This window comes from Bacillus sp. LR--39, from assembly GCF_053613335.1.
Window position 1 is genome coordinate 1 of sequence record NZ_JBSIOT010000007.1, and the last position, 40,905, is coordinate 40,905.

The window sequence follows — 40,905 nt, forward strand, 5'->3', positions numbered from 1 at the left end:
ATCCGGCGGACAGCAGCACACGGACAAAGCCCGGCATTCACAAACCGGCTCTACGCAGCCTGCCGAGCTGATCAAACAGGCTTTCGGCGGGGAATCCGGCGGACAGCAGCATGAGCAGACTTCCCGCAATCACTCCGGCTCATCCCATACGGACGGCCAGGTAGACCGCAGCCGCAGTAAAGAAACTTCGCCGAAGCCTCACTATACCGAGCCGATTCACTTCGAAGAAAGCGCGGTAAATGTTTTAAATGACAGCACCGTGATGAATATGCTGGAAGAAATTGAACCCGGAAATCATTAGAAACGAAAAAATCCTTCATTCGTTCAACGATGAAGGATTTTTTCGTTTTAGCGCTCTATCTCATATTTTTCTATAAGAGAATGAACCATTGATCTGCTTTTTTGTTAAGCTTCTTCAGCTTCAATGACGATTGAGGAATCATTGTACACCGCGGTATCGGTTTCCTTCGTCATTTTACTCGTTAACAGCCCTGCGGTCATACTGCCGCTGACATTTAAGGCGGTGCGCCCCATGTCAATTAACGGCTCAATTGAAATGAGCAGCCCGGCAAGCGCGACAGGCATGTTCAAAGCGGATAGGACGAGCAGAGCCGCAAATGTCGCGCCGCCTCCCACGCCTGCTACACCGAATGAACTGATTGCCACGATGGCAATGACGGAGATGATAAATCCCGGTTCAAACGGGTTTTGCCCTACTGTCGGCGCAATCATCATCGCGAGCATCGCCGGGTAAATGCCGGCACAGCCGTTTTGACCGATCGATAAGCCGAATGAACCGGCGAAGTTCGCAATTCCTTCCGGGACGCCCATGCTTTTTTGTGTTTTAATATTGAGCGGCAAAGCCCCTGCGCTTGAACGGGACGTAAACGCAAACACCATGACAGGAAATGCTTTTTTCACGTATGTGATCGGATTTAAACCGCTGAACGTAATCAGCAGCAAGTGAATGATAAACATGACAATAAGCGCGGCGTATGAAGCGATCACAAACATCCCCAGTTTCGTAATGCTGTCGATGTCGCTTGTCGCGATCGTCTTTGTCATAATCGCCAATACCCCGTAAGGCGTCAGTCTTAAAATTAGTGTCACGACGCGCATAATAATCGCGTATACCGCATCGACAATTCCGCTGAAAGTCGCAGCGTGCTCCGGCTGTTTCCGTTTCACGCCCAGAAAAGCGATGCCGAGGAAAGCGGCGAAAATAACGACTCCGATGGTGGAAGTCGGTCTGGCCCCCGTGAAATCAAGAAACGGATTTCCCGGCAGAAGCTCAACGATTTGCTGAGGCAGCGTTTTGGCCGTCATATCCTCAGATTTTTGCTGCAGCTCCTGGCCTCTTGATAACTCGGTGCTTCCCTGGTCGATATGAACGGCTTTCAGATCAAAGGATAGCGCCGAAGCAATTCCGACTGCCGCAGCAATTGCTGTCGTAGCGATCAAAATTCCGATGATCAGTCCGCTGATTTTCCCGATGTTATGGGTCAGTTTCAGCTTCGTAAATGCGCCGAGAATAGAAATAAAGACTAGCGGCATGACGATCATCTGAAGCAATTTGACATAACCGCCGCCGGCAATATTAAACCAATCGGCCGTTTGTGTCACGATATGTGAAGCCGGCCCGTAAATCAATTGCAGTGCAAAACCGAATACAATGCCTAGTCCGAGCGCGGTAAAGACACGTTTAGAAAAGGAAACGTGTTTCTTTTGCATGACAAACAGACCTGCTATAAGCAAAAGCATAATGAAAACATGTAAGACTATAAATAAATTCTCCAAAACAGGTAAACACTCCCTTGCTCATTATCCTTTAACACTATATTATATGAATTCCGATCGGTCAAGTAAGAATTGACAAAATATGTATTTTTATAGACTTTTCTCTTTTCTTTCCACCCTTTCTCTAGTAACTTATATAAGGGTGATTGTTATGCTGAAGGAACTGTTTCTTAATTTAACGATTTTAATTACATTTAATTATCTCTTCACCCTTCTTTTTAAAGAGTCGCTTTCGTATAAAGAAGACCGTCTGATCTTTCAATTACTGAAGGGGACGGTCTGCGGGCTTTTAGGGGTTTTTCTGATTGCTTTCGGCTTTTCTTACTCCGATTCCATCATTGATCTCAGAAATATCCCCATTATCATCGCCGCTCTTTACGGAGGCTGGGTGTCTACGGCAGCCGCCTTTGCGATTATCGTCGCAGGCCGTATCTTGATCAATTTCAATACAAGCGCCATTTTTTCCATCGCCGCCGTCGGGGTTATTGCGATACTTTCTGCGGCCGTCCTCAGAGGAAAAAAGCCGGATCACAAAATGGCGTTCGTTATGCTGCTTTTTTCAAATGTTATTTTCACCCTGACGCTGCTGTTTCTTATGCCTGAACAGCCTGCCGGGGCCCTCGTTTATTATTGGCTTATTTCCACCTTGGGCGGAATGCTGTCGCTGTATATCATCAAACACGAAGCCGATGCCCGCCTTTTGTTCAAGCAATACAAGTTTCAAGCGAATTATGATTTTCTGACGGGGATTTTTAATAAGAGAAAATTCGAGGAAGTCTCGCGCGTTCTGTTCGATCGGGCGTCTCAATCCCCCTCGTCTCAGCTCGCGCTTATTTATTTGGATATTGATCACTTTAAGCAGATCAATGATCAATACGGCCATTATGAAGGGGATCGAGTACTGAAAGAACTGGGGACGCGTCTGAGGTTCTTACTCAGCAGTTCTGACCCGTCAGCCCGCATCGGCGGCGAAGAATTTGCCGTGCTTATGCCCAATTGCACGTATACAAAAGGGCTTCACCTCGCAGAAGAAATCAGGCACACGATTGACGCGAACCCGATTCTGCTGACGAGCGGAGATACAATTCCCGTGACCGTTTCCCTCGGCATCGCGCATTATCCGACAAATACATCGGATCCTCAGACATTGCCCCTGATCGCGGACCGGATGCTGTACAAAGCGAAAACATCAGGGCGCAATCAAGTGTGCAGCACTGAAAAAAAAGAATGATCGCCCGAAGAGGAAATCATTCTTTCTTTTCAGTGAGAAAGCCGCCTTTCAGGAAAACAGGAATCAGGCTGCCCTCATATTCTTTTTCAATAAACGCCGCGGTATCATCTGATTGATACAAAGACAGGAGTTTTTGCATCCGTTCATCATCTTTATCCTCAGCCCTGACGGCGATCAGATGAATATACGCTTCCTTCATTTGCGCCGATCGGATCAGCGCGTCCTTCTCCGCATGAAATCCTGCTCTTTTCGCCTCGCTTTGACTGAGAACTGCTGCGTCAGCATGTTCCGCCGCCTGATATGCGTTCTTTTTTGTTTCCGTTTTTAAGGTCAGATGCTTCGGGTTGTCCTTGATCATATCAGTTGAACCCGTACCGGTGAATCCCTTTTTCAATGTCATCAGTCCGGCCTCCTGCATGAGAAAAAGCGCCCTTCCGAAGTCCGCCGCTTCACCAGGCACGGCAATGACCGCTCCGTCCGGTATATCCTTCAGCCGTTTATGTTGCTTGGAATACACCCCCAGCGATGCCGCATATGTCGTTCCTAAAGGAGCCAGCTTCTTTTTCACATGAGGCGGCAAAGATTGAAAATAAGAAACGGATTGAAACGCATTGGCGTCGAGATCCCCGCCGGCAAGCGCCAAATCGGCCTCGGCATAATCCGAAAACGTTACCAAAGAAAGCTGCAATCCTTCCTCACCGGCTTTTTTCGCGACAAACTCCCAGATCGATTGATCAGATTCATTGATCCCGATAGTAATTGTCCGGTTCCCGTCAGGATAATGGCATGAAGTAAGTGATATGATCAAAATGAAAAGAAACAGACTGTTTATAAGCCGCAGGTTCAAGTTGACCTACTCCCTATCTATTTTTATGTACAGAGGCTGCACCATGATATTCGGGCTCATGATTACATACAATACCGATTTAAAAAAGGGTTGTCAATTGCTTCCTTAAGAGGCTGTAAAGCGGTTTTTATCAGCTGTAAATGGGCTGTTCTAGTCTCAAATCAGATTTCCGTATCAGAGCGTTCTCCTCTTAAAACATGTTATTTCGAAAAAAGTTACATTTAGCAGTTGTTTTTTCTTCGAATTACTGGTAGAGTAAAGGTAATTATTTTTGTTCGAACTATCTTTAAGAAGAAAGTTTTGTAAGAGTTTTCGTCTTGGAAGTTTGTTTTAGAGCAAGAATAGTGAATTTAAGCGTTATGTCGCTTTAGGAGGAAATTTCATGTTAGAAGGTAAAGTAAAATGGTTCAACTCTGAAAAAGGATTCGGATTCATCGAAGTAGAAGGTCAAGACGATGTATTCGTTCACTTCTCTGCTATTCAAGGCGAAGGCTTCAAAACTTTAGAAGAAGGCCAATCTGTTTCTTTCGAAATCGTTGAAGGAAACCGCGGACCACAAGCTGCTAACGTAACAAAAGCATAAATTGTTTAAAAAACCTGCCGGTGTACGCCGGCAGGTTTTTTTTCATCTAAAACGAAAAGCTGTTTTGCAAAGGCAAAACAGCTTTTTTATATCAGGTGGCAATATCGCGTTTTAAGAAGACGCCGAATGCGAGCGCCAGAAAAATAACGAAGTAAATCACAAGCAGCACAACCGAAAATGTCATCGTCATCCCCTCTACTAAAGGAGTCCCGTTCATATATTGCGACAAATCCGTGTTCGCAAATAAAATATATTTGGTCCATTCAAATTTCGCAGCAAGAAATACCGTCGCCGTGTTCCCCATAACCAATAGAAAAATAGAAAATCCGACCGCTAATGAGCTGTTCCGGAATACCGCAGACAGCATAAACGCCATCGTCGCAAGCATAAAAGCGGAGACAGATTCATAGACATATGTTTTAGCGAGGAAAGCGATGATATTTTGCTCAAAAACATGGCCGTCTTTGTATACGAGATGAACATCAGCCGCAGTATCTCCGCCTGTACCGAAAAAGACCAATCCCAACAGAGCGGAGCCGGCAAATAAAATCACAAGCATCAGCAGTCCGAACAGCAGCACCGTCATATATTTAGATAACAAAATCTGAAAACGGCTGAGCGGACGGATAGCCAGCAGCTTGATCGTCCCCCAGTTGAACTCATTCGCCACGATGCCTGCGGCAATGATAATCGTAAACAGCCCGGTCAAAACAGTCATCATCGAAGAATCAGCTACGTATGACCACACTGTGTACCCTGTATCCTCGGGGATGTTATGATCCATACGGTATTGATTTATCGCGACATTCTGTTTCAGGTTATCAATGAGCGTCTGATTTCCGGTTTCCTTCATCTGCTGTTTCATTTCTTTGTTTTCAGCCTGGAGCTCCTGTTTCCAATTCGGATTGGCTTCGCTGGAGGTGAAATGGTTTGACAGAAGCGCAAAACCGATCATCGAAACGCCTAAAATCACAATCATAGCCCACGTGCCGACGCGGCTGAAAATTTTTATCCATTCATTATAGATCAGCTTAAACATATTGAACCTCCTCTTTCGTCCCGCCGGTAATCTCCAAGAAACGGTCTTCCAAAGATTTTGTCATGATTTTCACTTCATATAAGCGGATATTTTCACGGACGAGCAGTGATATCACATCAGGCACCTCCTGTTTTGACAGCCTGATTTCAATGCCGTCTGTCTTCTTCACACAGTCAAACTGACTCAGAACAGCAAGAGCCTCTTCTCTTTGTTCAATATGGAAGAAGTATGTATCTTTATCCTCTTTTCCTTCATCCCTTACTTTTTGAATATCGACAAGCTCCCCTTTTTGCAGAATGCCGATTCGGTCGCACATTAACTCCATTTCTGACAGCAGATGGCTTGAGACGATGACAGCCATTCCTTTTTCACGTGTCAGCTTTTTCAGATGGTCCCTGATTTCCCTGATGCCCACGGGCAATATCTTCAATAAAAAAAAGGCAAATCCGCTATTACGCAGATTTGCCTTTTCAATTACTTCTTTTTGTTTTTTAAGGAGAGCAGCGCATCACGATAGCTGCTATCCTGCATTTTGCCGCCGCTATCAGGATCGTTTGGTTCCTGATCCGTCTCAGAAGTCTTAAACTTCTGAAGCGCCTGACGGTACACATCATCGCCCATTGTATTCTTTTTCTCACGGGGAGATTCAGATTTCACAACGACGGGAGCATGCTCGGCTGAGCGCTCCTCGGCCGGATCATGCTTTTCCGGCTGTTCGGCTGTAGTGCCGATCGCTTCTCTCTTTTCTTCTTTGACATCCTGTCCTGCAGAAGTGCTGCGGACATTGAATGTGATAAGAAGTGCAATCACAATGACAGCAGCAATAACCGCTATAATAATGGCCATATAACCCTCTCCTTACTGTCGTCCGGCAGTTAGATTACCTGTGACTTGGCTGACACGTCTGCCAAGCGCTCGGCCTAATTGAAGGCCTTCTTCCGTCATCAGCACATCGCTGTCAACCGGGCATGTGACGCCCGCGCCGTAGTAAGAGCCGTACAGCGCGTTTTCAGGAACGTTGCCGGGAAGTCCGACAACAATCATGCCTTGGTGAAACATAGGAGTGATCAGATTGTGCATTGTCATTTCTAATCCGCCATGTGTTGTCGCCGTCGTACAGAATACGGCGCCGACTTTATCAATCAGCTCGCCTTCAGCCCACAGATAGCCGAGTCTGTCGATCCACGCTTTTAAGCCTGAACTGATGGTGCCAAAGTGTCCCGGGCATCCCCAGATAATGGCATCCATGTCTTTCAGCTTGCGGATGTCTGCTTGATCGACATGGTCGATCAGGACTTCAGCCTCAGCGTTTTCTCGTGCTCCTTCGGCAATGGCTTCAGCAAGGTGTTTTGTATGTTCGCCTTCACTATCGTACACTACGTAAATTTTCATTCAGGAAACCTCCCATTCAGATGATTAAGATTCCTTCACTTCTTTAGGGGCAGGAAGCAATGACAGCTCCTCTTTTTTCTTCGCCCGCTGTTTGTCTTTCCGTACGTCACGCAAGAACAGGCTCAGGACTACGCCGATAACCGCAAAGATCGTCGCCCACATAAACGCGTCATTAATCCCCATAACGTTGGAATTAAGTGAAGCTGTTTTGTAGAGATATGAATAAACGGTTTGTTTCGCCGCATCAAGCGACATGTTCATGTTGACCATTAAATTCGAAACCGCGCTTTGGAACGACTGCATGAAGCTTGGATCAGCCGTGCTCGTTTTATCCGCAATCTGCGAATAGTGCATTGTCGTACGGTTCGTATAAATCGTTGTGATCAAACTTGTTCCGATTGAACCGCTGATCTGGCGGAGCGTGTTGCTCATCGCCGTGCCGTGGCTGTTCAACCGCGCCGGAAGCTGGTTCATTCCGGCTGTCATAACAGGCATCATTAACAGTGACATACCGAATGCGCGGATGGCATAGACAAGCATAATGTGCGTGTAAGGTGTGTCAATTGTCAATTTTGTATACTGGAATGTCGTTGCGACCGTGATGACCAGCCCGATAATCGCAAGCGGTCTCGGACCGATTTTGTCAAACAGAATACCGGAAATCGGCGACATGATCAGCATGACAATCGCGCCCGGCAATAGCAAGAGACCCGATTGCAGCGCCGTAAAGCCGACTAAGTTCTGCAGGTAAATCGGAAGCAGGAACATTCCTGTGTAAAGCGCAACGGTAATAATGATATTAATTACACTGGAAAGTGAGAAAATATCATATTTAAATACCCGGAAGTCGAGCATCGGTTTTTCAGAGCGCAATTGCTGAATGACAAACGCGGCAATCGCGATGACACCGACGATGACGGTAGACAGCACGATCGGATCTCCCCAGCCGTCGCTGCCCGCTTCACTGACTCCGTAAAGCAATGAGGCAAATCCGACAATGGATAGAATCGCACCCAAGCTGTCGAGTTTGATTTTTTGCGGTTCCACCAAGTTCTTAAAGAGGAAAAACGCTATGATAATAACGATTGCCCCGATCGGAACAAGGCCGTAGAACATAATGCGCCATGTGTAATGCTCGATGATCCAGCCGGAAAGAGTCGGTCCGACCGCCGGAGCAAACATCATCGCAAGACCGAAAATCCCCATTCCTTTCCCCCTGCTTTCAGGCGGGAAGATAAGCAGAATAGTTGTCATGACCAGCGGCTGCAGGATACCGCCGCCGACCGCCTGAATTAACCGGCCGATCAGCATGGTTGAGAAGTTAGGCGCGATTCCGCAGACTAACGTTCCCGCTGTAAAACAGAACATGGCTACGAGAAAGAGGCTTCTCTGTCCGAACCGGGTAATTAAGAACGCAGATAACGGAATCAAAACACCGTTGACCAGCATGTATCCGGTCGTAAGCCACTGAATCGTCGTCGCACTCACACCGAACTCGGTCATTAAGTGCGGCATCGCCACGTTAAGAAGCGTTTGGTTCAAGATCGCCAGGAATAACCCGGCCATAAGCACAATAAGCAATGTTTTAGGACTTTTTACTTGATTATCTGATTTAGCCACCTAAGACAACCTCCCTTCATGGTTTGATGACTGATCTGTATTATTCAGAGATTTTTACAGATGCGTTCATACCAGGAAGCACCTTGTCAGATGGGTTGCTGAGTGAAATTTTAACAGGAACTTTTTGCGTTACTTTTGTGTAGTTGCCGCTTGAGTTTGAAGAAGGCAGCATATCAAATGTTGAATTTGTCGCATAACCGATTTCTTCTACTGTTCCGTCAAATGTTGTATTAGGGTCGCCGTCAACAATTACGTCTACTTTGTTTCCTACTTCAATGTCTCTAATGTCTGTTTCTTTAATGTTTGCAGTGATGTAAAGGTGTTTCATGTCAATTTCTTGGGCAATTGTCGTACCGGCTTGCACCATTTGGCCGTTTTTCACTTCGTTTTTCACGATTGTTCCATCCATGATGGCTTTTACGTCAGCATTTTGCTGTCCTTTGATTTTTGCAACAACGTCGTTTTTGCTTACTTCTTTCCCCTCATCAAGGTTCCAGTCAGTTACTTTACCCGCAGCAGGAGCTGTGATAGCAGCCATGTCGCCGGCAACTTTTGCTTCATCGGTTTTTACATAGTGTGTGCTTTGATAATAGTAGTAAGCACCTCCGCCTATAATTGCAAGAACAACAATCAAACCGATAATGTTGGTCAGAATTAAACGTCCTCTGTTCATTTTGTTTTCTCCTTTCGTTTCTTCCTCTATCATTTTGTGGAATGATGATAAAAATATGTGGGGATTTTTTTATTTTCCGTTTTTCACTGCACAGCCGTTTGCAAGCTTCGTTAAACTTTCCGCAAGCTTGCGCAGGTACTGCAGTTCAGCGGTATTGAGCTGCCGGTATAAGACCGCCGCTTTTTCGGCATATTGAACAGCAGCTTTCTTTAGAAGTTCTTCCCCCTCTTCGGTTAACTGAATCATAACAACACGCCGGTCGTCGTGATAGTCGCTCCGAACCATTAGGCGGCGCTTATACAGAATATCGGTCATTCTCGTGACAGACGCCGGTTTCAGATCAAGCGACAAAGCCAGCCTTGAAAGCTGCGTGCTTTTGCTCTTATGTATTTTGAACATCAGCAGATACTGCAGCACTGTAATATCAAAAGGTTCAAGCACTGTCTCCAGAATCATTTTCTGCTTTTTGTAAATCGATCTGGAAGTATCAAACAGTTGTTCAAAACTGAGCAAAGCGAGCTCTGATTCAATCACCGTATTTTCACCTCATTCCCTTAATAATAGTTCACAAGATAAAATATTAATAAATGAAAGAAGGTTTGTAAAGAGAAAAGTTTCATTTTTTAAGGATTTTTTTTATGCCGTTTTTTCTCTTTATTTTTAATTTAAAAAAGCCGGGCGAAGAACCGCGGCCCACGATTCTTCACTCGGCTTTATATTTAATACGATGCTTTGCTTACACCGGCTTCCTCATTTTTAAAAAAGCTTTTCAGCGCTTGAAATACGTCTGATTTCTGTTTCAGGATGTAGTATTTAAATTTATCATCTTTGACATTTTTATAGGCGGACATGAGGGTGGAATGCCTGTTATATTGATTGACCTCACCGTAACAGAACAGATTCGATTTTTTCATGATGTCATTGACGAGCTTTACGCACCGGGCGTTATCCGAAGTCAGGTTATCTCCGTCTGAAAAATGAAACGGATAGATGTTGTAGCGGGCGGGGTCATATTTTTCATCAATTAATTCAAGAGACTTCCGGTAAACGGAGGAACAGATGGTGCCCCCGCTCTCGCCTTTCGAGAAAAAATCTTCTTCGGACACGACCTTCGCTTCCGTATGGTGGGCGATAAATTCGATATCAACCGTTTCATACTTTGTCCGTAAAAATCGTGTCATCCAAAAAAAGAAGCTCCTCGCCATATACTTTTCCCATACGCCCATCGAACCGCTTGTATCCATCATGGCTAAAACGACAGCTTTCGATTCCGGCTTCGTCACATCATTCCATGTTTTGTATTTCAGATCTTCCGGATAAATAGGGTAAAACGACGGCTTGCCTGTCATAGCGTTTCGTTTATAGGCCGACAGCATCGTCCTTTTCTTATCGATATTCCCTGTCAGCCCGGTTTTCCGGATATCATTGAACTCGATATCGGTATGGACGATATTGTCCCTTTCCTTTTGCTGCAGATTCGGCAGTTCTAATTCCTGAAACAGCGCTTCTTCCAGATCCATCAATGAAACTTCCGCTTCATAATAATCCTCGCCTGCCTGATCGCCTGCTCCCTGGCCTTTTCCGGCACCCTGCTTTTTATCTGCGCCGTCTCTTGCGACGACATCGCCGACTTCGCTGTCGCCGTCGCCTTGGCCGACATGTTTATTTTTATCATAGTTATAACGGATTTTATATTCATCAAGCGAACGAATCGGGATTTTCACGACATCTTTTCCGTTGGACATAATAATGCTTTCCTCAGTGACAAGATCCGGAAGGTTGTTTTTTATCGCTTCCTGTACTTTCTTTTGGTGGCGCTGCTGGTCATCAAAGCCTTTGCGATGGAGGGACCAGTCTTCCTCTGAAATCAAAAAATTTCCGCTGTCATTACGGGACATGAATTCCCCTCCTTAACCGTTATGGTCGTTTTACATGTGTATTCCGGCTTGGTCCTGTTTATGAAACAAGTCCGGCGAAAAGATTTATTTTCATCTTATGCCGGACGGACTCTCCAATTGACAAACAATTGCGAAAAACAGCCAAAAGAACCCGTCCTTTTACAGACGGGCCTCTCAATGAAATCAAACATCAGCGGTTTAACAAGCTTCCGACATACTTCAGTAGTTCATTAGCACTAGTCGAATTATAGCCGTGTTCATCTATTAACCTTGCCACTACCTCATTGACCTTTTTAAGCTGCTGCTCATCCGGCGTTTTGGTTGAGGTCGTAATTTTCACCACATCTTTTAAGTCTGCGAACAGCTTTTTCTGAATCGCTTCGCGGAGTCTTTCGTGCGAATTATAGTCAAAGCGTTTTCCTTTTCTTGCATAGGCGGATATGCGGATTAAAATTTCTTCGCGGAACGCTTTTTTCGCGTTTTCTGAAATGCCGATCTGCTCTTCAATGGATCTCATCAGTTTTTCGTCAGGATTCATTTCTTCACCCGTCAGCGGATCGCGGAGCTTATTTTTATTGCAGTACGCTTCCACATTATCTAAATAATTGTCCATGAGAGTTTTCGCGGATTCTTCATATGAATAGACGAACGCCTTCTGCACTTCCTTTTTGGCGATATCATCGTACTCTTTCCTGGCGGCGGAAATAAAATTCATATACCGCTCTTTGTCCTCGGCGGAGATGGACGGATGCTGGTCGAGTCCTTCTTTTAAGGAGCGCAGCACGTCAAGCGAATTGATCGATTCCATATTTTTTCGGATAATCGTTGAGGAAATGCGGTTGATGACATAGCGCGGGTCAATTCCGCTCATTCCTTCATCGTGGAATTCCTTCTTCATATCCTCCAGATCAACGGAATTGTAACCTTCAACGCTTTCTCCGTCATAGAGCCTCATTTTTTTGACGAGATCAATATCAGAGCGGTTCGGTTCCTTCAGCCGGGTCAAAATAGAAAACATCGCGGCCACTTTTAATGTATGGGGGGCGATGTGTACGTCAGAAACATCACTTTCAGAAATCATTTTCTCATAAATCCGTTCTTCCTCTGACACCTTTAAATTATAAGGAACAGGCATCACGATGATCCTGGAGTGAAGGGCTTCATTTTTCTTATTGGCAATAAACGAGCGGTACTCCGTTTCGTTCGTATGCGCAACAACCAACTCGTCGGCTGAGATGAGCGCAAACCGTCCGGCTTTAAAATTCCCTTCCTGCGTGAGTGACAGAAGGTGCCACAGAAATTTTTCATCGCATTTCAGCATTTCCTGAAACTCCATCATTCCGCGGTTCGCTTTATTTAATTCACCGTCAAACCGATAAGCGCGCGGATCTGATTCTGAGCCGTATTCGGCAATCGTTGAAAAATCAATGCTTCCCGTCAAGTCGGCGATATCCTGTGATTTCGGGTCAGACGGGCTGAAGGTTCCGATTCCGGTACGTTTATCCTCCGAGAAGAATATACGTTCAACCTTTACATCCTCAATTCTGCCGCCGTATTCTTCTTCAAGCCGCATGACATTAAGCGGAGAAAGGCTGCCCTCAATTCTGATGCCGTATTCTCTGTAGAAGTCGTCGCGCAGATGATGGGGAATGAGATGGAGAGGATCTTCATGCATCGGGCAGCCTTTAATGGCGTAAACAGCGCCGTTGTCTGTCAATGAGTAGGCTTCAAGCCCTTTTTTCAGCATGGTGACAAGAGTTGACTTTCCGCCGCTGACGGGTCCCATCAATAGTAAAATCCGTTTTCTTACATCGAGCCGCTTGGCAGCCGGGTGAAAGTATTCCTCCACGAGCCGTTCCAGAGATTCCTCAAGGCCGAACAGCTCCCGCGAGAAAAAGCTGTATGTCTTTTTACCGTCATCCTCCTCGATTCCGCTGTCTTTTATCATATTAAAAACGCGAGAATGAGCAGACTGCGCGACCAATGGATTTTCTTTTATGATCTCCAAATAATCAGCGAACGTCCCTTCCCATTTGAGCCGCTGCTCTTCCTCTCTGTACTTTTCAATTTTCTTTAATATATCCATAAGAACCTCCTCTATCATGTTTGATGCACTAGAAATAAGGTACTTTGTTACAATCTATGCGGTAACGTGATAATACATGCTTTTCGTTTCTTAAAAATAAAGACGTTATAAGGCCGTCATTGACAAGGGTCCGGTGCACCGTTCATAATGAAAGAAATACAGTTTCATCCAGACTCGGACATCAAATGGAAAAGCAAAGAGGAGGAGAAATGATGAAAACGATCATTTTACTTGGGGTCATTCTCACTTTTTTAGTATCCATTTTTACGGCGGGTTACGACAGCAAACCTGAAAACAAATAACGGCAAAAGGGTGCTCTTCATAAAGAGCACCCTTTCCTGCACAACATAACAATGTTTCATATTTGAATATGTTCTTGGACAGTTGATTTTTCATGAGATTTGCAGCTTGTTTGATACTCGATTTTTCCGATTTTGCAGCCCGGGCCGATTTCCACATGCTTTCCTCTGACGATGTCTGCTTCCGTGTATTCGAGGTAAATTGCGTCTCCTTCGATCAATTCAGCAGAAAGCGTGCCGGCTTTCCGTTTAAGAAAACCGGGTTTCCGTCTGACGGTGATCGATGTGCCGCCGATTTCTTTCACGCGGCTTCGGTCATAACGCAAATGGATGTTTACGTCCCCCGCGTTTAACAATCCCGCCACATTGATACATCCTGTTACATGAAGCAGCTCCGTCTCGCAATCGCCGCCGACGGTGAGACTTCCTTTTAAATGACACCGCTCTCCCGCGGCCCCGCCGCCAATTTCAGCAAGTCCTTTCAGCCTCATCGTGGCGAAACGCATGGAGCCGCCGACTTTCAATGTGCCCATCACATTTGCTGAACGTGCTGATAAATCTCCTGCAACTTCATGCTCTCCGAAAATTTTCAGCCTGTTGATCTCGGCATCTCCGAGAAAAAGTCCCGTACCGAATATCCGGCAGCGTTCGCTTTGAAGTCCTTCGCCGACAGTTCCTTCCCCTTTAATGCTTACATTTTGGTAGGACCCGCCGGAGGCGTGTCCGGCTCCGTACATTTTTAAATGACTCAATTTTTTTGTCGTTTCCATCGCAGCTCCTCCTATCGTTTCACGACTTCGTTAACCAAAGCGGAAGAATCACATGTAAAATCGCCGCTGTATTCCACAGTCCCAATGGTGCAGCCTGCGCCGATCTGCACATGATTTCCGCGGACTGTCTTCGCGTTCGTGTCCGCCAATTCAATGATGTCACCTTCAATCAGCTCCGCTGTCAGCACCGGGGCCGGCATCAGCTTAAAACGCGTAAGCACGCTCTTTCTGCTCATCACTTTCAAATGGCGGCAGCCGATTTCTTTCACATGGCTTTCTCCCGCCGTCAGCTTAATACTGACTTCATCGGCATTCAGCAGGCCGCCGATCTTGCATTTACCTTCCGAACGGAACGTCTCTGTCTCGCAATCGCCTTCAATCCCGGCTTTCCCGGATATGAAAATATCATCAGCTTTCACATCGCCGCCGAAAGATGAAAATCCCGCGACGTTCAGCCGCTCCGTTTTGACATCACCTTTAATGACACCCGTTCCGTTGATACGGATGGATTCAGCTTCGGCACTGCCGGAAATTTTCCCCGAACCGCTGATCGTCAGCGTTTGCGTCTTGACATGTCCGTCTGTTTTTCCGCTGCCGTTAAACAAAAAGCTCGCGCACTCCACATCACCTGACACCGTGCCGCTTCCGTTGATCTCCACTGTATGAAAACGGCCTCCTTTTGAACTTCCTGAACCGTTGATGATTAATTTATCTGTTACTTCCATTGATGGTCCTCCTGCATCCATTTCGTTTTTAATTCTTCCGATGCCGAAGCAAGCGCCACCCGTTCAACCACTTTGACAGTCGGTTCAAATAAAATCTGTTCCGCGTCAGCGATGAAGCACGTCGTTACGCCAAGCTTTCGGAGCATGACAAGCTCCGTATTTGCTTTCAGTTCGGAAGCCTCATACGTTTTCAGCACCCCTGCCGCCAATTTTCCTTCCTCAAGGCTGATATTGCCCGATCGCAAAAGTCCTTCAAGCACATATAAAGACAGCAGCGCGCGGGACGTGAATGTCACGCCGTCTTCGCCATAAACTTGCAGCGCAGCCTTTGAAATCAGTCCTTTTTGAAGCAGCTCCGCAGACGTTATATTGACATCAGTCATTTGCGGAGACAGCATTTCTCTCATTTCATCCAAAGACAGATTTTCTTTCATTTTCTGTATTTTTGAGATGCGTTTTAATATTTCCGCTCTCGGAAAAAATGTTTCCTGGCCTGTAAATGTTGATTTTCGGATAAACCATTCTTCAGGAATTAAATTTTTCCGTTTCCAGCGGTACAGCTGTCCGTATGAAATTGATGTTTCTTCCAGCAATTCTTTTTTAGAAATCAGTTGTTCCTCCATGAATCCAGCTCCTTCGATGAATGTATTGTAACATAACACTGTTACGTTGTTAAGCCTGGAAATATAAAAATGCCGTGAACAGCTGCTGTCCGTCTTTTTTATTCAATAAAAAAACGCCCGGATGCGGGCGTTTTTTCTCACGTCAAATCTCTGTAATTTTGCTGGCGCAGCGCTTCATATACAAGAATCGCGGCCGTGTTGGACAGGTTTAATGATCTCACATGCTCGGTCATCGGCAGACGCAGGCAGCGGTCCATATTGTTTTCGATCAATTCTTTCGGAAGTCCGCTCGTTTCTCTGCCGAATACGAAGAAAAAGTCTTCCTCCGTATTTGAGTAATCAAATGATGTGTGCGGCTTTTGACCGAATTTTGTAATGAAGAAAAACTTTCCGTTCTCATATGCCTCAAATAACTCTTCCAATGAATCATGATATACGACGTTGACAAACTCCCAATAATCGAGTCCGGCGCGCTTCAGCATTTTATCATCGGTTGAGAATCCGAGCGGGCGGATCAAATGAAGCGTTGTGTCTGTTGCCGCACAAGTACGTGCGATATTTCCCGTATTGGCCGGGATTTCGGGTTGATATAAAACGACATGTAATGCCACGATGTTCACCTCTGTTTTTTATTCCGCCCACCATTATATCATTAATTACTCTTTTGTCGTATCATCCGTAATATGAAAAAACGCATATCTGATGGAAGGAGTATACGCCGTTGAATCCTCATATGACCAATATCTCATTCTGCTGTCATACGTTTGGGCATTGACAAGCGGCATATTGCTTTTATCTTTTGCGACAACGATCGTCGTATGATTAAAACGCCCGTCTCCTTCAAAATCATAGCAAATGATATCTCCGGGCATCAGTTCTTCAGCTCTCGATACTTGCACCGCGCGAAGCCCTGCCTTGGATTGGGCCAGATACATCTTCATCGAATGCGCGACCGTCCAGCTGTAGCTCCACGAGCTTGCCTTCATCCACCAGCCTGAGCCTCTGTTCGGATGCCCCCGCATCGGTGCTTTTCCGGCATGTAAACATTGGGAAATAAAATTGGTGCAATTATCGCTGAAATTTTTATAAGCGGGATTTCGTTTATTCCAAAACTTCTCCGCGTACTGCACGGCAGCCAGACGGTCGTATTGAAACGCCCGCCCGAAATCTTCCCGTTCACTCCGCTCATATTCAATTACGCTGTTTCCGTCAGAAAATCCCGCCGGTTTTTTCTTTACTTCCCGGTCTTTAATCAACAGCTGATCATAGAGAAATGCAGTCCGTTCCTCAATCTGCTCTTCTAAGTAAAGGTGTCCGTCATGCTCCTTGCACAAATATTCGAAATGAATCGTGTACATGACGCATAACGTGCCGTCGTCCTCAAGGCTGCTTTTGACAATGACGGCTTTTGCCTTCGCTTTCACGATGTCAACTTTCCGTTTTTCAAACAGCTCTTTTTTTCTCGTCAGGACCTCAAGATCGCCGGGCTGCCCATTGTGCCTCATCTCGGTTCCGTTGATTAAATAATGAAGCCGGGCCTCCGCTAAATCTTCAATAATATGCTTCAAGCGCTCCACCCACCATACTGTTTTATAAAGAAAAAACACTTGAACTCCGGCCAAGTGCTTTTTCTCTATACATATGTCAGGACCGGCCGGTTTTAGTCTTATCAGAAACCGATAACAGCTCCAGTCCCTTTTCAATTTCCCGTATGGCTTCCTCATCCTGCTCCTTTTGAAGCGCTTTTTCTAATTCCCCCGCATAATCTGGGTCACCGATTTTCCCGATGGCCCAGGCGGCCGTCCCCCTGATGACGGGACGCGGATCTTGGTGCATCAAGGCCGTTAATTCCGGAAGAGACGAGGCATCTTTAAAATGAGCCAAAGCTAAAATCGCATTCCGCTGTATCGGCTTCTTGCCGCGCCATGACCCCGATACATGTCCGAATTTTTCTTTGAATTCGCGATTGCTTATGGTCAAAAGCGGCTTTAACAGCGGCTTTGCGATTTCCGGATCAGGCTCCATCTGCGGATGAAGATGAAAATCTTTCCCCTTATTAATCGGACAGACCGTCTGGCACGTGTCACAGCCATACAGACGGTTTCCGATTTTCGTGCGGAACTCATCCGGCAAAAATCCCTTTGTCTGGGTCAGGAACGAAATACAGCGCTGGGCGTTAAGCTGTCCGGGATTGACGAGTGCGCCGGTCGGACACGCGTCTAAACATTTTGTGCACGTACCGCACATATCTTCAATCGGCACATCCGGTTCAAAGGGCAGATTGGTGATCATTTCAGCCAGATAGACGTAAGAACCGTATTCAGGCGTGGTGATCATGCAGTTTTTGGCGCTGAAGCCGATTCCCGCCCGTTCAGCCACGGCCCTGTCGGACAATTCTCCTGTATCCACCATTGACTTTGTGCGGATATCCTCATGTTTGCTCTGGAGAAAATTCTCCAGCAGATCAAGCTTTTCCCGCAGCACGTCATGATAATCCTTCCCCCAGGAAGCTCTGCAAAAAATGCCGCGCCGCCCGTCCCTCGTGCTCCTCGGCGCATCTTTCATTTTGGAAGGATAAGCAAGGGCGATGGCGACAATCGATTTGGCTTTCGGGAGAAGCAAAGACGGAGTGACCCGTTTTTCAATATCCGGCTCTTCAAAACCGGATAAATAGCCGAGTGATTCCTGAAGAATCAGCCGGTCCCGCAGACTGTCGAACGTATCAGCCGTCGTAAATCCGATTTTGTCGACTCCGATGCTTTTGGCGTATTCGATTAATTCCTCTTTCAGTTTATGAATATTCATTTTTTGCACAGCCTCCTTTCTTTGTGATCAGGCTCCCGCACAGGTATAATAGAGTTTTATCATCCCGAAATGGAGTGAACACACTTGAACATCAGTTTAGATCCACTTATTGCTGAACGGGTGCCGGGGATCAAAGCGGCAGCCGTCTTATATGAACAGATCGAAGTCGGGCCTGCTCCGCAAATGCTGAAAGGCCGCCTCCGTTTATTTCAAGAATCTCTTTACTTTGATTATGCTGACGGCGGTATAGATGAGCAGCCTTTTGTAAGAGAGTGGGCGCGTTTGATGGAACAGCTCAGTCCCGCCTTTTCAGGACAAAAAACGCCGATGGAGCTTATGCTCGGCGATATTTCCCGGGAACGATTCATTGAAAGTGTGAATTCAGCCCATGATACCATACTTTTTTTCTCCTTGAAATATTCATTGCCTATCATGGCGTATGATGCCGCAGAAATAGATGAACCAATTTCAATTACGATCGGAGAAAAAGAAAGCGTACTGTCCTTCTCCGGCCCGGACGGCGTTTTCGGCGACTTCACCGGACATATCAATACACGCCCTGTCACGCCCGGCACAAAGAAAATGCTGCAGCTGATCTTTTTCCCGCCTTCATTTCATGCCGACGCGGCGGATGAGCTGCTATCATCCTTAACAAAAATGTTTGAACAAATTCACGGAGGCACGCATACCGTCTCTTGGCTTTCATAAAAAGACACGCCTTCGTGTCTTTTTTCACATAAAAAAACGCAATACTTCGTTTATCAGAGAAACGAAACACTGCGTTAATAACGTATGTATGGAGCGGGTGATGAGAATCGAACTCACGACATCAGCTTGGAAGGCTGAGGTTTTACCACTAAACTACACCCGCATCAAAGTTCTATTTTGTCAGTAGCGATTTGATGTTTCTAATATTACATGTATATTTTTTTTTCGTCAAGGGAATGTTAAAAAATTTGTCGAAAAAAATTCTTTTTTTGTCCATATGTTAAGTTAGGTTTACATTTTGTTAAATATCTCATACAATATGAAAAAGAAGAAAATTTGAGGTACGCCTGATGATGAAAAATAAAGTAAAAGAGCTGAGAGCCAGATTCGGCTATTCTCAGGAAACGCTTGGAAAAGAAGCCGGAGCCACCAGACAGACGATTGCAGCGATTGAAAAAGGAGATTATGTGCCTTCACTTTTATTGGCGCTTAACATCTGCCGGGCTTTCTCCCTGCCGATGGAGGAAGTTTTCTGGCTGGAGGAGGAGAAAAAATGAGTTTGAAAAGAAAAGCGTGTTTTCACCTTGCACTCTACGGATTAGCCTGCTGGACGCTTATTTCCTTTATGGAAGCGGCGCCGCGGATCGCTCAGTTTTTCCAAACGGAGGGGAGCGGTTCATTTGAGCTGAATATCACTCCGTTTCTGCTGTTTACCGTTTGTGCCTCATTGTATATCTATGCCGAAAAGAAAAAACGAAACGGCAAAAAGCACAGGCTTGTACCCGATGAATTTGAGGAACAGGATGAAAGAGAACGAATGATGACGGCTAAAGCTTGCCGTTCCTCGTATATCGCCGTTTACTTCTCATTGCCGGCCGCAGCCGTTTTGCTTTTGTTTTATCCGCTGATTCAGCCGCATCTACCCTTTTTTCCTATTCTTTTGATTTTCATTCTGATGATGATTCAGCATTTGGCTTATGTTTTCACTTTTCATAAGCACGGCAAAAACTCCGGTTCATGACAGATCCGGAGTTTTTTACATTACCAGCTCGCTTTTTTCACCCCGGGAACCCGGCCTTTATGGGCCAGTTCCCTGAATGCGATTCTGGACAGTTTAAATTTTCTCATATATCCGCGGGGCCGCCCCGTCACCGTACAGCGGTTATGAAGCCTGGCCGGAGCAGAATCACGCGGCAGTTTGCTCAACGCTTCCCAGTCTCCTTTTGCCTTTAATTCTCTTCGGATGTCCGCATATTGTTCAACAAGCTTCTGCCGCTTGAGCTCTTTGATCACTTTTGATTTTTTTGCCATTTCAGCACTCCTAACAAATCGTAATAATTACGTTTTGTATCATATCATCCATATGAGTATCGTGCAAGCTAAGCGCTTAAAAAGGCGGGTGAATACCCGCCTTCACTGCCGGAATTTCCCCGGAAATGAAACCGCAGAAAGCGCCCGCCGTCAATTATCCGCCTTGCGACGTCATCAGACTGTCGCTTTATTTCCTCTTGCAAAATGGTCGTTGCCCATTGCTTCACCCAGTCTGTGCTCAAGCTTTTTAGTCCGTTCATTCTGAAACGGCAGAAGCGGAAACACGAGTTCAGCCAGATAATAAGCTTCTTCCAGATGCGGGTAGCCTGAAAAGATAAACGACTCAATACCGAGTGCCTGATACTCTAAAATTCGAGTAGCGACGGTCTGCGGATCACCGACAAGCGCCGTGCCCGCTCCGCCTCTGACCAGTCCGATGCCAGTCCAGAGATTCGGGCTGATCTCAAGCTTCGAGCGGTCACCGTTATGGAGATCGGCCATCCGTTTTTGTCCCGAAGAATCAGCGCGCCGGAGCGCAGCCTGCGCTTTCGCAATCGTCTCTTCGTCTAAGTGGCTGATTAATCGTTCAGCCGCTTCCCATGCCTCTTCTTCAGTCTCCCGTACAATCACGTGAAGTCTGATGCCAAAACGCATCGTCCTTCCTTCCTTGGCAGCCTGTTTTTTAACGGTTTCAATCTTTTCTTTTACCTGCTCCGGCGGCTCTCCCCATGTTAAATAGACATCTGTATGTTTCGCCGCAGCCTCAATTCCCGCCTGTGATGAACCGCCGAAATATAATTGCGGATGCGGAGACTGTTTTGGCGGAAACAGCAGACTGCTGTTTTCCACCTTGATATGCTCCCCTTCATATGTCACCGTTTCGCCCCGCATGAGTCCGCGCCAGACGGTTAAAAATTCTTCAGTCGCCTTATAACGTTCATCGTGGCTGATAAACATGCCGTCTCCCGCCAGTTCATAAGGATCTCCGCCCGCTACGACATTTACGAGCAAACGGCCGTCTGACAGCCGATCCATTGTCGACGCCATTCTCGCGGCGACAGACGGCTGCATCAGTCCCGGACGGACCGCCACTAAAAATTTCAAGTCACTCGTTTCCCCCGCTAAAGCGGCAGCCGTCAGCCACGGGTCTTCACATGATCTCCCCGTCGGCAGCAGAACCCCCGTATACCCGAGTCTGTCTGCCGCCTGTGCCACTTGCTTAAAATAAAGATGATCCGCCGTTCTCCCTCCCGTTTGCGTCCCTAAATACCGGCCGTCACCATGCGTCGGAATAAACCAAAGAATCTCCATATGAATCTCTCCTTTTTTAATAGGTTACCCTTCATAACTGTTCCGCCATTTTAATAGTTTCCGTTCGAGCATTCTGACCAATGCATCTGTCAGCTTGCCGACAGCCGCAAAAATGATAATGCCGACAAACACCTTATTTGTCTGTGAAAATTGTCTGGCATCCATAATCATATAACCGACGCCCTCGCTCGATCCCATCAGTTCCGCCACCACGAGACCGAGCCACGCAATGCCCAGAGAGAGCCTGATGCCGAGCAGGATATTCGGCAGAGATGCCGGAAGAATTAATTTTGTCATCTGCTGATACCAGTTAAATTCCAGCACCCGCGCGACGTCAAACAGCTTCGCGTCCACACTGCGGATTCCGAGAAACGTATTAATGTACACGGGGAAAAAAGCCCCCAATGCGATCAGCAGAATTTTTGATGTCTCATCAAATCCGAACCACAAAATGAACAGAGGAGTCACGGCCAAGTGCGGAACCGTTCTGAGCATTTGCAGAGACGGATCAAGATATGCTTCCGTCCGCTTTGAAAAACCGACCAGCAGCCCGAAAACAAGCCCGAGGCCAGCGCCAAGCAGAAATCCTGCAGCCGCCCGGTATAAGCTGATCTCTAAATGACCCCAAAGTTCACCTGAAAGAAGAAGTTCCTGAAACGTCTGCAAGATGACGACAGGCGACGGGAGCACCGTGGCCGAGACGATGCCCAGACTTGCGATAAACTGCCATACTGCGATGACCGCAGCCGGGAGTACAACCCCCTTCATCCATTGGTATGAATACTTCCGGGATCTTGCCAGAGCTTTCTTTTCTGATTGGCTTATTGCGCCGGCAGCCGTTGATGCTTCTGCTTTCATTACTTGCCATCCCCCGTTTCAAGCGCTTTTTTAATAAATGAATTGTCAACAACGTCTTTTACATGAATTTTCTTATGAATCGCTTTTGTTTGATATTGAAAATCAGCGGTTTCCTGCTGGGCTTTGACAATATCATCATTGATCGGTTCATTGAGAGGCTCAGTATTGTTAAGCACGTTTCTGACGACTTTCGGATCAAGATGTTTGATTTTCGCATATAAGGAGACAGCTTCATCTTTGTGTTCCTTTTGCCATGTAACTGCTTTATTGAACACTTTCAGAAAACGGACCACCTCATCCGGGTGTTCTTTGGAAAATCCCGTTCTGACTAACGTGAAACCGGGAGAATATAAATCTGTGCTTTCTCCGTTCGCCAATATTTCCGCCCCGTGCTGCAGCGTTTCAATCGACAAATACGGCTCCCAAATGGACCATGCGTCAACTGATTTGTTTTCAAAAGCGGAAACCGCCTCATCAGGCTGAAGCTGGATGATGGTGACGTCATCGGCGGAAAGACCCGCTTTATCTAAAGCTTTATAGAGAAAATCAAAGCCGCTGCTGCCTTTGGCTACGGCGATTTTTTTACCTTTCAATTCTTTCAGGCTCTGAATCCCGCTGCCCTTGTTTACGAGAATGCCGTTTGCCTTTAACCCGTCCTGAGACAGCCCGATCTCTTTAAAATCAATTCCTGCCGCCTGACCGGAAATGACCGGTGAATTGCCGACCTGGGAAAAATCAAGCTTATCGGCGGCAAGACCTTCAAATTGCGGAGGACCGCTTTGGAATTCGACCCATTTTACTTTTATTCCGTCTTTTTTGAAGGCCTCTTCAAACCAGCCTTTTTCCTTGGCAATGAGAAGCGGGCTTAAACTCTGCTGGATGCCGATCCGGATTTCTTTCACCGTTTTCCCGCTCCCTCCTGTCCCGTTTGCACTGCATCCGGAAGACATCATGACTGCTGCGGCTAAAAGAATGATGATTTTTTTCACTTCGCTTCGTCCCTTCTATATCCCGGACCCATCCGCAAACCGGAGGTCTTCCGTTTTCTCAAACTCAGAAAGCACCTTCTGCCGGACGGCCTGAAAATCCGCTGACGTCCGATTGCGCGGATGCGGAAGCTGAATCGGCATCAGGCTGTGCAGCCGGCCGGGCTTTGCCCTGAGGATCGCCAGCTTATCGCCTAAATAGACGGATTCATCAATATCATGCGTGACCAGAATCATCGTCGTTTTTTTCTCGCGCCATATATCAAGCAGCACATCCTGCAAATGTTTTCTCGTAAAAGCGTCAAGCGCCCCGAACGGTTCATCTAAAAGCAGCACCTCCGGCTCACGTAAAAGAGCTCTGGCGATGGCAACCCGCTGCGACATGCCGCCGGATAATTCGCGCAGATAAGCGTTCTCCGCTCCCTGCAGCCTGACAACCTCAATCAGATCATCCACTTTTTTCCGAACGGCCGGGTCGTTCATATTGAGATCGGCAGCGATGTTTTGTTTTACCGTCAGCCAGGGAAACAGCCGGTGCTCCTGAAAGATAAATCCCTGCCGGATGCCCGGTCCCGACACATTGCGGCCGTTTATTGTGACAGAGCCTTTATAATCGGTATCAAGACCGGCAATCAATTTTAAAAGCGTGCTTTTGCCGCATCCGCTCGGCCCGATGACAGTCAAAAATTCTCCCGATGCAATTGACAGCTCAATATCATTCAGCACCGGCGTTTTCCGGCCTTCATGCTCAAAAGCTTTTTCTTGTATGCTGATGGTTACAGCCATCTGTCTTCCCCTCTCTTTCTGCCGCGTGCGATCGAAAAACAAAAAGGCCCCCATCTCCGATTGCTTGCAGAGATGGGAGCCTTCGGCGGTCCGATCGGCAACCCGTTTGTTTTTAAATTTGAATATCATGTTAATTCAAATTATTCCGACTTGTCAACTGTTTTTTATAAGAATTAAAATACGCCCTCCGGCATAACCCTGCCAGAGAGCGCATCGGCTGTATCACGTATTCACTTCCTTTTCTTGGCGGGCGATTTTCAATAATGTCCGCGCGTTGTTGCCGAAAATGTTTTCTATATCTTCTTCCCGCATATTGATTTCCCGGCAGGTCCTCACCTGCTCCTGAAGATATCTGTATACATATCCTCTCGGAAATCCGTTCGAATCCGTCCCGAAGATGATCCGTTCAGCACCGATTAATTCAGATGTCTTTCGAAACAGAATTTCCAAATCAAGCGGGTACGGCATCCACCTCATCCACTGATTTGAGCCGGACGTGTCAATATACACATTCGGGCAGCTCCAGCACAGCTGCAGCAGTTCCTGATAATATCCGGCGCCGAAATGCGGAATGATGAACGGTATATCAGCATACTCTCTCGCAACGCGATAGATGGAGAGCGGGTTGATGTTGCGATGGCTGACAATGCCCCCCGCTCTTCCTAAAAGCCCAAAGTGAATTAATACAGGCAGCCTTTTGTCAGCTAAATAAGTCCACAGCTTTTTCAGCGACGGATCATGAAAATCGATGTCTGTCAGCGGCCCGAACAGTTTATATCCTTTCAGACCGAGCTCTTCTACCGCTCTTTTCAGCTCTTCATACGCATCCTCCCGCTCCAAAGGATGATATGCAAATCCGGTAAATCTCGCGGGATTGGCTTGAATAAACGCCGCCATCCGGTCATTGCTCTCTGCTGTTAAAAAATTCAGCACGTCAATGCCGTACTTATCTAATTCATTCTCCCATCTTGTCATCAAAGCGATTTCGCCCTCATCGCCATCAACATCATGCGGATCAGGAAAGTCCCAAGTCAGATTCATTCTTTCTGACCGCTCCCGGTTATAATCGGAAAATGTCTTATCGTTTTTGCCGAAATAAAGGCTGTACGGCAGATGACCGTGAATATCGACAGGTTTAAAATGCTGTCGGAAAAGCATACAATCGCCGCCTCCCTTACCGCCTGACAATAAAAAAGGCCCTTATCCAGTGAAGAATAAGAGCCTCTTGTGTCCAAGTCAGCGGTTTCTATTTTTCCTCATCTTAAACCCATTATTCCCGTCAGTCAAGTAGGCTTTCAAAACCAAACTCTTTTTTCGATAATAAAAATAATTATTTTATAATCATTATAAAATAATATTGACTTTTTACTGATAGGTGATATTATGTTTTTATAAATCTAAAGAGGTGATCACATGAGTTCAAATAAATTGACAACCAGCTGGGGCGCTCCTGTCGGAGATAACCAAAACTCAATGACGGCCGGCGATCGCGGTCCTGCTTTAATACAAGACGTCCATCTGCTTGAGAAATTGGCGCACTTTAACAGAGAACGCGTTCCCGAGCGTGTCGTTCACGCAAAAGGCGCGGGCGCACACGGTTATTTTGAAGTCACAAATGACGTTACAAAATATACGAAAGCCGCATTTCTGTCAGAAGTCGGTAAACGCACGCCGCTCTTCATCCGTTTCTCAACCGTTGCGGGCGAACTGGGCTCTAGTGACACAGTGCGCGACCCGCGCGGATTTGCCGTTAAGTTTTATACAGAAGAAGGAAACTACGACATCGTCGGAAACAATACACCCGTGTTCTTCATCCGCGATGCCATCAAGTTCCCTGACTTTATCCATACACAAAAAAGAGATCCGAGAACACATCTGAAAAATCCGACGGCCGTTTGGGATTTCTGGTCTCTGTCGCCGGAATCCCTGCACCAGGTAACCATTCTGATGTCAGACCGGGGCATTCCGGCGACTCTTCGCCATATGCACGGATTCGGAAGCCATACATTTAAATGGACAAATGATAATGGCGAAGGCGTCTGGATTAAATATCACTTTAAAACAGAGCAAGGCGTGAAAAACCTTGATGTAAATACAGCCGCAAAAATCGCGGGCGAAAATCCCGATTACCATACGGAAGATTTGTTCAATGCGATTGAAAACGGCGATTTCCCCGCATGGAAATTATATGTTCAAATCATGCCGTTAGAAGACGCAAACACATATCGCTTTGATCCGTTTGACGTCACAAAAGTATGGTCTCAAAAAGACTATCCGCTCATTGAAGTCGGCCGCATGGTTCTGAACCGCAATCCGGAAAATTACTTTGCGGAAGTAGAACAGGCGACGTTCTCTCCCGGCACATTAGTCCCCGGCGTCGACGTCTCACCTGACAAAATGCTTCAAGGCCGGTTGTTCGCATACCATGACGCGCATCGCTACCGTGTCGGCGCGAACCATCAGGCGCTGCCGATCAACCGTTCCCGCAATGAAGTGAAAAACTATCAGCGTGACGGACAAATGCGTTTTGATGAAAACGGCGGCCGCTCCGTCTATTACGAGCCTAACAGCTTCGGCGGCCCGAAAGAGTCACCTGAAGATAAACAGGCGGCATATCCTGTATCAGGTTTCGCTGACAGTGTAAGCTATAATCATCATGATCATTACACACAAGCCGGCGACCTGTACCGCCTGATGAGCGAGGAAGAGCGCGCGCGCCTTGTCGCCAATATCGTCAGTGCGATGAAACCTGTGGAAAAAGAAGAAATTAAGCTGCGCCAGATCGGCCACTTCTACAAGGCTGATCCTGAGTACGGCAGACGCGTTGCCGAAGGACTCGGACTGCCATCACCAAAATAACATCAAAAAACCTGCCGGTCTGCCCGGCAGGTTTTTCCTGTTTATTATCAATAAAACCGTTTTTTTCTCAATTACACGAAGTGGCATGCCGCAAAATGATGAAGCCCTTTTTCTGACAGCGCCGGACTTTTCTCAGCACATATCTTCTTGGCTGCCGGGCATCTCGTTCGGAATTTACAGCCTGAAGGCGGATCAGAGGGGCTCGGTATATCACCCTTTAAAATTATCCGCTCCCTTTTCGCTCCGGGATCAGGAACAGGCACGGCTGATAACAGCGCTTTCGTATAAGGGTGAAGCGGCCGTGAAAAGAGCTCCTCCTTTGACGCGTATTCCACAATCGTCCCTAAATACATAATGGCGACCTTCGTACATAAGTGCTCCACCACGCTTAAATCATGAGAAATGAACAAATATGACAGCCCGTGCTGTTTTTGAAGGCTGCTGAACAAATTGATCATCTGCGCCTGGATGGAGACATCTAACGCCGCCACGGGTTCATCCATAATGATAAATTGCGGCTTGAGCGCCATCGCTCTTGCAATCACGATCCGCTGCCGCTGCCCTCCGGAAAATTCATGCGGATATCGATCGATAAAGTTTGCGGAAAGTCCGCAGGCTTCAAGAACTTCCGCCGCTTTATCACGCGCGTTCCGCTTTACCGCCAATTGATGCTCGATCATCGCTTCACCGATGGCTTCTCCGATCCGGCGCCGGGGATTTAAAGAACTGAACGGATCTTGAAAAATGAGCTGCGCTTCCGATCTGAAAGTTTTGAGCTCGCGCCGGCTCATCCGAAACACATCACGCCCCTGAAAAAACACCTCTCCCTCTGTTTTTTCATGAAGCCTCAAAATGGTCTTGCCGATTGATGACTTTCCGCTGCCCGATTCTCCCGCTAAGCCGAACACTTCTCCCTTTCCTATCGTAAAACTGACACCGTCAACTGCTTTTACGGGATTTTTGCGGGTCTTTCTCATCCCCCCATGCTCCTCGTAATATTTTTTCAGCCCCTTGACCTCCAGCAACACATCACTCATCCGCTTTCTCCTCTCTGTAAAGCCAGCACGCCGCCTGATGCCCCTTCCCGAATTCAGTAAAATTCGGGCTCGATTTCCAGCATATTTCCGTGCTGTGTTCACATCGGTCCGCAAAATAACAAGACGATCCCGACAGGTCCGCAAGCTCGGGGACCTGCCCCGGAATGGTGTACAGCATCTCCCTTCTTTGACCGATAACCGGCTTGGCCGCGAGCAGCCCTTTCGTATACGGATGCTTCGGATCAGAAAACAGCCTTGCAACCGGTCCTTCCTCCACAATTTTTCCCGCATACATGACAATCACATAATCAGCCATTTCAGCAACCACGCCAAGGTCATGAGTAATGAATAAAATAGACGTGCGAAATTGCTTTTTCATATCCCGCAATAAATCCAATATCTGCGCCTGAATGGTTACGTCAAGCGCTGTCGTCGGCTCGTCGGCAATGATCAATTTCGGTTCGCAGCTTAGCGCGACAGCCGTCATGATGCGCTGCAGCATGCCGCCGCTCAGCTCATGAGGATATCGGTGCATAACCTGCTCGGCATGCGGGATCTCCACTAACGTGATCAGTTCAACGGCCTTCCGCCATGCTTCTTTCTTACTCAACAACAAATGTTCGCGAATCGGTTCGGTCAGCTGCTCACCGATTGTAAACACCGGATTCAAAGATGTCATCGGTTCCTGAAATATCATCCCGATTTCGCTGCCGCGGATTTTCTGCATGTCTTTTGGTTTCAATTCCAACAGGTTCCGTCCGGAAAAATGCACCGCTCCCCGTTCGATTCTCCCCGTCTCGGGAAGAAGCTGCATAATGGACAATGACGCCATGCTTTTCCCGCAGCCGGACTCCCCTACAATACAAACCGTTTCCTCCTCATGTATCGTAAAGCTGACATCGTCCACGGCCCTTACCGCCCCCTCCTCTGTATAAAAAGCCGTTTCCAAATGCCTTACTTCTAAAAGCGGTTTTTTCATTTCATTTTCACCTGCCGTTTTACCTTAGGATCAAAAGCGTCTCTTAAACCGTCTCCAAGCAGATGAATCGCCACAACGGTCAGAAAAATGGCCGTTCCCGGCGGAATCCACAGCCACGGGCGGAGTGTAAAATCCATAAAATGATTCGCCGCTTCCATCATGTTTCCCCAAGAAGGTGTCGGCGGAGCAACGCCAAGCCCGAGAAAACTCAGCGCCGATTCACTCAGCATCGCTCCCGCCACATGCAAAGTCGCCGCTACCAGTAATAACGGCAATGTATTGGGAAGCAAATGATAGAGGATTTTCCGTTTATCACTAAGCCCCAAAACTTCCGCGGCCATCATAAACGGCTGCTCCTTCAGCGACAAAATCTGTCCGCGTACAAGCCGCGCCAAACCGGGCCATCCGATCAGGCTTAACATCATCATAATCAGGTACATTCTGTATTCAGAAGGCACTTTCCACTCCGACATCACCGCAGCCAAAACCAAAAGCAGCGGCAGGCCCGGGATGGACATGAGCATATCAGCGATGCGCATAATGATCATATCAGCGGCTCCCCGATAAAATCCGGCCGCAGCCCCGAGTAAAGAACCGATGACAAGCGACAGCACCATTGAAGCAAGCCCCACAGTCAGAGAAATCTGCCCCGCCAGCATCAGCCTCGTCAGCACATCTCTCCCGTACTGGTCGGTTCCCAGCCAATGATGGATTCCCGGCTGCTGATTGGCATTTGAAATATCCGTCCGATCTGTTATGTACGGAGAAAAAGACGGCCCGATAAAGCACAATAAAAACATAAAACATAAGAAAAGAAGACTGATGACCGTCAGCTTATGCTGCAGCAGGCGGCGGTACGTCTGCTTCCAAAGAGAAGGCGGCACCCCTTTTTGTTTTTTCATTCCGAACACCCCCTATTTAAGCCTGACCCGCGGATCAACCGCGGCATAAGCGATATCCGCCAAGAAGTTCCCCACAATCGTTAAACAAGACAAAAACAAGGTAAACGCCATCAAAACCGGATAATCACGATAATGCACAGATTCCAGCTGAATACGTCCGACACCCGGCCACCCGAAAATCTGTTCAATAATGATGGCTCCGGAAAACAGTCCCGGCAGTTCAAAAGCAAGCAGGGTGATGGCCGGAATGAGCGCGTTTTTCAACGCATGTTTCCAGATGACGGTGCGCTCTTTCAATCCCTTCGCTCTCGCCGTTCTGATATAATCCTGTCTGATCACGTCCAGCATGCCGGAGCGGAAATACCTTGTCAGCGAGCCGATGCCGAGCATAGATAAAATCACGACCGGAAGAATCATATGTCTGGCGGCTTCAAGCACGTACGAAAAACCTGTACTCGTGCTTCCGGTATCAATCATCCCGCCGACGGGCAATATTTTCAAATCCACCCCAAACCACTTAATAAACAGAAGGCTGATAAAAAAAGACGGGAACGCCATGGAAGCAAAAACAAGAAACGTCACGATCCCGTCAAACCATGAGTATTTCCTGACAGCGGATATGACACCCGTAATCATCGCGGCTGACCATGTGACAAGCAACGCCAAAAACGCGACAAAAAACGAATTCCAGACATATTTCCGAAGCAGTGACAGGACGTTCTCCTGATATTTCAAAGAAAACCCAAAATCTCCGCTGAGCACATTTCCGAGCCACGTCACATAGCGCTGCCAAATCGGCTGATCCAGCCCGTAAAGCGCTTTTAACTCCATCGCTCTTTCCGGAGTCAGATTGACATTGGAATCAATATAGTCGCCAGGCAGCATGGCGAATAAGAAAAAAATAATAAAGGACGTACCAAATAAGATCACAAGCATTTGAATGAATCGTTCTGCGGCATACCGTTTCATAAAAAGCCCCTCCTTTCCGCTGAAAGGGCAAAATCCCCAGGATGCACCGGGTATTTTGCCCAACCGTTCTATTGAATTGAGACATTTGAGAGACTTGAACTGATTCCAGAATAATTGTCAGGCTCAAGCCCTTTTATTTTTCCGCTGACCGCCCTTGCGCTCTGACGGTAATGAATCAGAATGTAAGGCGGGTTTTCCCCGAGCTCCCGGTACAGCTGGTGATAAATCTCTTTTCTTTTGCTGATATCAAGCGTGCCGGCTCCTTTCTCTATCAGCCGGTCCGCTTTCGGATTGGAATATCCCGTTACATTATTGGGATGGCCGGAAGCCAGCTTTTCCACCGTGTCATTCGGATCAAGAATCTGCGAGGTGGAAACGGCGGCAAGGTCATATTGTTTGTCATTTATTTTCGCTACTTCCGTATTAAAATCCATCACTTCCGGTTTTAATGCGATTCCGATGTCCGCGTAATTTTCTTTCGCGATCGGGATGAAATCATCATCCGCTTTAGACGTGTAATAGCTGATTTCAAGCTTTTTTCCGTTTTTTTCACGTACACCGGCTTTGCCCGTTTTCCAGCCTGCTTCATCGAGAAGCTTTTTGGCTTTTTCAGGGTTAAACGCGTACCGATTGACACCTTTGTCATCATAAGCCCACGAAACCGGAGACACCGGAACATTCGCGACCTCTCCGTAGCGTTTAAAGCGTACATCGACGATTTTTTGACGGTCAAGTCCGTAAATAAGCGCCTGGGACACTTTCTTATCTTGAAAAGGCAGACGCTTGTGATTGACGTACACAAGCCCGTAATCATTCACGACAGATACGCTTATATTGGCAAAACCGAGACTTTTTAAGTGCTGAACCGTATCATCATCAGGTGAGAAAGAAGCGTAATCAAGGTCACTCGTTTCAAACAGCTGAAGGGAAGTTGACGCATCGATAATTTTATAAATCAGCTTTTCGGTTTTCGGTTTTCCGGCATAATAGTGTTCATTAGCCTGATAGCGTATTTCCTGTCCCGGAAGGTATTCTGTAAATTGATAAGGTCCCGCTCCGAGCGGTTTGGCATAAAGCTCTTTTAAATAGTCCAGTTTGCCGAATCGATAATTCTTCCCGTAGTAAGCTTCTGACAGCACCTGCCCGCCTAAAAGAAGCAGCGACTTCGCACTGACTTTCTCAGTCGTGATTTGAATGGTTCTGTCATCAAGGACGCGAATGCCTTCTATCGTCTTTGCCTTTCCTTCTTTGTAAGCCTTGCCGCCTTTAATATAAGCCGTGGTGATATCTTCATAGCCCGCGTATGCAGGATCATGCAGCAGTGTTAAAGTGAATGCGGCATCCTTTGCGGTCAGCGGTGAACCGTCGCTGAAAACGAGATTTTTTCTTAAACGGAACGTGTAGGTAAGCTGATCTTTGGAAACTTTCCAGCTTTCCGCAAGAGCCGGGGCTGGCTTCCCCGTTTTATCCAGTTTGACTAACGGCTCAAAAATAGGATCTGTCGCATTTCCGTCCCAGCCGTTTTCGTAAAAGTACGGCAGAAACACGCCGCCCGGCGCGGAAATCCCAGCAACAAAAGTATCAGTTCTGGCTTTCGATTTAGCGGGAATCGCCGCCGGATGAGAAGCTTTAAATTCCTTTGTCTTGACATGGGCGATACGTGTTTCTTCCTTTTTATCCGCCGCAGATGACGGTTCTTCTCCGGCACTCCCTAACGCGCACCCTGATAACGTGATGGATACCGACAGCGCGAGTACCGTTGTTTTTATCCTCCATTTTCTCTCCTTCATCTTTATCGAACCCCCGCATGCTTTTCATCTATCTTTATATAAATCTGCTCCATCTGTTTCTCATTTCTCATAATCTCCCGTTTGTTTTTCTCTACAAGCAGTTCGAAATTCAATGTGTGTTTTCTGTACTTTTTTCGTTTTTTGCTCTTTTTGCGCACATGTGGTACCTTTTTTAACGCCACTTTTCATCCCTCCGCTTTTCATTTCATTCAATGACTTTCACGCAAAAAAGGCCCTTATCTGTTTAAAAGATAAGAGCCTTCGGTGATCCGATCAGCCATCGTTTGGAAATATGTAATGATTATGTTAATTCATATAATCCCTACCTGTCAACTATAATTTAAAATATCGTTTCCTTCCGGGGGTTTTCCTCATACACTCTCTCATTTTTCCGCATATGCTAGAAAACATAGCAGATTACAAGTGAAAGTGAGTGAGAATGTGGAAAAGACAACATTGACCGGTCGCATCGTCAAAAAAGATGACCCGGACTATAATGCTGCGAGAACCAATATCAATTTAAGCCTGCAAAGATATCCAGACATCATTGTGTTTTGTCAAAATAAACATGACGCCCTCAATGCGCTGAGATGGGCACGTGAGAACAATGTGCCTTTCCGTATCAGAGGCGGAAGACACAGCTACGAAAATTTTTCCCTGTTAAATGACGGACTAGTCATTGATCTCAGTGAAATGAAGAAAATAAGAGTAAATGAGGATAAGCGGCTGGTCTCGATTGAAGCGGGAGCCGAATTGGGGGAAGTCTACCGGACACTCTGGCGGTACGGCTTGACCCTTCCTGCGGGAACCATTGCGAATGTGGGAATCACGGGGCTGACGCTCGGGGGAGGAATCGGATATTTAACAAGGACAGCCGGACTTACTTGCGATCGTCTCCTCCAGCTCGAAATGATCATAGCGGACGAAAAAGCGGGTGCTGAATTGATCACAGTCAACCGTTCAAAGCACTCTGATCTATTTTGGGCGTCTCAGGGAGGAGGGGGAGGCAACTTCGGCATTGTCACATCCATGATGTTTAAAGCCGTGCCGATCTCATGCGTGTCTGTTTTTTCTGTCACTTGGGGCTGGGATGATTTTGAGGAAGTATTTAACACATGGCAGCGCTGGGCTCCATTTACAGACAACCGGCTTACCTCATCAATTCAGTTCTGGCCTAAGGAAGTCAACCGCATAGAAGCGCTCGGTCAATTTACCGGGACAAAGGATGAGCTGAAAGAACTGCTGGCTCCGTTAATGAAAGCGGGAAAACCGACAAGCGGCATGGTCAAGACATTGCCATTTATTAAAGCGGCAGCCTTTTTTAACAGCCCGGGAGGCAATCAGCCGCAAAAGATGAAGCGGTCAGGATCCTTTATTGAAAAACCATTATCAACACGCGCGATTTCCACTTTAAAGCGCTATTTAGAGCACGCTCCGAACGAAAACGCCAGTGTCTGGCAGCAATCTCTCGGCGGTGCGGCCGGACGGATCGCTCCGGACCAAACGGCATTCTACTATCGCAACGCAATCATTGCCCAAGAATATATTACAACTTGGACATCTGCTGAAGAAGAAAGACAAAATGTCCGCTGGATCGAAGGATTGAGAACGTCCCTATCAAGAGAAACGATGGGAGATTACGTGAATTGGCCTGATAGAGAAATCAGAAACTGGCCGCAAACGTATTACGGAGAAAATGTTCACCGCCTCCGTCAAGTCAAAACGAAATATGATCCGGAAAATATATTCCGCTTTGAGCAGAGCATTCCGCCGCTTCGCCGTTCACCGTTTTTCTAAAAAAGATGAAGATGGGCAAACTCCATCTTCATCTTTTCTTTTATTGATATAAGCGGCTTCCCTTCTCTGCAAACTCTTTTGCTTTTTCTTTCAGCCCCTCATTGACGGCCTCATCTTCAGTAAGTCCGTTTTCCTTCGCATAATCACGAATATCCTGAGAAATTCTCATGCTGCAGAACTTCGGACCGCACATCGAACAGAAGTGAGCTGTTTTTGCGCCTTCAGCCGGCAGCGTTTCATCATGATATTCCATTGCTCTTTCAGGATCAAGCGACAAATGAAATTGATCACGCCAACGGAATTCAAACCGCGCCTTAGACAGAGCATCGTCACGGATCTGTGCACCCGGATGCCCTTTAGCAAGGTCTGCGGCATGTGCCGCGATTTTGTACGTAATGACGCCTTCTCTTACATCATCACGATTCGGCAGCCCCAAATGCTCCTTCGGCGTGACATAGCAAAGCATCGCCGTCCCGTACCAGCCGATCATCGCCGCGCCGATTGCTGAAGTAATGTGGTCATAACCCGGAGCGATATCCGTCGTTAATGGCCCGAGCGTGTAAAAAGGCGCCTCTTTACAAATTTCCAGCTGCTTGTCCATGTTTTCCTTAATTTTATGCATCGGCACATGACCCGGTCCTTCGATCATCACTTGCACATCGTGCTTCCACGCAATCTCCGTCAATTCTCCGAGAGTCTCCAATTCCGCAAACTGCGCTTCATCATTGGCATCCGCAATCGAACCGGGGCGAAGCCCGTCACCAAGTGAAAAAGCGATATCATAGGCCTTCATGATTTCACAAATTTCTTCAAAATGCGTGTACAGAAAGCTTTCCTGATGATGGGCCAGGCACCATTGCGCCATAATCGCCCCGCCGCGGGAAACGATTCCCGTCGTGCGTTTGGCCGTTAACGGGACGTAACGAAGCAGTACGCCGGCATGGATGGTGAAATAATCCACGCCCTGCTCCGCCTGCTCAATCAATGTGTCACGATAAATGTCCCACGTTAAATCCTCGGCAATGCCATTAACTTTTTCAAGCGCCTGATAAATCGGCACCGTCCCCACAGGCACGGGGCAGTTGCGGATAATCCATTCACGCGTCGTATGAATGTCTTTTCCCGTGGATAAGTCCATCATCGTATCGGCGCCCCAGCGAATCGCCCACGTCATTTTTTCGACTTCTTCTTCGATAGAAGATGTAACAGCCGAGTTGCCGATATTTGCATTGATTTTCACATGAAAATTCCGGCCGATAATCATCGGCTCGCTTTCCGGGTGGTTGACGTTAGAAGGAATAATCGCCCGTCCGCTCGCCACCTCTTCCCTGACAAATTCGGGAGACACATGCTCACGTATTGCGATAAACTCCATTTCCGGCGTAATGATGCCTTTTCTCGCATAATGCAATTGTGTTACATTTTTCCCCGGCTTGGCCCGAAGCGGTTTCCGCTGTAGGCCGGGGTATTCGGCGGCACGGCCCTCTTTTTTATAGCCGTTGTCTTCAGGTCTCACGGTCCGGCCGTTATATTCTTCTACATCTCCGCGCCCGGTAATCCACTTTGTGCGGAGCGCCCCCAGCCCTTTATGAATATCAATCTGTACATCCGGATCTGTATACGGCCCGCTCGTATCATAAACACGGACCGGCGCATTCTCCTCTTCCCCGAATGCCCCCGTAGTCGCACTCAGGCTGATTTCCCGCATCGGCACTCGTATATCGGGCGAAGAACCTTCTGCATAAACCTTTTTACTGCCGGAAAAACTCGACATAATGGAAATGTTCGCTTGCTGTACTGATTGATTTTGCATACAAATCTCTCCTTTTTCATTTGAATAACAGAACCAAGCTCAGCACCAGCACAAAAAAACCGGGTTCAAAGAAGAACCCGGTTTTGCAGTCAGAAAGAAACTATTATTGTTGTCCTCAACAATAATAAAACCTCTACTTCCCCACGCTGGTACGAACCAGATCAGGTCCAAAGGGTTAAGAAGCCGCCGCTTCTCTCTCAGCCCGCTCAGACGGGCACCCCCAGTAACTATTGATTTCGCTCTCATCGTAACACAAGTTGTGTACAAAAAAAAGCATATTATCAAAATTCAGATAATGGGACAGTCATAAGCTCTGTTTCCCGAACGCCTTCTTCGGTATTAAAAACCCGATAACCCTTTGCGGTTTCCCGGGAAGAGACAGCCTGGAACAGCTGACCGTCTTTATAATGAAGCGCAGCGCCATCATCAGCGGCATAGCCCTCCCTGAGTTTCTTTTCTGAAATCAGACGGTGATACACCGGCCGGCGCTCCGCTTCTCCGTCATAGTGCGGACAGAAGCTGCCCGGCAAAAATCCTAAAGCTCTTAACTCTCTCAAATCTCCAGCTGAATCCGTCAATCCTTCTTCATACCAGCAAATCGCCCCGGCGCTAAGACCCGCCAACATGATGCCGTTTTCCCAAGCCTCACGAAGAATAAGGTCAAGCCCCCACTCTTTCCATAAGACAAGCATATTGCGCGTATTTCCGCCTCCGACATATATAATATCTTTCTTCATGAGAAAGGATCTGAGGTCAGAACCCGGCGGTTTAAACAACGACAAGTGATCCGGCTCACACCGCAGCTTTTGAAAGGCTTGATAAAACCTGCCGATATAATTCTCCGAATCTCCGCTTGCCGTCGGCAAAAAACAAACTTTTGGCTTTGACCGCGCCGACTGCTCTAAAATATACTGATCCAGCACAAGATGATCCGGCTCCATGGAAAAGCCTCCGCCGCCCATTGCAATAATCTGCTTCACGTCATCACCTCTTTTTTTCTCTAGTATAACAGCTCATAAAAAGGCGTTATCCCATTTTCGGATAACGCCTTCAAAAAGTATTTGTTATCTGAAAAATGAAAACGCACCGTATAACACAACGGAGATCCCCGCGGCGATAAGCGCCGGAACAAGGACCAATTCGTTTCCGCCCTTAATAAAATGGGTAACAAGCTCGCCTGCATGAAAACGCTGAAACATAAAAAGAGCAAATGCTGCAATAACCGCTGCCAATAATGCGGTTAACATGACGCCAAGCATATCGCTTTTGATAAAAGCATTCAAAAACCCTTGTGCTTTTGAATGGCCGTCCCACCAGCTGAGAAAGAGTGTCAATAGCAAAAACAGCCCGATCGGAATGATTAAATTCCACGGCCGAATCGGTGTTTCCTTAATATAAGCACGGTGCGCCGAATCCAGCTCCTCCTGCTGGTCAGCATGCTCATCACTTTCGAACATTCCGGTATGTTCACCGTGAATATCTGAGATCGTCCCTGTTTCCATGTTGAATGAACCTGAGCCTTTTGAAAGCAACACACCGCTGTTCCGCGGAATCGGTTCCGTATTTTTGTTATGTTTGCGAGCAGAAGTTTGTCCGCTCTTTTCTGTTTTTTCTAAGCTTTCATCCGCTTTTTGTTTCTTAAAAAAGCAGTAATAAATTCCGACTACTATAATCACAATGGAGAAAAAATTGAAGGGAATACTTTTCACATACACCGTGTAAGCCGGCTGATCTATTCCTGACGTTTTGAGGGCCTGTCCGATAATGGAAACCATGTAGCCGACAAATGCCGTTGCTATCGGAATCAAGGCAATGACAGGGTTTGCCGTAAACTCAATGGCATACGCAATTTTCTGTTTCGACAGGTCCAGACGCTTGCTTAAAGCTTTCATGATCGGTGCAATTGTGACGATGCGAAAGTCCGGTTCACTGAACGTGCCAAATGTCGACAGCCATGCAAGCAGCATCGCACCTTTTTTGGTTTTAACTTTTTTACTGATCAAATGGACGAATCCTTTTATCCCGCCGGTCAGCTTTATAATCCCTACAAGACCGGCAAATGAATATAGAAACACAATGATTCTAATATTATTGGTGACGACAATATTACTGATTATATATTGAACCATATGTTCAATCCCGCCAAGCAAGCTGGGATGCAAAAGATAGCTTCCGACCAGCAAACCGACAAACAGACCGGATTGCACTTGCTTTGTAATGATTGAAATGGGAATGACCAGAATAAATGGGATAAGACAAGCCCAAGTCCCTTCCATAAAAAACACCTCTTTCAAAGAACTTGCTGTTAGTATCTTTGAAAAAAGCGGATTTATACAATAAGCAGGTATCATGTTTTCACAAGCTTTGGAGGATATTTTCATACAACAAAAAAGGCTTCTACATATTGTAGAAGCCTTTGTATACCGGTGGCCGGGGTCGAACCGGCACTCCAGAAGGAACACGATTTTGAGTCGTGCGCGTCTGCCAATTCCGCCACACCGGCATGTAATGCGTCGTGTTCAACCGACGTATATAAATATAACATGTATTTCATAAAACGTCAACGGTTTTAGCAAAGTTTTTTAAATGGTAATGCAGTATATACGATACAAACAAGAAACTTATATTGATAGTCATTACGTTTTTATTATATAAAAAAAGTGATCTGCAATATGCAAATCACTCTCATATATATTTTATAATGTGAAAATTGATGACCAATTTAACATAGTTCGTTCAAAGTTAAATTGGTGCCGAGGGCCGGACTTGAACCGGCACGGTAGTCACCTACCGCAGGATTTTAAGTCCTGTGTGTCTGCCAATTCCACCACCCCGGCAATAGAAAGGCGACACCCGGATTCGAACCGGGGATAAAGGTTTTGCAGACCTCTGCCTTACCACTTGGCTATGCCGCCGTAATTTGGAGCGGAAGACGGGATTCGAACCCGCGACCCCCACCTTGGCAAGGTGATGTTCTACCACTGAACTACTTCCGCAACATGTAAAAGAACTTAATACATCTTATGCTGTTGTTTTAAAAAAATGCAACTGGGCTAGCTGGATTCGAACCAACGCATGACGGAGTCAAAGTCCGTTGCCTTACCGCTTGGCTATAGCCCAATGATAAAATGGGGCGATTGATGGGAATCGAACCCACGAGTGCCAGAGCCACAATCTGGTGCGTTAACCACTTCGCCACAACCGCCATAATCTGAAGATGAATAAATAAAATAGTGGCAGGGGCAGTAGGAATCGAACCCACACCGGAGGTTTTGGAGACCTCTGTTCTACCGTTAAACTATGCCCCTATTTATAAAATGGTGGAGGGGGGCAGATTCGAACTGCCGAACCCTGAGGGAGCGGATTTACAGTCCGCCGCGTTTAGCCACTTCGCTACCCCTCCATCATTTAGAGTGCCGGCCAGAGGACTTGAACCCCCAACCTACTGATTACAAGTCAGTTGCTCTACCAATTGAGCTAGACCGGCAAATGGTGGCTCGGGACGGAATCGAACCGCCGACACACGGATTTTCAGTCCGTTGCTCTACCAACTGAGCTACCGAGCCTTTTTATAAATGGCGGTCCGGACGGGACTCGAACCCGCGACCTCCTGCGTGACAGGCAGGCATTCTAACCAACTGAACTACCGGACCATTTTTTTTGGTTGCGGGGGCAGGATTTGAACCTGCGACCTTCGGGTTATGAGCCCGACGAGCTACCGAACTGCTCCACCCCGCGATGATAATGGTGGAGGATGACGGGCTCGAACCGCCGACCCTCTGCTTGTAAGGCAGATGCTCTCCCAGCTGAGCTAATCCTCCATCATATAAGTGACCCGTACGGGATTCGAACCCGTGTTACCGCCGTGAAAGGGCGGTGTCTTAACCGCTTGACCAACGGGCCCTGGTATTTTTTCGTTTGTTATGTATTGATAATTAGTGGCGGAGAGCAAGGGATTCGAACCCTTGAGACGGGGTTACCGCCTACACGATTTCCAATCGTGCTCCTTCGGCCACTCGGACAGCTCTCCATAAATGGCTCCGCAGGTAGGATTCGAACCTACGACCGATCGGTTAACAGCCGATAGCTCTACCACTGAGCTACTGCGGAATGAAGTCTGCCTGGCGATGTCCTACTCTCACAGGGGGAAACCCCCGACTACCATCGGCGCTGAAGAGCTTAACTTCCGTGTTCGGCATGGGAACGGGTGTGACCTCTTCGCCATCATCACCAGACGTTTTAGTGACATGTATTATTATACTATGTATTTCAGAAAAAGCAAGAGTTTTTTTGAAAAAAATTCTCTCAAAACTAGATAACAGTAAGCATACATTCAAATTGGTTAAGTCCTCGATCGATTAGTATCTGTCAGCTCCATGTGTCGCCACACTTCCACCTCAGACCTATCAAC

General features: G+C 46.9%; 38 protein-coding genes, 17 tRNA genes, 1 rRNA gene, 2 pseudogenes and 1 riboswitch. Of the genes and pseudogenes, 8 read left to right on the top strand and 50 right to left on the bottom strand.

Translation table 11 applies throughout. The features are described from left to right. A pseudogene (locus ACWHAR_RS18930) lies at positions 1-301 on the top strand (hypothetical protein); the annotation flags it as partial. Between the two features lie 104 nt (positions 302-405). On the opposite strand, the gene ACWHAR_RS18935 reads toward ACWHAR_RS18930, so the two are convergent. Beyond that, entirely contained in the window at positions 406-1,797 is a 1,392-nt protein-coding gene (locus tag ACWHAR_RS18935; RefSeq protein WP_029325984.1) for an L-cystine transporter, read from the bottom strand. A gap of 151 nt (positions 1,798-1,948) precedes the next feature. Here ACWHAR_RS18935 and ACWHAR_RS18940 point away from each other — a divergent pair, with 151 nt between their 5' ends. Then, positions 1,949-3,028: a GGDEF domain-containing protein gene (locus ACWHAR_RS18940; RefSeq protein WP_032874219.1), complete on the top strand. Its 1,080-nt coding sequence runs from the start codon at positions 1,949-1,951 to the stop codon at positions 3,026-3,028. A 16-nt stretch (positions 3,029-3,044) separates the two neighbouring features. Here the strand turns inward: ACWHAR_RS18940 and ACWHAR_RS18945 are convergent, their stop codons facing one another. Then, the gene (locus ACWHAR_RS18945; protein WP_032874216.1) at positions 3,045-3,875 is read right to left on the bottom strand and encodes a MetQ/NlpA family ABC transporter substrate-binding protein; all 831 of its coding nucleotides are present in this window, start codon (positions 3,873-3,875) and stop codon (positions 3,045-3,047) included. Positions 3,876-4,257: 382 nt separating this feature from the next. On the opposite strand from ACWHAR_RS18945, the gene cspB reads away from it, so the two are divergent. After that, a complete protein-coding gene (gene cspB, locus ACWHAR_RS18950) occupies positions 4,258-4,458 on the top strand; it encodes a cold shock-like protein CspB (RefSeq protein WP_003155376.1) in 201 nt (66 codons plus the stop codon). A gap of 91 nt (positions 4,459-4,549) precedes the next feature. On the opposite strand, the gene ACWHAR_RS18955 is transcribed toward cspB, so the two are convergent. The 15 genes and pseudogenes from ACWHAR_RS18955 to queG form a co-directional block, all read right to left on the bottom strand. Beyond that, positions 4,550-5,497 carry an ABC transporter permease gene (locus ACWHAR_RS18955; protein ID WP_032874214.1) on the bottom strand — a complete coding sequence of 316 codons (948 nt, stop codon included), beginning with the start codon at positions 5,495-5,497 and terminating at the stop codon, positions 4,550-4,552. After that, positions 5,490-5,915 (bottom strand): annotated as a pseudogene (locus ACWHAR_RS18960) (bacitracin ABC transporter ATP-binding protein); the annotation flags it as partial. The gene ACWHAR_RS18955 and the pseudogene ACWHAR_RS18960, both read right to left, overlap by 8 nt. Positions 5,916-5,971: 56 nt before the next feature. After that, positions 5,972-6,343, bottom strand: coding sequence for a hypothetical protein (locus ACWHAR_RS18965; protein ID WP_003155385.1), 372 nt, complete (start codon positions 6,341-6,343; stop codon positions 5,972-5,974). A gap of 12 nt (positions 6,344-6,355) precedes the next feature. Further along, positions 6,356-6,889: an NAD(P)H-dependent oxidoreductase gene (locus ACWHAR_RS18970; protein WP_003155386.1), complete on the bottom strand. Its 534-nt coding sequence runs from the start codon at positions 6,887-6,889 to the stop codon at positions 6,356-6,358. A gap of 24 nt (positions 6,890-6,913) precedes the next feature. Next, positions 6,914-8,509, bottom strand: a complete 1,596-nt coding sequence (locus tag ACWHAR_RS18975) for an MFS transporter (RefSeq protein WP_003155387.1) — start codon at positions 8,507-8,509, stop codon at positions 6,914-6,916. A gap of 40 nt (positions 8,510-8,549) precedes the next feature. Beyond that, the gene (locus ACWHAR_RS18980) at positions 8,550-9,215 is read right to left on the bottom strand and encodes an HlyD family secretion protein (RefSeq protein ID WP_007610259.1); all 666 of its coding nucleotides are present in this window, start codon (positions 9,213-9,215) and stop codon (positions 8,550-8,552) included. Positions 9,216-9,251: 36 nt separating this feature from the next. Further along, complete coding sequence (locus ACWHAR_RS18985) at positions 9,252-9,716, bottom strand: MarR family transcriptional regulator (RefSeq protein ID WP_003155389.1); 465 nt, start codon at positions 9,714-9,716, stop codon at positions 9,252-9,254. A gap of 185 nt (positions 9,717-9,901) precedes the next feature. Next, positions 9,902-11,080, bottom strand: coding sequence for a sporulation protein YhbH (yhbH, locus tag ACWHAR_RS18990; protein WP_017417325.1), 1,179 nt, complete (start codon positions 11,078-11,080; stop codon positions 9,902-9,904). A 190-nt stretch (positions 11,081-11,270) separates the two neighbouring features. Next, entirely contained in the window at positions 11,271-13,166 is a 1,896-nt protein-coding gene (prkA, locus tag ACWHAR_RS18995; RefSeq protein WP_003155391.1) for a serine/threonine protein kinase PrkA, read from the bottom strand. Between the two features lie 358 nt (positions 13,167-13,524). After that, positions 13,525-14,235, bottom strand: coding sequence for a hypothetical protein (locus ACWHAR_RS19000; protein WP_032874211.1), 711 nt, complete (start codon positions 14,233-14,235; stop codon positions 13,525-13,527). An 11-nt stretch (positions 14,236-14,246) separates the two neighbouring features. Next, a complete protein-coding gene (locus tag ACWHAR_RS19005) occupies positions 14,247-14,960 on the bottom strand; it encodes a polymer-forming cytoskeletal protein (RefSeq protein ID WP_032874209.1) in 714 nt (237 codons plus the stop codon). Beyond that, positions 14,951-15,583, bottom strand: coding sequence for a YhbD family protein (locus ACWHAR_RS19010; RefSeq protein ID WP_032874207.1), 633 nt, complete (start codon positions 15,581-15,583; stop codon positions 14,951-14,953). Before ACWHAR_RS19010 ends, ACWHAR_RS19005 begins: the two co-directional genes overlap by 10 nt. 137 nt (positions 15,584-15,720) lie before the next feature. Next, on the bottom strand, positions 15,721-16,203 hold the full coding sequence (gene trmL, locus ACWHAR_RS19015) for a tRNA (uridine(34)/cytosine(34)/5-carboxymethylaminomethyluridine(34)-2'-O)-methyltransferase TrmL (RefSeq protein WP_007610253.1): 483 nt from the start codon (positions 16,201-16,203) through the stop codon (positions 15,721-15,723). A gap of 36 nt (positions 16,204-16,239) precedes the next feature. After that, the gene (locus ACWHAR_RS19020) at positions 16,240-17,151 is read right to left on the bottom strand and encodes an amidase domain-containing protein (protein ID WP_032875156.1); all 912 of its coding nucleotides are present in this window, start codon (positions 17,149-17,151) and stop codon (positions 16,240-16,242) included. A 76-nt stretch (positions 17,152-17,227) separates the two neighbouring features. Next, the gene (queG, locus tag ACWHAR_RS19025) at positions 17,228-18,388 is read right to left on the bottom strand and encodes a tRNA epoxyqueuosine(34) reductase QueG (protein ID WP_015239452.1); all 1,161 of its coding nucleotides are present in this window, start codon (positions 18,386-18,388) and stop codon (positions 17,228-17,230) included. Between the two features lie 84 nt (positions 18,389-18,472). Between queG and ACWHAR_RS19030 the strand changes: the two genes are divergently transcribed. After that, complete coding sequence (locus ACWHAR_RS19030) at positions 18,473-19,096, top strand: hypothetical protein (RefSeq protein ID WP_032874205.1); 624 nt, start codon at positions 18,473-18,475, stop codon at positions 19,094-19,096. Positions 19,097-19,185: 89 nt separating this feature from the next. On the opposite strand, the gene ACWHAR_RS19035 is transcribed toward ACWHAR_RS19030, so the two are convergent. Then, positions 19,186-19,259 (bottom strand) — tRNA-Gly (locus tag ACWHAR_RS19035). 190 nt (positions 19,260-19,449) lie between these two features. Here ACWHAR_RS19035 and ACWHAR_RS19040 point away from each other — a divergent pair. Beyond that, complete coding sequence (locus ACWHAR_RS19040; RefSeq protein ID WP_003155407.1) at positions 19,450-19,653, top strand: helix-turn-helix transcriptional regulator; 204 nt, start codon at positions 19,450-19,452, stop codon at positions 19,651-19,653. Next, complete coding sequence (locus ACWHAR_RS19045) at positions 19,650-20,117, top strand: hypothetical protein (protein WP_032874203.1); 468 nt, start codon at positions 19,650-19,652, stop codon at positions 20,115-20,117. The genes ACWHAR_RS19040 and ACWHAR_RS19045 overlap by 4 nt, the downstream gene beginning before the upstream one ends. A 20-nt stretch (positions 20,118-20,137) precedes the next feature. Here the strand turns inward: ACWHAR_RS19045 and rpsN are convergent, their stop codons facing one another. The 6 genes from rpsN to ACWHAR_RS19075 form a co-directional block, all read right to left on the bottom strand. Further along, the gene (gene rpsN / locus ACWHAR_RS19050) at positions 20,138-20,407 is read right to left on the bottom strand and encodes a 30S ribosomal protein S14 (RefSeq protein ID WP_014417259.1); all 270 of its coding nucleotides are present in this window, start codon (positions 20,405-20,407) and stop codon (positions 20,138-20,140) included. A 174-nt stretch (positions 20,408-20,581) separates the two neighbouring features. After that, entirely contained in the window at positions 20,582-21,718 is a 1,137-nt protein-coding gene (gene ssuD, locus ACWHAR_RS19055) for an FMNH2-dependent alkanesulfonate monooxygenase (protein WP_032874201.1), read from the bottom strand. A 24-nt stretch (positions 21,719-21,742) separates the two neighbouring features. Then, a complete protein-coding gene (locus ACWHAR_RS19060; RefSeq protein WP_022552806.1) occupies positions 21,743-22,576 on the bottom strand; it encodes an ABC transporter permease in 834 nt (277 codons plus the stop codon). Continuing rightward, positions 22,576-23,565, bottom strand: a complete 990-nt coding sequence (locus tag ACWHAR_RS19065) for an aliphatic sulfonate ABC transporter substrate-binding protein (RefSeq protein ID WP_032874199.1) — start codon at positions 23,563-23,565, stop codon at positions 22,576-22,578. The genes ACWHAR_RS19060 and ACWHAR_RS19065 overlap by 1 nt, the downstream gene beginning before the upstream one ends. 15 nt (positions 23,566-23,580) lie before the next feature. Then, complete coding sequence (locus ACWHAR_RS19070) at positions 23,581-24,348, bottom strand: ABC transporter ATP-binding protein (RefSeq protein WP_032874197.1); 768 nt, start codon at positions 24,346-24,348, stop codon at positions 23,581-23,583. A 222-nt stretch (positions 24,349-24,570) separates the two neighbouring features. Continuing rightward, complete coding sequence (locus tag ACWHAR_RS19075; protein ID WP_032874194.1) at positions 24,571-25,506, bottom strand: amidohydrolase family protein; 936 nt, start codon at positions 25,504-25,506, stop codon at positions 24,571-24,573. Positions 25,507-25,761: 255 nt separating this feature from the next. Between ACWHAR_RS19075 and katA the strand changes: the two genes are divergently transcribed. Continuing rightward, positions 25,762-27,207 carry a catalase KatA gene (gene katA, locus ACWHAR_RS19080; protein WP_032874191.1) on the top strand — a complete coding sequence of 482 codons (1,446 nt, stop codon included), beginning with the start codon at positions 25,762-25,764 and terminating at the stop codon, positions 27,205-27,207. Positions 27,208-27,278: 71 nt separating this feature from the next. Here katA and ACWHAR_RS19085 read toward each other — a convergent pair whose 3' ends face one another. From ACWHAR_RS19085 to ACWHAR_RS19110, 6 genes are all read right to left on the bottom strand, one after another. Continuing rightward, entirely contained in the window at positions 27,279-28,244 is a 966-nt protein-coding gene (locus ACWHAR_RS19085) for an ABC transporter ATP-binding protein (RefSeq protein ID WP_015417084.1), read from the bottom strand. Then, positions 28,237-29,223 (bottom strand): ABC transporter ATP-binding protein, encoded by a 987-nt coding sequence (locus tag ACWHAR_RS19090; protein ID WP_032874189.1) that lies wholly within the window; start codon positions 29,221-29,223, stop codon positions 28,237-28,239. Before ACWHAR_RS19090 ends, ACWHAR_RS19085 begins: the two co-directional genes overlap by 8 nt. Continuing rightward, the gene (opp4C, locus tag ACWHAR_RS19095) at positions 29,220-30,125 is read right to left on the bottom strand and encodes an oligopeptide ABC transporter permease (protein ID WP_032874186.1); all 906 of its coding nucleotides are present in this window, start codon (positions 30,123-30,125) and stop codon (positions 29,220-29,222) included. Before opp4C ends, ACWHAR_RS19090 begins: the two co-directional genes overlap by 4 nt. Before the next feature lie 12 nt (positions 30,126-30,137). Beyond that, the gene (locus tag ACWHAR_RS19100) at positions 30,138-31,094 is read right to left on the bottom strand and encodes an ABC transporter permease (RefSeq protein WP_032874184.1); all 957 of its coding nucleotides are present in this window, start codon (positions 31,092-31,094) and stop codon (positions 30,138-30,140) included. A 68-nt stretch (positions 31,095-31,162) separates the two neighbouring features. Then, positions 31,163-32,884 (bottom strand): ABC transporter substrate-binding protein, encoded by a 1,722-nt coding sequence (locus ACWHAR_RS19105; protein WP_032874182.1) that lies wholly within the window; start codon positions 32,882-32,884, stop codon positions 31,163-31,165. 2 nt (positions 32,885-32,886) lie between these two features. Next, positions 32,887-33,066, bottom strand: a complete 180-nt coding sequence (locus ACWHAR_RS19110; protein ID WP_032874179.1) for an FbpB family small basic protein — start codon at positions 33,064-33,066, stop codon at positions 32,887-32,889. Positions 33,067-33,325: 259 nt separating this feature from the next. Between ACWHAR_RS19110 and ACWHAR_RS19115 the strand changes: the two genes are divergently transcribed. Beyond that, complete coding sequence (locus tag ACWHAR_RS19115) at positions 33,326-34,681, top strand: FAD-binding oxidoreductase (RefSeq protein WP_032875153.1); 1,356 nt, start codon at positions 33,326-33,328, stop codon at positions 34,679-34,681. A gap of 40 nt (positions 34,682-34,721) precedes the next feature. Here the strand turns inward: ACWHAR_RS19115 and thiC are convergent, their stop codons facing one another. The 20 genes from thiC to rrf form a co-directional block, all read right to left on the bottom strand. Beyond that, positions 34,722-36,494 (bottom strand): phosphomethylpyrimidine synthase ThiC, encoded by a 1,773-nt coding sequence (gene thiC, locus ACWHAR_RS19120; RefSeq protein WP_032874176.1) that lies wholly within the window; start codon positions 36,492-36,494, stop codon positions 34,722-34,724. Positions 36,495-36,615: 121 nt separating this feature from the next. After that, positions 36,616-36,726, bottom strand: a riboswitch (TPP riboswitch). 49 nt (positions 36,727-36,775) lie between these two features. After that, positions 36,776-37,474, bottom strand: coding sequence for a Type 1 glutamine amidotransferase-like domain-containing protein (locus ACWHAR_RS19125; RefSeq protein ID WP_032874174.1), 699 nt, complete (start codon positions 37,472-37,474; stop codon positions 36,776-36,778). Positions 37,475-37,558: 84 nt separating this feature from the next. Further along, entirely contained in the window at positions 37,559-38,770 is a 1,212-nt protein-coding gene (locus ACWHAR_RS19130) for a Na+/H+ antiporter NhaC family protein (protein ID WP_074534200.1), read from the bottom strand. A gap of 145 nt (positions 38,771-38,915) precedes the next feature. Further along, positions 38,916-38,997, bottom strand: a tRNA-Leu gene (locus tag ACWHAR_RS19135). Between the two features lie 245 nt (positions 38,998-39,242). Next, positions 39,243-39,331 (bottom strand) — tRNA-Leu (locus ACWHAR_RS19140). 7 nt (positions 39,332-39,338) lie between these two features. Next, positions 39,339-39,409 (bottom strand) — tRNA-Cys (locus tag ACWHAR_RS19145). A gap of 6 nt (positions 39,410-39,415) precedes the next feature. Continuing rightward, a tRNA-Gly gene (locus ACWHAR_RS19150) sits at positions 39,416-39,490 on the bottom strand. Between the two features lie 52 nt (positions 39,491-39,542). Beyond that, positions 39,543-39,614 (bottom strand) — tRNA-Gln (locus tag ACWHAR_RS19155). Positions 39,615-39,623: 9 nt separating this feature from the next. Next, positions 39,624-39,699, bottom strand: a tRNA-His gene (locus ACWHAR_RS19160). Between the two features lie 29 nt (positions 39,700-39,728). After that, positions 39,729-39,802: transfer RNA gene (locus tag ACWHAR_RS19165), tRNA-Trp, on the bottom strand. A 10-nt stretch (positions 39,803-39,812) separates the two neighbouring features. Further along, positions 39,813-39,897 (bottom strand) — tRNA-Tyr (locus ACWHAR_RS19170). 11 nt (positions 39,898-39,908) lie between these two features. After that, positions 39,909-39,981, bottom strand: a tRNA-Thr gene (locus tag ACWHAR_RS19175). Between the two features lie 3 nt (positions 39,982-39,984). Continuing rightward, positions 39,985-40,060: transfer RNA gene (locus ACWHAR_RS19180), tRNA-Phe, on the bottom strand. A gap of 10 nt (positions 40,061-40,070) precedes the next feature. Continuing rightward, a tRNA-Asp gene (locus ACWHAR_RS19185) sits at positions 40,071-40,147 on the bottom strand. A gap of 8 nt (positions 40,148-40,155) precedes the next feature. Continuing rightward, positions 40,156-40,232, bottom strand: a tRNA-Met gene (locus ACWHAR_RS19190). Between the two features lie 7 nt (positions 40,233-40,239). Further along, positions 40,240-40,315 (bottom strand) — tRNA-Val (locus ACWHAR_RS19195). A 10-nt stretch (positions 40,316-40,325) separates the two neighbouring features. After that, positions 40,326-40,397 (bottom strand) — tRNA-Glu (locus ACWHAR_RS19200). Positions 40,398-40,433: 36 nt separating this feature from the next. After that, a tRNA-Ser gene (locus ACWHAR_RS19205) sits at positions 40,434-40,524 on the bottom strand. Between the two features lie 5 nt (positions 40,525-40,529). Next, positions 40,530-40,604: transfer RNA gene (locus ACWHAR_RS19210), tRNA-Asn, on the bottom strand. Positions 40,605-40,613: 9 nt separating this feature from the next. Then, positions 40,614-40,729 (bottom strand): 5S ribosomal RNA (gene rrf / locus ACWHAR_RS19215). Positions 40,730-40,905 lie beyond the last annotated feature (176 nt).

Bases quoted from the DNA above. Each gene is read 5' to 3' on its own strand.
- ACWHAR_RS18940 (WP_032874219.1), top strand. From the start codon at position 1,949: ATGCTGAAGGAACTGTTTCTTAATTTAACGATTTTAATTACATTTAAT.
- cspB (WP_003155376.1), top strand. From the start codon at position 4,258: ATGTTAGAAGGTAAAGTAAAATGGTTCAACTCTGAAAAAGGATTCGGA.
- ACWHAR_RS18955 (WP_032874214.1), bottom strand. From the start codon at position 5,497: ATGTTTAAGCTGATCTATAATGAATGGATAAAAATTTTCAGCCGCGTC.
- ACWHAR_RS18965 (WP_003155385.1), bottom strand. From the start codon at position 6,343: ATGGCCATTATTATAGCGGTTATTGCTGCTGTCATTGTGATTGCACTT.
- ACWHAR_RS18970 (WP_003155386.1), bottom strand. From the start codon at position 6,889: ATGAAAATTTACGTAGTGTACGATAGTGAAGGCGAACATACAAAACAC.
- ACWHAR_RS18980 (WP_007610259.1), bottom strand. From the start codon at position 9,215: ATGATAGAGGAAGAAACGAAAGGAGAAAACAAAATGAACAGAGGACGT.
- yhbH (WP_017417325.1), bottom strand. From the start codon at position 11,080: ATGTCCCGTAATGACAGCGGAAATTTTTTGATTTCAGAGGAAGACTGG.
- prkA (WP_003155391.1), bottom strand. From the start codon at position 13,166: ATGGATATATTAAAGAAAATTGAAAAGTACAGAGAGGAAGAGCAGCGG.
- ACWHAR_RS19000 (WP_032874211.1), bottom strand. From the start codon at position 14,235: ATGGAAACGACAAAAAAATTGAGTCATTTAAAAATGTACGGAGCCGGA.
- ACWHAR_RS19005 (WP_032874209.1), bottom strand. From the start codon at position 14,960: ATGGAAGTAACAGATAAATTAATCATCAACGGTTCAGGAAGTTCAAAA.
- ACWHAR_RS19010 (WP_032874207.1), bottom strand. From the start codon at position 15,583: ATGGAGGAACAACTGATTTCTAAAAAAGAATTGCTGGAAGAAACATCA.
- queG (WP_015239452.1), bottom strand. From the start codon at position 18,388: ATGAATATTCATAAACTGAAAGAGGAATTAATCGAATACGCCAAAAGC.
- ACWHAR_RS19040 (WP_003155407.1), top strand. From the start codon at position 19,450: ATGAAAAATAAAGTAAAAGAGCTGAGAGCCAGATTCGGCTATTCTCAG.
- ACWHAR_RS19045 (WP_032874203.1), top strand. From the start codon at position 19,650: ATGAGTTTGAAAAGAAAAGCGTGTTTTCACCTTGCACTCTACGGATTA.
- rpsN (WP_014417259.1), bottom strand. From the start codon at position 20,407: ATGGCAAAAAAATCAAAAGTGATCAAAGAGCTCAAGCGGCAGAAGCTT.
- ssuD (WP_032874201.1), bottom strand. From the start codon at position 21,718: ATGGAGATTCTTTGGTTTATTCCGACGCATGGTGACGGCCGGTATTTA.
- ACWHAR_RS19060 (WP_022552806.1), bottom strand. From the start codon at position 22,576: ATGAAAGCAGAAGCATCAACGGCTGCCGGCGCAATAAGCCAATCAGAA.
- ACWHAR_RS19070 (WP_032874197.1), bottom strand. From the start codon at position 24,348: ATGGCTGTAACCATCAGCATACAAGAAAAAGCTTTTGAGCATGAAGGC.
- ACWHAR_RS19075 (WP_032874194.1), bottom strand. From the start codon at position 25,506: ATGCTTTTCCGACAGCATTTTAAACCTGTCGATATTCACGGTCATCTG.
- katA (WP_032874191.1), top strand. From the start codon at position 25,762: ATGAGTTCAAATAAATTGACAACCAGCTGGGGCGCTCCTGTCGGAGAT.
- ACWHAR_RS19085 (WP_015417084.1), bottom strand. From the start codon at position 28,244: ATGAGTGATGTGTTGCTGGAGGTCAAGGGGCTGAAAAAATATTACGAG.
- ACWHAR_RS19090 (WP_032874189.1), bottom strand. From the start codon at position 29,223: ATGAAAAAACCGCTTTTAGAAGTAAGGCATTTGGAAACGGCTTTTTAT.
- opp4C (WP_032874186.1), bottom strand. From the start codon at position 30,125: ATGAAAAAACAAAAAGGGGTGCCGCCTTCTCTTTGGAAGCAGACGTAC.
- ACWHAR_RS19100 (WP_032874184.1), bottom strand. From the start codon at position 31,094: ATGAAACGGTATGCCGCAGAACGATTCATTCAAATGCTTGTGATCTTA.
- ACWHAR_RS19105 (WP_032874182.1), bottom strand. From the start codon at position 32,884: ATGAAGGAGAGAAAATGGAGGATAAAAACAACGGTACTCGCGCTGTCG.
- thiC (WP_032874176.1), bottom strand. From the start codon at position 36,494: ATGCAAAATCAATCAGTACAGCAAGCGAACATTTCCATTATGTCGAGT.
- ACWHAR_RS19130 (WP_074534200.1), bottom strand. From the start codon at position 38,770: ATGGAAGGGACTTGGGCTTGTCTTATCCCATTTATTCTGGTCATTCCC.